Consider the following 48,835-nt stretch of genomic DNA (forward strand, 5'->3'; position numbering starts at 1 on the left):
AAGCAGCCCGCGCCGCGCGTCGTCAAGTTCCGAGGCAAAATCATCTATCAGGTACAGGCAGCGTCTTCCGCTCTCGCGGGTGAGAAACTCCCCCTGTGCCAGGCGCAGCGCGCACATCAGGAGCTTGAGCTGCCCGCGCGACAGCGTGTCTTCCACCGGTGCACCGTCGGCACGAATGCGGAAATCCGCCTTGTGCGGGCCGTGCGCGGTATAGGTCAACATGCGGTCGCGCTCGAAGCTTCTCTCTAACACCTCGGCATAATCCGTCTCTTTCTCCCAGCCGCGCTGGAAAGAGAAGGTGAGAGAAAACTCGGGTAAAAACTGTTTGCAGGTGTCGGCCATGTCTTCGGCGATACCTGCGCTGTATTCGGCACGCCAGTTGCTGATTTGTTCCGCGAGAGGGATTAACTCCATGTCCCACGGACGCAGCTGGGCGTAACGGGTAACCTGGCGCAGGGCAGCGTTACGCTGCTTGAGCAGACGCTTCAGGTTGCTCCAGGCGTTAAAGAAACCGGCTTCGTTGTGAAAGCATCCCCAGTCGAGGAATGCTCTTCTGTATTTGGGGCCGCCGTTGAGTAAAGTAAACCCCTCCGGCGTAATCAGCTGCATTGGCATCAGCAGCGCCAGTTCCGCCACTTTATGGCCGTCGGTGCCGTCGATGCGTACCTTACTGTCGCCCTGCTTGTCTTTGGTCAGGCCGATCGCGGTTTCCCGCTCCGCTCCCTGCAAACGCCCGTGCAGGACAAAGGATTCCTGCTCGTGGCGAATGACGCGACCAATCTGCAAACTGCGAAACGCCCGACCGTGGCCGAGCGTATAGATGGCCTCAAGCACGCTGGTTTTGCCGCTGCCGTTTGCGCCAACCAGGAAGTTAAAGCCAGGGGATAAAGCGAGATCCGCGCTTTCGATATTGCGAAAGTCGCGGATCAACAGACGGGTGAGCGACATTACAGTCTCATTGGCATGACAACATAAGCAGCCGACTGTGATGCGGCATCTTCAATCTGTACGCTTGAAACGGAGTCGGTCAGCAGAATGCGCACGTTTTCGCATTTCAGCGCATTCAGCACATCCAGCACGTAGCTGACGTTAAAGCCGATTTCCATCTCAGCGCCGGCGTAGGTGACGTCCAGAATCTCTTCTGCCTCTTCCTGCTCCGGGTTGTTAGCGGTGATTTTGATCTGGTTTTCACTCACGTACAGGCGCACGCCGCGGAATTTTTCGTTGGAGAGAATGGCCGCACGGGCAAAGGCCTGCTTGAGGCTATCGCATCCCGCTTCCAGCGTTTTGTCCGGATTCTTCGGCAATACGCGGCGATAATCCGGGAAACGACCGTCAACCAGCTTCGAAGTGAAGACAAAATCGCCCACGTGTGCGCGGATGTTGTTGCTGCCGATTTGCACGCGCAGCGGCGTGTCGCCGCCGTCGAGCATACGCATCAGCTCAATCACCCCTTTACGCGGCACGATCACCGAATGGTTTGGCAGCGCGTCGCCAATCGGCATAGAACAGACCGCCAGACGGTGGCCGTCGGTGGCTACGGTACGCAGCTCTTCACCTTCGGTTTCGAACAGCATGCCGTTTAAGTAGTAACGGACGTCTTGATGCGCCATGGAGAACTGCGTGGCTTCAATCAGACGCTTCATCGTCGCCTGCGGCAGGGTGAATTCAACTTCGCTCTGCCAGTCGTCCAGGTTCGGGAAGTCCGCAGCAGGCAGCGTGGAGAGCGAGAAACGGCTGCGGCCAGAGCGCACCAGCATACGGTCGCCTTCCAGCTGCACGGCGATTTCAGCGCCTTCCGGCAGCCCGCGGCAGATATCAAAGAATTTACGTGCCGGAACCGTGGTCGCGCCCGCGTCGTGCGGCTGCGTCAGCGTAACGCGCGCGATCATTTCCATTTCCAGATCTGTACCGGTCAGCGACAGCGTACCGTCCGCGACCTGAAGCAGCAGGTTTCCGAGAATAGGCAGCGTTGGGCGGCCACCTAATGGGCCACTCACCTGTTGCAGCGGTTTTAATAAATGTTCACGTTCAACGGTAAATTTCATAGCGTCACGATGATAATGTTCTGATTAGATTGGAAAAATCTTCTTTTATGTCGTGGCTTTCTTCGCGTAACTGCTCAATCTTGCGACAAGCGTGCAGTACGGTCGTATGGTCACGGCCACCAAACGCATCCCCGATTTCCGGCAGACTGTGGTTGGTTAACTCCTTTGCCAGCGCCATCGCCATCTGACGCGGACGCGCCACCGAGCGGGAACGACGTTTAGACAGTAAATCTGCCACTTTGATCTTGTAGTACTCAGCCACCGTCTTTTGAATATTGTCGATAGTGACCAGTTTTTCCTGTAATGCCAGCAAATCGCGCAGCGCTTCACGCACAAAATCGATGGTGATCGCACGACCGGTAAAGTTGGCATTGGCGATAACGCGGTTCAGTGCCCCTTCCAGCTCGCGCACGTTGGAGCGCAGACGCTTGGCAATGAAGAACGCCACTTCGCCCGGCAGGCGAATGTCGTTTTCATCGGCTTTCTTCATCAGGATCGCGACGCGGGTTTCCAGCTCCGGTGGCTCGATCGCCACGGTCAGGCCCCAGCCGAAGCGGGATTTCAGACGATCTTCAACGCCGTTGATCTCTTTTGGATAACGATCCGAGGTCAAAATGATCTGCTGATTGCCTTCCAGCAGGGCATTGAAGGTATGGAAAAACTCTTCCTGCGATCGTTCTTTATTCGCAAAGAACTGGATGTCATCGATGAGCAGCGCGTCAACTGAACGATAGTAGCGTTTAAACTCTTCGATCGCATTGTTTTGCAGGGCTTTTACCATGTCCTGAACGAAGCGCTCGGAGTGCATATACACCACTTTGGCATTGGGCTTGCGCGCCATAATGCCGTTACCCACCGCATGCAGCAGGTGCGTTTTACCCAGACCCGTGCCGCCATAAAGGAACAGCGGGTTGTAGGCCCCGCCGGGGTTATCAGCAACCTGACGAGCCGCCGCGCGCGCCAGCTGGTTCGACTTACCTTCAACGAAGTTATCGAACGTGTGTTTCACGTTAACGTTAGAGCGGTAGGTTGGCTCAGCCGGTGCGGGGACATTATCCCAGCCCTGACGAGCGGGTGCGACGCGAGGGGCCGGAGCAGGCGCGGCCTGAGCGGGCGCTGCTACGTTCACGGTTTCACGAACGGTTTGGGTGACCGGCTTTGTGCCCACTTCAAAGCGCAGCTGCGGGGCATCTGACCCGCAGAAATCGTTCAGCAGTCCATTGATGTTATTAAGGTACTTATCCCTTACCCAATCGAGCACAAAACGGTTTGGCGCATACAAAGCCAGCGTGTTATCGCTCAGTTCCGCCTGCAACGGGCGGATCCACATACTGAATTCTGTGGCTGGTAACTCATCCTGCAATCGGGCAAGACACTGCTGCCAAAGCGAAAGTGACACGGCGGACTCCACTCGAACAATAAAAGAAAACTATTGAATATTCATGATTGTTGGCGCACATCGACATGACCCAATGAGGGTGATGTGCGAACCGCTATCTGCGGTTATACACTTCATCGTTCAAGCCGTCTCTGCGTTGGCTGCACTCGCTCGCCCCAGTCACGTACTTGTGTACGCTCCAGGGGACTCGCTCCTTTGCCGCCTTGATACAGCGTGAACGATTTTGTGTCATACCCGGCCAGGATCGCTGGATCCCGATCGGGACCGCGGATCATAGCCTAAACTGAGCCAGAGATCTTCTGTTTCTCACAGATTCTTCCCGATTTATCCACAGGAAGATCCGGAACCGGATAAGTGTAAACGATCCTGGCGCCAGTGCCCCACGATTTAGTCCGCATATTGGAAAAATTAATGAGCACAGACAATTTATTGCTTAAATGATCTAACGAAGATCCGGGACGATCCTTGCGCTTTGTTGGCGAGGCCGTATAATCCTCGACCCGGCGCGTGATGCTCATCTTCCTGCGTCGTCCGTTGCTCATTTTCCACGCGAAAACGTGCGGAAATACGCGGGAAATAAGGAAAGAGAATTGACTCCGGAGTGTACAATTATTACAATCCGGCCTCTTTAATCACCCACGCTGAGGCGTTAGTCGTTCGAAACTCGTTCGGGTATACGCAAAAGTCAGTGAATTTATTCAAGTTTAGGTAGAAATCGCCATGAAACGCACTTTTCAACCGTCTGTACTGAAGCGCAACCGTTCTCACGGCTTCCGTGCTCGTATGGCTACTAAAAATGGTCGTCAGGTTCTGGCACGTCGTCGTGCTAAAGGCCGCGCTCGTCTGACCGTTTCCAAGTAATAAAGCTAACCCCTGAGTGGTTAAGCTAGCATTTCCCAGGGAGTTACGTTTGTTAACTCCCGCTCATTTCACTTTCGTCTTCCAGCAGCCACTACGGGCTGGCACGCCGCAAATCACCATCCTCGGCCGCCAAAATTCGCTGGGGCATCCCCGCATCGGTCTCACAGTCGCCAAGAAAAATGTTAAGCGTGCGCATGAACGCAATCGGATTAAACGTCTGACGCGTGAAAGCTTCCGTTTACGTCAGCACGAACTGCCTTCAATGGATTTCGTGGTGGTGGCGAAGAAAGGGGTTGCCGACCTCGATAACCGTGCTCTCTCGGAAGCGTTGGAAAAATTATGGCGCCGCCACTGTCGCCTGGCTCACGGGTCCTGATAGCCCTCATTCGGGTCTATCAACGCCTGATTAGTCCGCTACTCGGGCCGCACTGCCGTTTCACACCAACATGCTCAAGCTACGGAATTGAGGCATTGCGCAGGTTTGGAGTGATAAAAGGCAGTTGGTTGACGGTGAAACGCGTATTAAAATGCCACCCTTTACACCCCGGTGGAGACGACCCCGTCCCCCCAGGACCCTTTGATACCAGAGAACACTAACGATGGATTCGCAACGCAATCTTCTTATCATCGCTTTGTTGTTCGTGTCTTTCATGATCTGGCAGGCATGGGAGCAGGATAAAAATCCTCAACCCCAGCAGCAGACCACGCAGACTACGACCACCGCAGCGGGTAGCGCCGCCGACCAGGGCGTACCGGCCAGTGGCCAGGGGAAACAGATTACGGTTAAGACCGATGTGCTTGAGCTGACAATCAACACCCGTGGTGGTGATGTTGAGCAGGCGCTGCTGTTGACCTACCCGAAAGAGCTGAAGTCTAACGAACCGTTCCAGTTACTGGAAACCACGCCTGAGTTTATCTACCAGGCGCAGAGCGGCCTGACCGGTCGTGATGGCCCGGATAACCCGGCTAACGGTGCGCGTCCACTGTATAACGTCGAGAGCGACACCTTTGTACTGGCTGATGGTCAGAACGAACTCGCGATCCCGATGACGTACACCGACGCCGCAGGCAACACCTTCACTAAAACCTTCACCCTGAAACGCGGTGAATATGCGGTGAACGTGGGCTACAGCGTACAGAACGCCAGTGCGAAACCGCTGGAACTGTCGACCTTTGGCCAGCTGAAGCAGTCCATCAATCTGCCGTCTCACCGTGACACCGGAAGCAGCAACTTTGCGCTGCATACCTTCCGTGGCGCGGCGTACTCCACGCCAGACGCGAAGTATGAGAAATACAAATTCGACACCATTGCCGATAACGAAAACCTGAACGTCAGCGCTAAAGGCGGTTGGGTGGCAATGCTGCAGCAGTATTTCGCTACTGCGTGGGTGCCAAATAACGACGGTACCAACAACTTCTACACCGCGAACCTGGGTAACGGTCTTGCAGCCATCGGCTACAAATCTCAGCCGGTTCTGGTTCAGCCGGGTCAAACCGGTAAGATGGCAAGCACCCTGTGGGTCGGCCCGGAAATTCAGGACAAAATGGCCGCTGTTGCGCCGCACCTGGATCTGACCGTTGATTACGGCTGGTTGTGGTTCATCTCTCAGCCGCTGTTTAAGCTGCTGAAGTTCATCCACAGCTTCCTGGGTAACTGGGGCTTCTCCATCATCGTTATTACCTTCATCGTTCGTGGCATCATGTACCCGCTGACTAAAGCGCAGTACACCTCCATGGCGAAGATGCGTATGCTGCAGCCGAAGATTGCGGCGATGCGTGAGCGTCTGGGCGATGACAAACAGCGTCAGAGCCAGGAAATGATGGCCCTGTATAAAGCAGAGAAAGTAAACCCACTGGGTGGTTGCTTCCCGCTGCTGATTCAGATGCCAATCTTCCTTGCGCTGTACTACATGCTGATGGGTTCCGTTGAGCTGCGCCACGCGCCGTTCGCACTGTGGATCCATGACCTGTCCGCACAGGACCCGTACTACATCCTGCCGATCCTGATGGGCGTGACGATGTTCTTCATCCAGAAGATGTCGCCGACCACCGTGACCGACCCGATGCAGCAGAAGATCATGACCTTTATGCCGGTCATCTTCACCGTGTTCTTCCTGTGGTTCCCGTCAGGTCTGGTGCTGTACTATATCGTCAGCAACCTGGTGACCATCATCCAGCAGCAGCTGATTTATCGTGGTCTGGAAAAACGTGGCCTGCATAGCCGCGAAAAGAAAAAGTCCTGATTCGGTAAGTTAACGCTAAAATAAGGGCGGTCGATTGACCGCCTTTTTTATTTGTATTGAACGAGACCAACCATGAGCCATAACGACACTATCGTCGCCCAGGCAACCCCACCGGGACGCGGTGGTGTAGGCATTCTGCGCATCTCCGGCCTGAAGGCGCGCGAGGTGGCCGAAGCGGTGCTGGGTAAACTGCCAAAGCCGCGCTACGCTGATTACCTGCCGTTTAAAGATACCGACGGCACGCCGCTGGACCAGGGCATTGCGCTGTGGTTCCCTGGCCCGAACTCCTTTACCGGCGAAGACGTGCTGGAGCTGCAGGGCCACGGCGGCCCGGTTATCCTCGACCTGCTGTTAAAACGTATTCTGACCCTGCCGGGCCTGCGCATTGCGAAGCCGGGCGAGTTCTCCGAGCGTGCCTTCCTCAACGACAAGCTCGACCTGGCGCAGGCAGAAGCGATTGCAGACCTGATCGACGCCAGTTCTGAACAGGCGGCCCGCTCCGCCCTGAACTCGCTGCAGGGGGCATTCTCCGCGCGCGTAAATCACCTTGTGGAAGCACTTACTCACCTGCGGATCTACGTGGAAGCGGCTATCGACTTCCCGGATGAGGAGATCGACTTCCTCTCTGACGGTAAAATCGAAGCGCAGCTCAACCAGGTAATGAACGATCTCGACGCCGTGCGCGCCGAAGCGCGCCAGGGAAGCCTGCTGCGTGAAGGGATGAAGGTCGTTATCGCCGGACGTCCTAACGCCGGGAAATCGAGCCTGCTGAACGCCCTGGCGGGCCGTGAAGCGGCGATCGTCACCGACATTGCCGGCACCACCCGCGACGTGCTGCGCGAGCATATCCACATCGACGGGATGCCGCTGCATATTATCGACACAGCGGGCCTGCGCGAAGCCAGCGACGAAGTTGAACGCATCGGTATCGAACGCGCCTGGCAGGAGATCGAACAGGCTGACCGCGTGCTGTTTATGGTGGACGGCACCACGACCGACGCCGTTGACCCGGCAGAAATCTGGCCAGACTTTATCGCCCGTCTGCCGGCGAAACTGCCCATCACCGTGGTACGCAACAAAGCGGACGTCACCGGCGAAACGCTGGGCATCAGCGATGTGAATGGTCACTCACTGATTCGCCTGTCGGCGCGTACCGGTGAAGGCGTTGACGACCTGCGTAACCATCTCAAGCAGAGCATGGGCTTTGATACCAGCATGGAAGGCGGCTTCCTCGCGCGTCGTCGTCACCTGCAGGCGCTGGAAGAGGCGGCGAACCACCTTGTTCAGGGTAAAGCGCAGCTGATCGGCGCATGGGCGGGCGAACTGCTGGCGGAAGAGCTGCGCCTGGCACAGCAGAATCTGAGCGAAATCACCGGGGAGTTTACATCGGACGATCTGCTGGGACGGATCTTCTCAAGCTTCTGTATTGGTAAGTAATTCCCGCTAATCCATGGTGATTTCCTCCCGGGAAATCACCATTGTCCAAATGGCAACTCGCCTAATCTCTTTTCACCCCCTATCCTGCATGCCTGCATCTATGGGGGGTTTATGGCGCGTTTTCTGTTTTGTAGTTTCGCATTAGTTCTGCTTTATCCGTCCGGCATTGATATGTATCTGGTGGGATTGCCGCACATCGCCCGCGATCTGGGCGCCAGCGAAGCGCAGCTGCACATCGCGTTTTCGGCCTACCTCGCGGGGATGGCGTCGTCGATGGTCTTTGCCGGGAAGATCGCGGATAAGGCAGGCCGTCAGCCCGTCGCGATAACCGGCGCCATCATTTTTGCCCTGGCCTCTCTGCTCTGCTCACAGGCGCAAAACAGCACCTTGTTCCTGGCCGGACGGTTTATTCAGGGCATTGGAGCCGGTGGCTGCTACGTCGTCGCGTTTGCCATTTTGCGCGACACCTTAAGCGCCCAGCGTCGCGCCAAAGTGCTTTCGATGCTGAACGGTATTACCTGCATCATCCCGGTGCTGGCCCCGGTCGTGGGATATCTGATCATGCTGAAATTCCCGTGGCAGAGCCTGTTCTGGACCATGGCGGCGATGGGCGCGCTGGTGTTTGTCCTGTCCATCGCCGTGCTGAAAGAGACCCACCCGGGCTCGCAGAATACCGGTCATACCGCAGCCATTCACCCAGCCGAGAAGCTGCTTAACCGCTTTTTTCTCAGTCGTCTGGCCGTGACCACGTTAAGCGTGGCGGTGATCCTGACCTATGTAAACGTTTCCCCGGTTTTACTGATGGAAACCATGGGCTTCGATCGGGGTGAGTATTCAACGGTGATGGCATTAACCGCCATGGTCAGTATGGCAGTGTCGTTTTCTACCCCGTTTGCGCTAAATGTTTTTAGCCAGCGTACGTTGATGCTGACCTCACAGGTTTTATTCCTCACGGCAGGCGCGATCCTGGCAACCGCCAGCTCGCATGCGGTAATGCTGGCCGGCATTACCCTCATTTGCGCCGGGTTCTCGGTTGGCTTTGGCGTGGCGATGAGTCAGGCGCTTGGTCCCTTCTCGCTGCGGGCAGGCGTAGCAAGCTCGGTGCTGGGAATTGCGCAGGTCTGCGGCTCGTCGCTGTGGATTTGGCTGGCGGCGGTCATCGGGCTTAACGCGCTGAATATGCTGATCGGGGTTCTGATTGGCTGTAGCATACTGTGCATCACCTTACTTATGGTCATCCAGCCCGCGGCGCATTATGAAGAAGCCCATCAGCAGTCTCGATCTTAACCTGTTGCTGTGCCTGCAGCTTTTGCTGCAGGAGCGCAGCGTCACCAAAGCGGCGAAACGGATGAACGTGACGCCGTCTGCGGTGAGTAAATCGCTGGCCAAGCTGCGTGACTGGTTTGACGACCCGCTGTTTGTCAAAACGCCGTTGGGGCTGCTGCCGACCCCGCTGACGGTAAGCCTGGAGCAGGATTTGGCTGACTGGATGCAAATAGGCAACCAGATCCTCGATAAATTCCACCATGATTCCCCGGGCGGGCTAACGTTCGTGCTGGCCGCCGAAACGCCATTGATGCTGATCCGCTTTAACGCCCTGCTGGAGCAGGTGAACCAGCGCTATCCGCAGGCTACGGTGAAGATGCGTCACTGGGATTACGACTCGCTGGACGCCATTACGCGTGGAGAGGTGGATCTGGGATTCACCGGACGCGAAACGCACCCGCGCTCGCGTGAATTGCTGAAGCTAATGCCGTGGTTCATCGACTATGAAATCCTGTTCAGCGACCGTCCGTGCGTGTATCTGCGTGAGGATCATCCCGCGCTACAGGACGAATGGAACCTCGAGACCTTCCTGCGCTACCCGCACATCAGCATCTTCTGGGAACGCAGCGACACCTGGGCGCTGGACGAAGTGCTAAAGGAGATGGGTCGGGAGAGAAACATTGCCATGTGCGTACCGGGCTTTGAGCAGTCGATGTTTATGGCAGCCCAGCCCGGGCATAGCTATATCGCCACGGCTCCGCACTACTGCCATCACTACAATCAACTCCACCAGCGGAAGCTGATCGCGCTGCCCATTCCCATTGACGAAGTGCAGGCTGAAAAGCTTACCGTTCCCTTCACGCTGATCTGGCATAAACGAAACAGCCATAATCCAAAAATCCTCTGGCTGCGGGAAACCATCAAGGCGCTGTACGGTGCCAGCGATCCAATTTTTGCCTAAGAAAATGTAAAGTTCGGTCCTGAGGCTTCTCTTACTCCCATTTACTGATTAAAACAGGAGTCAAGTTAAGCGATAATCATGTAACCGTTTAACCGATTACGACCATTATCAAGGAGCGAAAAATGGCTACGCACTTTGCAAGAGGGATACTTACGGAAGGACGTCTCGTATCGGCAAGAATTTCTTCAGCCTGTCACAGTGAAGCACTCACTCTCCCGGAACACCGCAGAACGCGGTTTTTAGCGTCCAGAGCGCTTCTGGCAGAACTGATGTTTATGCTGTACGGCACCAGCGAGCTGCCGGACATCATTACCCAACCCGAAGGCCGCCCGGTCTTTGCCGGCCCGGACCTCCCTCGTTTTTCGATTGCCTACGCGGGCAATATCATTGGCGTCGCGCTGACCACCGAAGGGGATTGTGGACTGGATATGGAACTTCAGCGCGCGACGCGCAGCTTCCATGGCGGTAATGCGCATGAAGACTATCCGCTCTCCAGCAATGAGAAGCTGTGGGTACGCAACCAGAACGATCCTGTCGAAGCCCGAGCCCAGCTCATTACCTTGCGCCAGAGCATTCGCAAGCTCTGTGGATGCGCCTCAGACGACGCCAGCCTGCTGCAACTGCTTCCAGGTTCCGGACGTCTGCGTGCCGCTCAGGCCACGCTGGTAGAGGCGCTCAGCGACGCAGAGGATGTGCTGATTTGGTCCATTGCGGTTACCCCCGCCATCGAACGCATGAAAATCTGGGAATTTGACAGCCAACAGGGATGGCGTAGCCTTCCTGATGTGCCCGAGCGCGCCAACGAGCCCGCCGCACGCCTGATGCGTTTAACCAGTTTACCGGCAGAAAAAGCATTCACCCTTAGCTGATCCGATCAGGGTCATCATGATGAAACAGGAGTAATCATGTCTGATACGTTGAAAGTAGTTACGTTACTGGGAAGCCTGCGCAAAGGTTCATTTAACGGGATGGTTGCCCGCACGCTGCCAAAGCTGGCACCGGCAGGAATGGACATTAGCGCCCTGCCGTCTATTGGCGATATTCCGCTGTATGACGCTGACGTACAGCAGGAAGAGGGTTTTCCGCAGAGCGTTGAGGCGCTGGCAGAGCAGATCCGCCAGGCCGACGGCGTGGTCATCGTCACGCCAGAGTACAACTATTCGGTTCCGGGTGGCCTGAAGAATGCCATCGACTGGCTGTCCCGTTTACCTGAGCAGCCGCTGGCAGGCAAACCGGTGCTGATCCAGACCAGCTCAATGGGCGCCATTGGCGGCGCGCGCTGCCAGTATCATCTGCGCCAGATCCTGGTGTTCCTGGATGCGATGGTCATGAACAAGCCGGAATTTATGGGTGGTGTGATTCAGAACAAGGTCGACCCGCAAACGGGTGAAGTGGTGGATCAGAGCACGCGCGATCATCTGTCTGGCCAGCTGACGGCGTTTGGGGATTATATTAAGCGGGTGAAGGCTTAAGCTTATTGCAGCCTGATGCCCTCACCCTAACCCTCTCCCACAGGGAGAGGGAACTTTGCCCGTAGGTCAGGTAAGCGAAGCGCCACCTGACACCACCAGCATCTTAGTGTGCATCAATAAACACAATCTTCAGCACAAACAGCAGCGCCACAACGATGACGCACGGGCTGAGGTCGCGGAAGCGGCCGGTACCGATCTTCATTACGCAGTAAGAGATAAAGCCCAGCGCGATACCTTCGGTAATCGAGAAGCTGAACGGCATCATCACGGCGGTAATAAACGCCGGCACCGCTTCGGTTAAATCATCCCACTTCACGCGTGACAGGCTGGAGGTCATCAGCACACCCACATAGATCAGCGCGCCGGCTGCCGCATACGGAGGAACCATACCCGCCAGCGGAGAGAGGAAGATCACCAGCAGGAACAGAATACCCACAACCACCGCCGTCAGGCCGGTACGGCCGCCCACGGACACGCCGGAAGACGATTCAATGTACGCGGTAACGGACGAGGTTCCGATAAAAGCACCGGTCACAGAGGAGACGCTGTCCACAAACAGCGCCTGCTTCATGCGCGGGAATTTCCCTTTTTCATCCGCCAGGCCCGCTTTATCGGTCACGCCAATCAGCGTGCCGGAGGAGTCAAACAGGTTGACCAGCATGAAGGAGAAAATCACGCCAGCCAGGCCCAGGTTCAGGGAACCCGCCAGATCGACGTGACCAATCACGGTAGATACGCTCGGTGGCGCGGAGACGATACCGTTATAGTGAACGTCGCCCAGCATCCAGCCCAGCAGGGTGGTGACAACGATGGACACCAGCACCGCCGCGTGAATATTACGGGAAGCCAGGATCGCGATGATAAAGAAGCCCAGCACGCCCAGCAGCACGTTATGAGAGGTCAGGTGACCGATGCTCACCAGCGTGTCCGGGTTAGCCACGATAACGCCGGCGTTTTTCAGCCCCATCATACCGATGAACAGACCGATACCGCTGGTGATGCCCACGCGCAGGCTCACGGGAATGTTTGCAATCATCCAGTAACGCACGCGGAAAATGGTCAGCAGCAGCAGGCCAACCGCGCCCCAGAAGATGGCGCCCATGCCAACCTGCCACGGCAGCCCCATCGCCTGAACAACCACGAACGCGAAGAACGCATTCAGGCCCATCGCCGGTGCCAGCGCAACCGGCAGGTTAGCGAACACACCCATCAGGATGCTGCCAAGGGCCGCGATCAGACAGGTTGTAACGAAGACGGCGCTGGTATCCATGCCAGCAACGCCCAGAATTTGAGGGTTCACAAAAACGATATAGACCATCGTCAGGAAGGTGGTGAAACCAGCGATCACTTCGGTGCGTGCCGTTGTGCCGTGCTCGCGCAGTTTAAAAACGCGCTCAAGCAGACCCTGACCAGATGTCTGGGTAGTGTGTTGTTGACTCATCATCAATTCCGAACAAGGAGGGAAAATTCGTCGCTATCCTATACCAAAATGCGACAATAGTGGCGGTTACGTGATACTTTTTTCATTGATTTTGCTTATACGGCAACGATTGCGTGCCGGCGAACTGCCGTACGTAAACGTTAAACTTGTTAAAAGGGAAAGGCATGTCCGGAATTGAAGCGGTATTTTTCGACTGCGACGGTACGCTGGTCGACAGTGAGGTCATTTGTTCCCGCGCGTATGTCACCATGTTCCAGGAATTTGGCATTACGCTGGAACTCGAAGAGGTGTTTAAACGCTTTAAGGGCGTAAAGCTCTACGAGATCATCGACATCATTAACGAAGAACACGGAGTGGATCTGGCGAAAGCCGATCTGGAACCGGTGTACCGCGCCGAGGTCGCACGCCTGTTCGACTCCGAGCTGGAGGTTATCTCCGGGGCTAACGCGTTGCTGGATGCGATGACGGTGCCAGTCTGCGTCGTTTCTAACGGCCCGGTCAGCAAAATGCAGCACTCGCTGGGCAAGCTTGAGATGTTGCACCATTTCCCGGAAAAACTGTTCAGCGGCTACGATATCCAGCGCTGGAAGCCAGACCCGGCGCTGATGTTCCATGCGGCAAAAGCGATGAACGTCAACGTAGAGAACTGTATTCTGGTGGATGACTCGTCTGCGGGCGCGCAGTCGGGGATTGATGCGGGGATGGAGGTGTTTTACTTCTGCGCCGACCCGCACAACAAGCCGATCGTTCATCCCAACGTGACGACCTTTACCGATCTGGCGCAGCTGCCAGCGCTGTGGAAGGCGCGCGGGTGGGATATTACTCGCTGAGTTTTCCCCTCACCCCGACCCTCTCCCCTGGGGAGAGGGTTAGGGTGAGGGTAAAATCACTCTTTCGGATCTTTACCCGCCAGCAGCTTGTCCAGCTCGTCGCCGCCCACGTGACGGAAGTCCTGACCTTTAACGAAGTAGAAGATGTATTCGCAAATGTTCTGGCAGCGGTCGCCGATACGCTCAATAGAGCGCGCGCAGAACAGGGCGGTCAGTACGCTTGGGATCGTACGTGAATCTTCCATCATGTAGGTCATCAGCTGACGCACGATGCCTTCATACTCCTGGTCGACCTTCTTGTCTTCACGGTAGATACGCACCGCTTCGTCCAGGTCCATACGCGCAAAAGCATCCAGCACATCGTGCAGCATCTGCACGGTGTGGCGGCCCAGCGACTCCAGGCTCACCAGCAGCGGCTGGTGCTGCTGAGAAAACTTCTCCAGCGCGGTACGGCAGATTTTATCCGCAACGTCACCAATACGCTCCAGCTCGGCGATGGTTTTGATGATCGCCATCACCAGACGCAGGTCGCTCGCCGTCGGCTGACGTTTCGCGATAATACGCACGCAGGCCTCGTCGATAGCGACTTCCATCATGTTGACGTTTTTATCGCCTTCAATGACGCGCTTCGCCAGCTCGCTGTCCTGGTTGTGCATTGCCGTAATCGCATCAGAAAGCTGCTGCTCGACCATGCCGCCCATGGTCATTACCTGGGTGCGAATGCTTTCCAGCTCTGCGTTGAACTGGCCGGAAATGTGTTTATTAAGATTGAGGTTGTCCATGGTTTCTCCACATGCACTAAGGCAAATCAACCGTAGCGGCCAGTAATATAATCTTCGGTTTGTTTCTTCGCGGGCCTGGTGAACAGCGCGTCCGTATCGCTGAACTCAATCAACTCGCCCAGGTACATAAACGCCGTGTGATCGGAACAACGTGCAGCCTGCTGCATGTTATGGGTCACGATAACCACGGTGTAATCCTGCTTCAGCTCGGTGATCAGCTCTTCAATACGGCCGGTTGAGATCGGGTCCAGCGCTGAACACGGCTCATCCAGCAGCAACACTTCCGGGCGAATAGCAATACCGCGCGCAATGCACAGACGCTGCTGCTGACCACCGGAGAGAGAGTAACCGCTCTGGTGCAACTTATCTTTGGTTTCGTTCCATAATGCGGCCTTGGTCAAAGCCCACTGCACGCGCTCGTCCATATCGGCACGGGAGAGTTTTTCAAACAGACGCACGCCAAAGGCGATGTTGTCATAAATGGACATCGGGAACGGCGTTGGTTTCTGGAACACCATCCCCACTTTGGCGCGCAGCAGGGCGATATCCTGCGCCTGGGTCAGAATGTTTTCACCGTCCAGGATGATTTCACCCTCAGCGCGCTGCTCCGGATAGAGCGAATACATTTTGTTAAAGGTACGCAGCAGCGTGGATTTCCCACAGCCGGACGGACCGATAAATGCCGTGACCTGGTTCTTCGCGATATCCAGGTTGATGTTCTTCAGGGCATGGAATTTGCCGTAGTAGAAGTTCAAATCACGAACCTGAATCTTACCCGGGGCAGTATCAACCATACTCATTGACTCATTTCCTCATTCGGCGCCGCGAGCTGCCGCGCCGTAAAAAATTAACCGTGTTTCTTCTTCGCGAAAATGACGCGCGCCAGAATGTTCAGCAACAGTACGCAAAGGGTAATGATCAGCACCCCGGCCCAGGCCAGCTGCTGCCATTCCGCGAATGGGCTCATCGCAAATTTAAAGATCGTCACCGGCAGGTTGGCGATCGGCTGCATCATGTCCGTGCTCCAGAACTGATTGGAGAGAGACGTAAACAGCAGCGGCGCCGTTTCACCCGCGATACGCGCCACCGCCAGCAGGATACCGGTCATGATCCCGGAGACGGACGCCTTCAGCGTAATCGCAGAGATCATCTTCCATTTCGGCGTACCCAGCGCATAAGCCGCTTCACGCAGGCTGTCCGGCACCAGTTTCAGCATGTTCTCGGTGGTTCGAATAACAATCGGCACCTGCAGCAGCGCCAGTGCAATCACACCCGCCCAGCCCGAGAAGTGTTCCATCTGCGCCACCACCACGGTGTAAACAAACAGACCCACGACGATAGAAGGAGCAGACAGCAGAATGTCGTTGATGAAGCGAATGACTTCCGCCAGCCAGGATTTACGACCGTATTCAGCCAGGTAGATACCCGCCATGATGCCCAGCGGCGTGCCGAAGACCGTCGCCCAGAGGATCAGCAAGCCGCTGCCCGCCAGGGCATTCGCCAGGCCACCACCCGCCGTGTTCGGCGGTGGCGTCATTTCGGTGAACAGCGACAGGGACATCCCGTCAATCCCGCGAACGACCGTCGAGAAGAGGATCCAGACCAGCCAGAACAGGCCGAACGCCATTGTCGCCATAGAGAGCGACAGGGCAATACGGTTTTTCATGCGGCGTCTGGCCTGCATTTTGCGGCGGGATTCCGCCAGTTCAGCGGTAGCTTGCATTTCGAGAGTTGCCATTAGCGTGCCCCCTCATTTTTAGCGAGGCGCATAATCATCAGCTTGGAAATCGCCAGAACAATGAAGGTGATAACGAACAGAATCAGACCCAGCTCCATCAGCGCCGCCACGTGCAGCCCGGATTCCGCTTCCGCAAATTCATTCGCCAGCGCCGAGGTAATACTGTTACCCGGCATGTAGAGCGACGCGCTGTCGAGCTGGTAGGTGTTACCGATGATAAAGGTGACCGCCATGGTTTCACCCAGCGCACGACCCAGGCCCAGCATCACGCCCCCGATCACCCCATTTTTGGTGAACGGAAGGACAATGCGCCAGATAACTTCCCAGGTGGTGCAGCCGATGCCGTAGGCCGACTCTTTCATCATCACCGGCGTTTGTTCGAAGACATCGCGCATAACCGCCGCAATGTAAGGAATAATCATGATGGCGAGGATCACACCTGCCGCCAGAATGCCGATACCGAAAGCCGGGCCAGAGAAAAGGGCACCCACAAACGGAATGGCGGAAAGCACGTTACCGACCGGTTCCTGGAAATACGTGGCGAACAGCGGAGCAAAGATGAACAGACCCCACATGCCGTAAACGATACTTGGAATGGCCGCCAGCAGTTCGATAGCAATACCCAGCGGGCGTCGCAGCCAACCCGGCGCCAGCTCCGTCAGGAACAGGGCAATACCAAAGCTCACCGGAACCGCAATCAGCAGGGCGATGAACGAGGTCATCAGCGTGCCGTAAATCGGCACCAGGGCACCGTAGATGTCGTTCGGCGCGTCCCACTCTTTGGTCCACAGGAAGGAAAAACCGAATTTCTGGATGCTCGGCCATGAGGAGAAAATCAGAGACACGATAATGCCGCCCAGCAGCAATAGCACAATCAGCGCAGCCAGTTTCACCAGCGCGCTGAAAATCATGTCACCTTTTTTACCCGGAGGGTTAAATGCAGGCTTGGTTGCAGCCATAAATTACTCTTCTGTTTGAGACGTTTTTACGAATATGCCCGGTGGCGCTGACGCTTACCGGGCCTACAGCTTAAACCGTAGGGCGGGTAAGCGCAGCGCCACCCGCCATCTTCGTTAAATATATCCTGTTAGTACAGCGCTTTACCGCTGCTGTCTTTCACGTTGGTTTTCCATGCAGCGCGAATCTGCTCAACCACATTGTCCGGCAGGGTGGCGTAATCCAGGGCGTTAGCCTGTTTGCCGCCGTTTTTATACGCCCAGTCGAAGAACTTCAGCACTTCGGCGCCCTGCTCAGGTTTCTTCTGCTCTTTGTGAACCAGGATGAAGGTGGTAGAGGTGATTGGCCACGCACCTTCGCCTTTCTGGTTAGTCAGATCCTGCGCGAAGGATTTGCTCCAGTCAGCGCCTTTCGCCGCGTTAGCAAAGTTCTCTTCGGTCGGGCTAACCGGTTTGCCGTCGGCTGAAACCAGTTTGGTGTAGGACAGGTTGTTCTGCTTGGCGTACGCATATTCTACGTAACCAATTGAGCCAGGCAGACGCTGTACGAATGCGGCGATACCGTCGTTACCTTTACCGCCCAGACCGGTTGGCCAGTTAACGGTAGAGCCGGAGCCGACTTTAGATTTCCACTCTTCGTTCACTTTTGCCAGGTAGCTGGTGAACACGAAAGAGGTACCGGAACCATCCGCGCGGCGAACCACGGCGATGTTCTGAGAAGGCAGCTTCAGGCCTGGGTTGAGTTTAGCGATCGCTTCGTCATCCCATTTTTTGATTTTGCCCAGGTAGATGTCACCCAGCGTTTTGCCGTCCAGCACCAGCTCACCCGACTTCACGCCCGGCAGGTTGATGGCCAGAACCACACCACCGATCACGGTAGGGAACTGGAACAGGCCTTCCTGAGCCAGTTTGTCATCAGACAGCGGAGCGTCTGATGCGCCGAAATCAACAGTGTTCGCGGTAATTTGTTTAACGCCACCGGAGGAGCCGATACCCTGATAGTTAACCTTGTTACCGGTTTCTTTCTGGTAGGTATCCGCCCATTTGGCATACACCGGCGCAGGGAAGGTTGCACCAGCGCCAGTCAGGCTTGCTTCTGCAAATACAGAGAACGCGCTCAGAGATAAGGTCGCGGCGACAACAGTTGCGACAGTGGTACGCATAACTTTCATAATGTCTCCTGCAAGATTTTCGTAAATCGTTGTTTAGTGGCTACGATGAGCAAAATAGGACAAACAGGTGACAGATAAATGTACGAATTATGACAGTTTTATGACAGCGTAAATTTCACTTAAAAATCAGCAAAAGAAAGCATATTTTTCATCGCGTTAGCCGCTTTTATGACAAGACGTTTTCTGAAATATTTTCTTTATGTGACACTGAAAAAAGTAGCTGAAGATGACAAAATGTCATTATTAAAAACGAGAAAGGATTGATTAAAAACAAGCCGGGCAGGATAAAAAGGCTCCACCCGAAGGTGGAGCCTGAAGGGATTATTCTACGGTAACCGATTTCGCCAGGTTACGCGGCTGGTCAACGTCGGTGCCTTTGATCAGCGCAACGTGATAGGCCAGAAGCTGCAGCGGAACGGTGTAGAAGATTGGTGCAATCACCTCTTCCACATGCGGCATCTCGATGATATGCATGTTGTCGTTGCTGACAAAACCGGCATCTTTGTCGGCGAAGACGTACAGAACGCCGCCGCGGGCGCGCACTTCTTCGATGTTAGACTTCAGTTTTTCCAGCAGTTCGTTGTTTGGTGCCACAACGATGACCGGCATATCCGCGTCAATCAGCGCCAGCGGGCCGTGCTTCAGCTCGCCAGCCGCATAGGCTTCAGCGTGAATGTAGGAGATCTCTTTCAGCTTCAGCGCGCCTTCCAGCGCAATCGGATACTGATCGCCACGACCCAGGAACAGGGCGTGATGTTTGTCAGAGAAATCTTCCGCCAGCGCTTCAATGCGTTTGTCCTGAGACAGCATCTGCTCAATACGACTCGGCAGCGCCTGCAGGCCGTGAACGATGTCGTGCTCAACGGACGCATCTTCACCTTTCAGACGCGCAAGCTTCGCCACCAGCATCAGCAGAACGGTCAGCTGAGTGGTAAACGCTTTGGTGGAGGCCACACCGATTTCTGTGCCCGCTTTGGTCATCAGCGCCAGATCGGACTCACGCACCAGCGATGAGCCAGGAACGTTACAGATAGCCAGCGAGCCCAGGTAACCCAGCTCTTTAGACAGACGCAGCGCTGCCAGCGTATCCGCCGTTTCGCCGGACTGGGAAAGGGTGATCATCAGGCTGTTACGACGCACCGCGGATTTGCGATAGCGGAATTCAGACGCGATTTCCACATCGCACGGCACGCCCGCCAGGGATTCAAACCAGTAGCGAGAAACCATACCGGAGTTGTAGGAGGTGCCGCAGGCCACGATCTGAATATGCTCGACCTTGCCGAGCAGTTCGTTCGCGTTTGCGCCCAGCTCGCTCAGATCCACTTCACCGTGGCTGATACGCCCGGTCAGCGTGTTTTTGATGGCGTTTGGCTGCTCGTAAATCTCTTTCTGCATGTAGTGACGGTAAGCGCCTTTGTCGCCCGCGTCGTACTGCAGATTCGATTCGATCTCCTGACGTTTCACCTGCTCGCCTTTGGTATCGAAGACGGTCACGCTGCGACGGGTCACTTCCGCGATATCACCCTCTTCGAGGAAGATAAAGCGACGAGTGACCGGCAGGAGCGCCAGCTGGTCAGAAGCGATGAAGTTTTCGCCCATACCCAGACCGATAACCATCGGGCTACCGGAACGCGCTGCCAGCAATGTGGACGGATCGCGGGAATCCATGATCACCGTACCGTACGCACCGCGCAGCTGAGGGATAGCACGCAGCACCGCATCACGCAGTGTACCGCCCTGCTCCAGCTCCCAGTGCACCAGGTGAGCAATCACTTCGGTGTCAGTTTCAGAGACGAAGGTGTAGCCGCGCGCTTTCAGTTCTTCGCGCAGCGGTTCGTGGTTTTCGATAATGCCGTTGTGCACGACCACGATGTGTTCAGACACATGCGGGTGCGCGTTACCTTCAGACGGTTCGCCGTGCGTCGCCCAGCGGGTGTGCGCAATACCGGTACCACCGTGCAGCGGATGTTCTTCCGCGGCCTGGGCCAGCATCTGCACTTTACCGAGACGACGCAGACGGGTCATATGACCTTCTGCATCGACGACAGCCAGACCGGCAGAGTCGTAACCACGGTATTCCAGACGACGTAAACCTTCGAGAAGGATTTCAGCAATATCACGCTGCGCAACTGCGCCAACAATTCCACACATAATTTTAGATTCCGAATTTAGGCATTATGCCTGCGTTGTCGCTGACCTGTATTTACCCTGCGTCTTTCACGCTGCGGCTGCGTTGGCTTCTCGTACTCGCCATGGGCGCTTACTTAAGTAAGCGCCCATGGACTCATACGCTTGCCGCCTTACCACAACGCGAAATCCTTTGGGTAACGCCCTTTCCGGGCACCCCGAGCCTTGTAGAGAGTGGGGTTATTTTTATGGGTACTGCTTGTGGGGGGAGGATTATATTATCCCCTCACCCCGGCCCTCTCCCCAAAGGGGCGAGGGAGAAAAACACCACACCGAACGATCCCCTCTCCCCTTTGAGGAGAGGGTTAGGGTGAGGGGTAAATCCGTTACTTTTTCTTCACCGGGCGTTTCCAGCCCTGCTTGCTGACCTGCGGCACGCGGCTTAACACCAGCTCGTTCTCGGCCACATCGCGCGTAACGGTTGTTCCGGCGGCGATAGTCACTCCGTTACCCACGGTAACAGGCGCCACCAGCTGCGTATCGGAGCCAACGAACACGTCGTCACCGATGATGGTTTTAAACTTATTCGCACCGTCATAGTTACAGGTAATAGTCCCTGCACCAATATTCACGTTATTGCCAATTTCCGCGTCGCCCAGATAGGTCAGATGACCGGCTTTCGAGCCTTTACCCAGACGCGCTTTTTTCATCTCCACGAAGTTACCCACGTGAGCGCCTTCCAGCAGCTCAGCGCCCGGGCGCAGACGCGCAAACGGGCCGATGGTACAGGCCGCATCCAGACGGGCATCTTCCACCACGCTATACGGGCTGATTTCGCAGTCGTCGCCGATGACGCTGTTTTTAATCACGCAGCCGGCGCCAATTTTGACGCGATTGCCCAGCGTGACGTGACCTTCGAGGATAACGTTCGTATCAATTTCAACGTCACGACCGTGAGATAACGAACCACGCAGATCGAAACGCGCCGGATCGCGCAGCATCACGCCCGCCAGCAGCAGTTTTTCGGCCTGCTCGGACTGATAAACGCGCTCCAGGCGGGAAAGCTGAAGACGGTTATTCACCCCTTCGGTTTCGCTGATGCGCGCCGGATGAACCGCCGCAATCTCACGTCCTTCCTGGTACGCCATCGCAATGATGTCGGTGATGTAGAATTCACCCTGTGCGTTGTTGTTGTTGAGCTGAGACAGCCAGCGCTTCATGTCCGCGCCATTGGCAATCAGAATACCGGTGTTGATCTCCTGAATCTGGCGCTGTTCGTCGCTGGCATCTTTATGCTCAACAATACCCGTGACGTTGCCGTTTTCACGGGTGATGCGGCCATAACCGCTTGGATCGTCCAGCACGACGGTCAACAAACCGATACCGCCCTGCGGTTTGGCTTCACGCAGGCGAGTCAGGGTTTCAACGGAGATCAGCGGGACATCGCCGTAGAGCATCAAAATGTCTTCGTCATCCGCAAAGAAAGGCGCAGCCTGCTGCATCGCATGGCCTGTGCCCAGCTGTTCGGCCTGAAGCACCCAGTTGAGCTTGTCATCGCTCAGCGTCTTTTTAAGCAGATCGCCGCCGTGGCCGTAGACCAGGTGGACCTGACCGGCACCCAGTTCGTTCGCTGCATCAATGACATGCTGCACCATTGGCTTTCCTGCAAGCGTGTGGAGCACCTTAGGCAGATCGGAATACATGCGGGTCCCTTTGCCAGCGGCAAGGATCACCACGCTCATCGCACTGTTTGACATACGCATCCTGACGGTAGTTTGAGTGTGAAGTAAAAACGTTTGATGCTTAAAATTCTACATCTTTTTCATCATGAATTAAGGCCGAAAAAAAAAAGCCAGCCTGGTATCCAGACTGGCTTTTGTGCTTTTCAAGCCGGTGTTACATCGCTTTTTTGGTCAACTCGATAACGCGCAGTTTCGCGATCGCTTTGGCCAGCTCCGCAGACGCCTGAGCGTAATCCACGTCACCATGAGAGCTGCTAATGTGCTCTTCAGCCTTACGCTTCGATTCCAGGGCTCGCGCTTCGTCGAGATCCTGTCCACGGATAGCGGTATCGGCCAGAACGGTCACACTGCCAGGCTGCACTTCAAGAATGCCGCCGGAGAGATAGATAAACTCTTCGTGACCGAACTGTTTAACGATGCGGATCATACCAGGCTTAATGGCGGTGAGCAGCGGTGCGTGACCCGGGAAAATACCCAGTTCACCTTCACTACCCGTTACCTGGATTTTCTCGACCAGACCAGAGAACATTTGTTGCTCTGCGCTGACGACGTCCAGGTGGTAAGTCATTGCCATATCACCCTCCGATTAAGGCGTTAAAGTTTTTTGGCTTTTTCCACGGCTTCGTCGATGGAACCAACCATGTAGAACGCCTGCTCCGGCAGGTGATCGTATTCGCCTTCCATGATGCCTTTAAAGCCACGGATGGTGTCTTTCAGGGAAACGTATTTACCCGGAGAACCGGTGAATACTTCCGCAACGAAGAACGGCTGGGACAGGAAGCGCTGGATCTTACGCGCACGTGCTACCACCAGTTTGTCTTCTTCAGACAGTTCATCCATACCCAGGATGGCGATGATGTCTTTCAGTTCCTGGTAACGCTGCAGCAGGGACTGTACGCCACGCGCGGTGTCGTAGTGTTCCTGACCAACAACCAGTGGATCCAACTGACGGCTGGTGGAGTCCAGCGGGTCAACGGCCGGGTAGATACCCAGAGACGCGATCTGACGGCTCAGTACCACGGTTGCATCTAAGTGCGCAAAGGTGGTTGCTGGAGATGGGTCAGTCAAGTCATCCGCAGGTACGTATACCGCCTGAACGGAGGTGATAGAACCGGTTTTGGTAGAGGTGATACGTTCCTGAAGAACACCCATCTCTTCCGCCAGCGTAGGCTGATAACCTACCGCTGAAGGCATACGACCCAGCAGTGCAGATACTTCCGTACCGGCCAGGGTGTAACGATAGATGTTATCAACGAACAGCAGAACGTCACGGCCTTCGTCACGGAACTTCTCAGCCATCGTCAGACCGGTCAGCGCAACGCGCAGACGGTTTCCAGGTGGCTCGTTCATCTGGCCGTAAACCAGGGATACTTTGTCCAGAACGTTGGAGTCGGTCATTTCGTGGTAGAAGTCGTTACCCTCACGAGTACGTTCACCTACGCCCGCAAACACGGAGTAACCGGAGTGCTCGATCGCGATGTTACGGATCAGCTCCATCATGTTTACGGTTTTACCAACACCCGCACCACCGAACAGACCGACTTTACCGCCCTTCGCGAACGGACACATCAGGTCGATAACTTTGATACCGGTTTCCAGCAGTTCCTGAGAGCTGGACAGCTCTTCGTAGGAAGGTGCCGCGCGGTGGATAGCCCAACGCTCTTCTTCACCGATGTCGCCTTTCATGTCGATTGGCTGACCCAATACGTTCATGATACGACCCAGTGTTGCTTTACCTACCGGGACTTCGATCGGGTGCTCAAGGTCTTTTACTTCCAGACCACGACGCAGACCGTCGGAAGAACCCATAGCGATGGTACGCACGATACCGCCGCCGAGCTGCTGCTGAACTTCCAGCACCAGGCTCTCGTTACCATTCTGTACCTCAAGCGCGTCGTACACGCGTGGTACGGCGTCCTGAGGGAACTCGACGTCCACCACGGCGCCGATTACCTGGACAATCTTTCCAGTAGCCATCTTGAATCCTCTACGTAATTCGTAAACCTGGTTAAACCGCGGCGGCCCCCGAGACGATCTCGGTGAGTTCCTGAGTAATGCTGGCCTGACGAGCTTTGTTGTAAACCAACTGCAGCTCTTTAATCAGGCTGCCGCCATTATCGGTCGCGGCTTTCATCGCCACCATTCGTGCGGCCTGCTCGCTGGCCAGGTTTTCTACAACGCCCTGATAAACCTGAGATTCAACGTAACGACGCAGCAGGGTATCCAGCAGCGGTTTCGGATCGGGTTCATACAGGTAATCCCAGGCTTTTTGCTTCAGCTCGTCATCTTCTGATGCCGGTAATGGCAGCATCTGAGTGAGCGTTGGAACCTGAGACATGGTGTTAATGAATTTGTTGCTGACAACGTACAGTCTGTCCAGACGGCCTTCATCATAGGCCTGCAACATCACTTTAACCGGGCCGATCAGTTCGGACAGGGACGGGTTATCACCCATACCTGTCACCTGAGCGACAATGTTGCCACCAACGGAGTTAAAGAAAGAGACGCCTTTAGAGCCGATCATTGCGATATCGCACTGAACGCCTTTTTCAGACCATGCTTTCATATCCGCCAGCAGTTTTTTGAACAGGTTAATGTTCAAGCCGCCACACAGACCACGGTCGGTCGACACCACCAGGTAGCCCACGCGCTTAACGTCGCGTTCTTCCAGGTAAGGGTGCTTATATTCCAGATTACCGTTCGCAAGGTGACCAATCACTTTGCGCATGGTTTCTGCATAAGGACGGCTGGCCGCCATGCGATCCTGCGATTTACGCATTTTGGAAGCGGCGACCATCTCCATCGCTTTAGTGATCTTTTGCGTGTTCTGGACGCTTGCGATCTTACTACGTATCTCTTTTGCGCCGGCCATGAGCTTCTCCTCAATGCCAGGCGGCTTGTCCTGAGACAAGCCGCCGGACGATTACCAGGATTGGGTTGCTTTGAAGGAATCGAGGATAGCTTTCAGCTTGCCTTCGATTTCGTCGTTATAGCCACCGGTCTGGTTGATCTCTTGCATCAGCGGAGCGTGATCACGGTCAACGTAAGCCAGCAGAGCGGCTTCGAAGCTACCGATTTTCGCCAGTTCCACATCTTCGAGGTAACCGCGTTCAGCCGCGAACAGTACCAGGCCCTGCTGAGCAACAGACATTGGTGCGTACTGTTTCTGCTTCAGCAGCTCGGTCACTTTCTGACCGTGGCTCAGCTGTTTACGGGTTGCTTCGTCCAGATCGGATGCGAACTGAGAGAACGCAGCCAGTTCACGATACTGTGCCAGCGCGGTACGGATACCACCGGACAGTTTCTTGATGATCTTGGTCTGAGCAGCACCACCAACACGGGATACGGAGATACCCGGGTTAACCGCCGGACGGATACCGGAGTTAAACAGGTTGGTTTCCAGGAAGATCTGACCATCGGTAATGGAGATTACGTTAGTCGGAACGAACGCAGAAACGTCACCCGCCTGGGTTTCAATGATCGGCAGAGCGGTCAGAGAGCCCGTTTTACCCTTCACTTCACCTTTGGTGAAGTTCTCGACGTATTCCGCGTTAACGCGGGAAGCACGCTCCAGCAGACGAGAGTGGAGGTAGAATACGTCGCCAGGGAACGCTTCACGTCCAGGTGGACGACGGAGCAGCAGGGAAACCTGACGATAAGCAACAGCCTGTTTAGACAGGTCATCGTATACGATCAGTGCATCTTCACCGCGGTCACGGAAGTATTCGCCCATTGCGCAACCGGCATATGGCGCCAGGTATTGCAGTGCAGCAGATTCAGACGCGGTTGCTACCACAACGATGGTGTTAGACAGTGCGCCGTGCTCTTCCAGTTTACGAACCACGTTAGAAATGGTGGACGCTTTCTGGCCGATAGCCACGTACACACATTTGATGCCGGAGTCACGCTGGTTGATGATGGCGTCGATAGCCATCGCGGTTTTACCGGTCTGACGGTCACCGATGATCAGTTCACGCTGACCACGACCGATTGGGATCATGGCATCAACGGACTTATAACCTGTCTGAACAGGCTGATCTACGGACTGACGGTCGATAACGCCTGGTGCGATAACTTCGATTGGGGAGAAGCCATCGTGCTCAACCGGACCTTTACCGTCGATTGGCGCACCCAGGGTGTTAACAACGCGACCCAGCAGGCCACGGCCAACCGGCACTTCCAGAATACGGCCAGTACACTTAACCTTCATGCCTTCGGCGAGGTCAGCGTATGGACCCATCACAACTGCACCTACGGAGTCGCGCTCCAGGTTCAGTGCGATAGCGTAACGGTTACCCGGCAGGGAAATCATCTCACCCTGCATACAATCGGCCAGGCCGTGGATGCGGATAACACCGTCACTTACAGAAACAATAGTACCTTCGTTGTGAGCTTCACTCACAACACTGAACTGAGCAATGCGCTGCTTGATCAGTTCGCTGATTTCGGTGGAATTCAGTTGCATGCTCCAGTCCCCTTAAGACTGCAAGACGTCTGCAAGGCGTTCAAGACGGCCGCGTACGCTGCCATCAATGACCATATCACCCGAACGGATGATTACGCCTGCCATTACAGACTTATCGATTTTGCAATTCAGCTTAACTTTGCGTGACAGACGTTTTTCCATCGCGGCGGTGATTTTCGCAAGCTGTTCATTACTCAGTTCAGTCGCAGAAGTCACTTCGACTTCAGCGGTTGCTTCACTAAGGGCACGTAAGTGCTCAAACTGCTCGAGAACATCCGGGAGCACACGGAGACGACCATTTTCTGCCATCACCTTAATCAGGTTCTGGCCGTTGGCATCCAGTTGCTCTCCGCACACGGCGATAAACGACGCGGCGAGAGTTTCAGGTGCTAACGCACCGGAAAGCAACTCAGCCATTTGTTCGTTTTTCGTCACCTCAGCGGCAAACGCCAGCATATCCTGCCAGCGATCGACATTTTGGTGTTCGACAGCAAAGTCAAAAGCTGCTTTGGCGTAGGGGCGAGCTACCGTAACAAATTCAGACATCAGCCCCTCCCTCCTTACAGTTCAGCGACAAGTTTGTCCACGATGTCGCTGTTAGCAGCTTCATCCACGGAACGTTCGATGATCTTCTCGGCGCCAGCAACAGCCAGAATCGCAACCTGCTTACGCAGTTCTTCACGAGCACGTTTACGCTCAGCATCAATTTCTGCCTGAGCCTGTGTCACGATCTTAGTACGTTCCTGTTCTGCTTCAGCTTTGGCTTCGTCCAGGATCTGAGAACGGCGTTTGTTAGCCTGTTCAATGATTACCTGAGCTTCAGCTTTCGCTTTTTTCAGCTGGTCTGTCGCGTTGGCCTGTGCAAGGTCCAAATCTTTCTTAGCGCGTTCTGCGGAAGCCAGACCGTCAGCAATTTCTTTCTGACGTTTTTCGATGGCAGCCATTAAAGGCGGCCATACATACTTCATGCAGAACCAGACAAAGAGAATAAACGCGATGGCCTGGCCGAGGATTGTTGCGTTCATGTTCACAGCACAATACCTCTTTAATTTCTGTGGCTTAGGGTTTTAAAACTACTACTACGCGACAGCAAACATCACGTACAGACCCAGACCTACAGCGATCATTGGGATAGCATCCACCAGACCCATAACGATAAAGAACTGAGTACGCAGCAGAGGAATCAGATCAGGTTGACGCGCTGCGCCTTCCAGGAATTTGCCCCCGAGGATGCCGATACCGATCGCAGCACCGATAGCCGCCAGACCCATCATCACAGCGGCAGCCATGTACAGCAGATCCATATTCAGGTTTTCCATGACAGTCTCCAGTTTGTTTCAATTAAAACGTAGTAGTGTTGGTAAAAAATCAGTGCTCTTCAGACGCCATCGACAGATAGACGATCGTCAGAACCATGAAGATAAAGGCTTGCAGCGTAATGATCAGGATGTGGAAAATGGCCCATGGCACATTAAGAATCCACTGTGACCACCACGGCAGAAGACCCGCGATCAGAATGAAAATCAGCTCACCCGCATACATGTTGCCGAACAGTCGCAGACCCAGTGAAACAGGTTTGGACAGCAGGCTAACGCCTTCCAGGATCAGGTTGACCGGAATAAACGCCCAGTGGTTGAACGGCTGCAAGGTAAGCTCTTTCACAAAGCCGCTTACGCCTTTCATTTTGATGCTGTAGAAAAGAATCAGGATAAATACGCCCAGCGCCATCGACAGGGTGATGTTCACGTCCGCAGACGGTACAACACGCAGCGCTGGCAGACCGAAGATGTGCTCGCCGATAAACGGCAGCAGATCGATTGGCAGCAGGTCCATCAGATTCATCAGGAAGACCCAAACGAACACGGTCAGGGCCAGCGGAGCAATCAGCTTGCTCTTACCATGGTACATGTCTTTGACGCTGCCATGGACGAAGCCGATGATCATTTCGATGAATGTCTGGAATTTCCCTGGTACACCGCTGGTCGCTCGTTTAGCAACACCGCGGAACATGGCCAGGAACAGAAGACCCAAAACCACCGAGAAGAACATGGAGTCGATGTTGATCGTCCAGAAGGTGGCCGGGGGGTTATGTGGATCCACCAGCGAGAATGTACGCAGGTCCAGCTGAAGGTTATTCAGATGGTGACCTATGTAATCCTGCGGCGTCATATTTTCTGAAGCCATGATGCCTTTTACCCTTTGTTATTGATTACAGCTGGAGCCAGAACTTGTACCACCAGCACCAAAACCCACGTTGCTATCAGCGGCATGAAGACCACTTTCAAAACCGCCAGCGCCATCACCAGTAGAGCAAAGGTCAGCAACACCTTACACACTTCGCCGAGGGCGAAGGACCAGGCCACGCGGCCTTTGGCAGGTGTATGCGCCTGATGACGCCAGGCAAAAATCATAAACAACACGTTTGGCAGCACAACCGCCAAACCCCCGCACACGGCGGAGATGCCCCAGAAGGGGTCTTTGAGGCTAAACAGCAGTCCACTTGCTATCACAGCCAGAAACTGAATGAACAGAAGCTTACGAGCAACGTTTCTACTCAAGAGCGACACAGACATCACGTTTTTACTCCTGCTCCCTTCGAGGTATGCCGCGTGTCGTATAAAACGTCCTTTAAGGCTCAGAGTCAAGCATCAAAAAGCGGTCAAATTATACGGTGCGCACCCGTGATTTCAAACATTAAGTAGCGAAAAGGTGAATAAATGTTTAAATATTTTTCCCCACCGCTATTTTTTAACTTTCGCTGAAAGCGTCAACCTTCGACCAAAACTGCAAACAGCGCGAAAACGTTGGCGATAAAGCGTGCACGAGATCACAAAACACACATTTGCGATAAGGTTGTATTTATCAAAGGCGCAAATCGCGCAAATTTATCTTTATGAAATTAAACGCAAAATGTCGTAACTATTTTCAAAACAGCCCAGTACACAATAAAAACGTTTTATTGACATTCTTAATAAATAATTAACATTGCGTTCTGGTTACTGCCTTCCACTTTTAGCAGACTTATATTTTCACAGATGACTATCTTCTCGGTGAATAAAAGTCGCCAGGTTAACCATAAGAAAAACCTTAGTGAAAAAGAGGTTAAAAGACCGCCGGTAAATCCTCTGTATTTGTGCTGTTTTTTAACATGCGAAGAACAGCACAAATTCCACATTTTTTATTAATTTTTTAAAAATTGTTTGGCTTAATTATCACCAGATGACGCTCCCCATCGAGCTGAGGAATGTGTAATTTCTCGATGAATTCAACAGCAAAACCGTCCGGGAGCTGTTCAATCTCATCGCCTGGCAACTGCCCTTTCAGCGCATAAAAGCGGCCGTTCTCCGCAGGTAAGTGTTTGCACCAGCTCACCATATCGTTGAGCGAAGCAAATGCACGGCTGATAACCCCGTCAAACGGCGGCTCTGCCGGGAACTCCTCTACCCTGCTCTGCACGGGCGTGATGTTTTCAAGCTTCAGCTCATGCTGTACCTGACGTAAAAAGCGCACGCGCTTGCCGAGGCTGTCCAGTAGCGTGAAGTGGCTTTCAGGGCGAACAATCGACAGCGGAACGCCCGGTAAACCCGGTCCCGTCCCCACGTCGATAAAACGCTCACCTTTCAGCCAGGGGGCAACCACGATGCTATCGAGAATATGGCGTACCAGCATCTCGTTGGGGTCACGTACTGAGGTCAGGTTGTACGCTTTGTTCCATTTGTTCAGCATATCGACATAGGCCACCAGCTGATTTTTCTGGTGATCGGTGAGCGAAATACCTGCCTGATCCAGCAGACGAGAGAGTTTGTTGAGCACGGTGAATACCTGTTGGAAAACTTAGATGGCGGGTGGCGCTTCGCTTACCCGCCCTACGGGTTCATCAGGCCCGGTAAGCGCAGCGCCACCGGACAATGTTCTGGCATTATGCGCTGCGGCGCAGCATGCCCTGCTTTTTCAGCCAGACCAGGAGAATGGAAATCGCCGCAGGCGTGACGCCGGAGATACGGGATGCCTGGCCGATCGATACCGGTTTGTGATCGTTCAGCTTGGCGATCACTTCGTTGGAAAGGCCCGTCACCTGGCGGTAGTCCAGCATTTCCGGCAGCAGCGTGTTTTCGTTACGCTGCTGTTTTTCGATCTCATCCTGCTGACGCGCGATGTAACCTTCGTACTTCACCTGGATCTCAACCTGCTCTGCTGCTTCAGCGTCTTCCAGGCCCGGCGCGAACGCGGTCAGTTTGACCAGGTTCTCGTAGGTGACTTCAGGACGGCGCAGCAAATCTTCCCCGCTGGCTTCGCGCGACAGCGGCGCTGTTAAGTGAGCGTTTACTTCGGCAGCGGTTTCCGCCTGCGGATTCACCCAGGTGGTTTTCAGGCGCTGACGTTCCTGTTCAATGCGCTCCAGCTTTTCGTTGAAGCGCGCCCAGCGCTCGTCATCGACCAGACCCAGCTCGCGGCCCATTTCGGTCAGACGCAGGTCGGCGTTATCTTCACGCAGCATCAGGCGATATTCCGCGCGAGAGGTAAACATACGGTACGGCTCTTTGGTACCCAGCGTGCAGAGATCGTCAACCAGCACGCCCAGATACGCCTGAGAACGGCCTGGTGCCCAGCCCTCTTTCTCAGCAGAGAAGCGTGCGGCGTTCAGACCGGCAAGCAGGCCCTGTGCAGCCGCTTCTTCGTAGCCGGTAGTGCCGTTAATCTGCCCCGCGAAGAACAGACCGTGGATGAATTTGCTTTCCAGGGTTGGCTTCAGGTCGCGCGGATCGAAGAAATCGTACTCAATAGCGTAGCCGGGACGAACGATTTTCGCATTCTCCATCCCCTGCATTGAGCGAACAATTTGCATCTGTACATCGAACGGCAGGCTGGTGGAGATGCCGTTCGGGTAAATTTCGTTTGAGGTTAGTCCTTCCGGCTCCAGGAAGATCTGGTGCTGGTTACGATCGGCGAAGCGCATCACTTTGTCTTCGATCGACGGACAGTAGCGTGGGCCGATCCCTTCGATCACGCCAGCATACATAGGGCTGCGATCGAGGTTATTGCGGATTACGTCATGGGTTTTCTCGTTGGTATGCGTGATGTAGCACGGTACCTGCTGAGGATGCTGTGCCGCATTGCCCATGAACGAGAACACCGGCATGGGGTTATCACCGTGCTGTTGCGCCAGCACGCTGAAATCAATGGTGCGCGCATCAATACGCGGCGGCGTACCGGTTTTCAGGCGGCTGACGCGCAGCGGCAGTTCACGCAGACGGCGAGACAGTGGAATAGACGGCGGATCGCCGGCACGGCCACCGCTGTAGTTATCCAGACCGATATGAATTTTACCGTCCAGGAAGGTGCCCACGGTCAGCACCACGGCTTTCGCGCGGAACTTGAGGCCCATCTGGGTCACGGCGCCCACGACGCGATCGCTCTCAACGATAAGATCTTCAACCGCCTGCTGGAAGATCATCAGGTTCGGCTGGTTCTCCAGGGCGGTACGCACAGCCTGACGGTAAAGCACGCGGTCTGCCTGGGCACGGGTCGCACGCACAGCGGGACCTTTACTCGCGTTTAGTATCCTAAACTGGATGCCAGCATGATCGATCGCTTTCGCCATCAGGCCGCCAAGTGCATCCACTTCTTTTACCAGGTGTCCTTTCCCAATGCCGCCAATCGCCGGATTACAGGACATTTGTCCCAGCGTGTCGATATTGTGTGTCAAAAGCAGGGTCTGCTGACCCATACGCGCTGCGGCCATTGCGGCCTCAGTGCCTGCATGACCCCCGCCAATGATGATGACGTCAAAAGGATCCTGATAAAACATGGTGGTCTGCCTCGCGTAAAGCGGTATGAAAATGGATTGAAGCCCGGGCCGTGGATTCTACTCAACTTTAGTCTTTCGAGAAAGCATTGGGATCCTGGGCTATTAAAAAGAAGATCTTTTTATTTAGAGATCTGTTCTATTGTGATCTCTTATTAGGATCGTGAACCTGTGTGGATAAGTCCGATCTCACAAAGAAGATCATGCAGTTAGAAAGGATCGTTTGCTGTGAATGATCGGTGATCCTGGACAGTATAAGCTGGGATCAGATCGCGACTTTATACACAGGTCAAAAACGATACAACAGTTGTTCTTTGGATAACTACGGGTTAATACGAGCTTTTAACCAGAGTTATCCACATCTGTTCGCGCGATCTTTAATCGTTTTTGAGTAAATTTTTCCATTCCGCGAGCCAGATCTCAGCTGGATCCTCCGGAATGTCATGATCGAGGATGTTGATCTTGAGCGTTTCACCCAGCTGTTTTGCTCCACAAGAGGTAACAGCGGCTTCAACTTTCTCTATTGCCCCGCAAAAGGTGTCATATTCACGACTGCCGATCCCCACCGCGCCAAAACGGACGTTTGACAGGTCGGGCTGCTGTTCCAGCAGTTCGTCATATAAAGGTTGCAGGTTATCCGGCAGATCGCCCGCGCCGTGCGTGGAGGTGATCAGCAGCCAGACCCCGTCAGTCGGGAGATCTTCAAGCAACGGACCGTGCAGGGTTTCCGTAGAAAAGCCCGCATCTTCCAGCTTTTCAGCCAGGTGTTCCGCTACGTATTCCGCACCACCAAGGGTGCTGCCGCTGATAAGGGTAATGTCCGCCATTGATCGCTCGCCCAGATAAAGAGACGGCCATTGTACGCTGTGAACGAGCTGGGATCTACCTGTGGAAAATGTGGGAATGAATTTGCCCGATCACGGGCGGATGGTACGCATGATCGGGTTTTGCAGGGAGATCAGCGTCTCGGTGGACTGAATTTCATCGATTGTTTGGATCTTGTTGATAAGTACCTGCTGGAGGGCGTCGATGGATCGGCACATGACTTTAATAAAGATGCTGTAATGCCCGGTGGTGTAATACGCCTCTGTGACTTCATCCAGCGCGTTCAGCTTCGCCAGAGCGGAAGGGTAGTCTTTGGCGCTTTTAAGAATGATGCCGATGAAGCAGCAGACGTCGTAACCGAGATGTTTAGGACTGACGTCAATGCGTGCGCCGGTAATGATCCCCGCCTGCTTCATCTTCTCTACGCGGACGTGAATGGTCCCGGGGCTGACGCCAAACTGTTTTGCCAGTTCGGCGTAGGCGGTACGGGCATTGGCCATTAACGCCTCCAGGATGCCGCGGTCGAGATTGTCGATCTGATAATTTTCCATAGCTTTTTCTTATGAAGATTAATGAATCACTCTATTCTAGCGTTTAATTTTATCGAATCAAAAGTTAAGGTGGCTTTTTGTTGATGAGTTATTGAATATGGTGCCGTTTCTGTTGCTTAATCAATATCAACAGGACGCAGGAGTATAAATAATGAAAACCGCTTACATCGCCAAACAACGCCAGATCAGTTTCGTAAAATCCCATTTTTCCCGCCAGCTGGAAGAGAAGCTTGGCCTTATTGAAGTTCAGGCGCCGATTCTGAGCCGCGTGGGTGACGGGACGCAGGATAACCTCTCTGGATGCGAAAAAGCGGTACAGGTGAAAGTGAAAACACTGCCAGACGCTCAGTTCGAAGTGGTTCATTCACTGGCGAAGTGGAAGCGTCAAACCCTGGGACAGCACGACTTCAGCGCGGGCGAAGGGCTTTACACGCACATGAAAGCCCTTCGTCCCGATGAAGACCGCCTTTCACCGATTCATTCCGTTTACGTTGACCAGTGGGACTGGGAGCGCGTAATGGGTGATGGTGAACGTCACGTCGGCACGCTGAAATCCACCGTTGAGGCGATCTACGCCGGGATCAAAGCAACCGAAGCGGCCGTGAGCAAAGAGTTTGGTCTGGCGCCGTTCCTGCCGGATACGATCCACTTTGTTCACAGCCAGGCGCTGCTGAGCCGCTTCCCGGATCTCGATGCTAAAGGCCGCGAGCGTGCGATCGCCAAAGAATTAGGTGCAGTATTCCTGATCGGTATCGGCGGCAAACTGTCTGATGGCAAACGCCACGACGTTCGCGCGCCGGATTATGATGACTGGAGCACTGCGGGTGAGGGCGAATTTGCCGGGCTGAACGGCGATATTCTGGTGTGGAACCCGGTACTGGAAGACGCATTCGAGCTCTCTTCTATGGGGATCCGCGTGGATGCTGACGCGCTGAAGCGCCAGCTGGCGGTCACCGGCGATGAAGATCGTCTCAAACTCGAGTGGCACCAGGCGCTGCTGCGCGGTGAAATGCCTCAGACTATCGGCGGTGGTATCGGCCAGTCCCGTCTGACCATGCTGCTGCTGCAATTACCCCATATCGGTCAGGTTCAGTGTGGCGTCTGGCCGCAGCAGGTACGTGAAAGCGTCGGTTCTCTTCTGTAATTAACGCTGCCAGCGTCTGAGCAGGCGGCTACGCAGCCCGGTATCAAAGCGCCAGATATGATCGAAGATGCGCATGATGCCGGGTTTTCCATGGGCTGACATCGCCACCGCATGAAATCGGTGCTGGTGCACCCGCTGTAACTCCTTCACCTTATTCACCACGTCATCCGGCAGCCGCTGGGCAATAAAATCGGAAATCACCACCGCGTCAGCGTCATACCAGTCGCCTCCCTGCATACGCTCCACAATGCTGCGAAAGCAGCTGGCCAGATCCGTGCCGCCGCGAAAGCGCTGGCTCAGGAAGCGGATTGCCTGCTCGATACCCTGCTGATTCGTCAGCTCATAGCCCACCACCTCGCTGGAGAAGAGCATGATGAAGCAGCGACGACGATCGGCCAGCGCCACGCGCATCAGTGCCAGACAGAACGCCTTCGCGCACTGCTCGTTAAACCCGCCCATCGAACCGGACGTATCCACGCAAACAATGAATGGCCCGCGCGGCTGTTCATCAAAATCCTGATGGACGACCGGCCGTTGGCTGACTTTCTCACGCCAGGCTTCGCCGTGCAGTCGGTAGGTGAGAAGCTGTTTTTCCACCAGCCGACGATAGAACTCATACTCCAGCTCGGTCATCCCCAGCGTGCTCAGTTCCGTGGGCAGCAGGCGTAAAATGTCATCGCTCTGCTGGAGCCCGTCGACCTGCTCCGGCACGGTAGCCGGTTCGCGCACCAGGGTGCGGAAGGTTTCCATCGGGGCATCTTTCTTTGGGACCGACTTTGCCTCCCTTGAGCGACCCAGCTGTTCAGCAAGCTTCATCAGTTCGGGCTGCTGCGCCAGAAAATCGCCGTATTTGACGATCAGCTGATAATCCCCGCGCCGGAGCTGACCTGCGCTCATATCCCAGAGACGTCCTGCGGCGTTTTCATTCTCCACCAGCACCTGTTCTAGCTGGCCGCTCAGCGTCATCCGTTCCTGAACTTCACTGAGCAGCTGTTCACGCTCTTCGTCCAGCAGCTGCTGGTTCAGCGTTGTGGCCTGAACCACCAGGCTGAGGCGCCAGCGCTGTAGGAACAGGGTATGCAGCGCCGGGGTAAAAGTGGCGTTATCCGTAACCAGCGCCCGCGCCTGGCTGGCAAACGGAGAGTGGACTTTATCAAGCAGCGTAAGGGTTTGCGGCAGCTGGACGATAAACTGCGGTGTCGACAGCCGTTGGCACTGCTGATAGCTGGCGACCTCCTCCGTCAATTCAGGCGGGACTTCCGTCTCCTTAAACCGCTGGCGAAGGTTATCGCGCCAGCGCGGAAGATCGTCCGTCATCGCCTTTTTAAGCTTTGGAAATTTTTCAAAAAACGCCGCCAGCTGCGGCGACGCCAGAAGGGTAATGACCACTTCTTCGATCAACCCCTCCTCGCTGACGGCCAGCATGACGTTAAGCGTATCCAGCGTTAGCATTGACGCGCCTGTTTGATCTGCGCGCTGACGTCCTGCAGGCTGGCTTCGATGCGGCCTAACCAGTCGCTATGAATAAAGAGGCATTTTTGCTGCTCGCTAAAGCGGGTGTGCTGCTGATGCCATTCGGTATCCAGCGCTTCCAGCTGCTGCTTAATCTCTTCCGGCACGCTGTCAGAGGCGGTGCCCGGAAGCGCAAGACGCGATCCCTGGAGGCTGACGTCGCGGATCACCAGGTGCTGGCTGCTGTCCACTTCCATATTCAGCGGCTGCGCGAAACCAATGCCGTTGAGTTTTCCTCGGATCTCTCCGCCCTTATCCAGCCACTGCGCCAGCGCCTCGCGCTCAATCGTAATGTGCACCACCTGCATATCATGCAGTTTAAGCGGCTGCTGGAGCAGCAGCGTTAGCGTTGCGCCGGTCAGATCCGCAGGAAGCTCGTAGTGCGGTTTGCGGGCGAACATGCCCCCAAGGCGATTCACTTTCAGCGCGGTTTTATCACTTTGCTGCTGCTGGAGCTGGATGCGCCGCTGAGCAATCGCTCCCAGCTGAGTGAGCATTGCCTGCTGTCCCCAGGCGTGTCCGGTCATCAAAACGTCAAGCTGCTGCTGCATCAGGTTCATGCCCTCTGCATCGTGCCAGAGGCAATCTTTTAGCAGGATCAGATCGATTGGCGCGACGGCATCACGGCCGCTGAACAGGGCGCTCGCCTGCAGCAGGCGGATCGCTTTTTTCCACCGGCGATCGGAGACATAGGGCGCTGAAGGAATGAGATCAAGCTGCTGGCGCAGCAGATAGATCAGCTCGAAGACGGCGTCTGGCAGTTTGATTTTGCCGATATCCTGCTGCCACTGGTGATACTCCTCATCCGTCACCTGCAGCGAAGCGGATACCGGGTTTTCACTTTCATCCTGCTGGCTGACCAGCATGGAGCGGAAGTTGGACTTATCCTGCACTTTGTCCAGCCACAGGCGGATAAGCATACGGTCATACAGCGCTTCCAGACTGCTGTCGGCTTCAGGCAGTTCGTTAGAGGCGGCCACCAGCAGGCGCATCGGGATTTTCTCTTCACTGGCGCCGTTACGGAACCGACGTTCGTTTATCGCCGTGAGCAGGGTGTTCAGAATAGCCGGCCCCGCTTTCCAGATCTCATCGAGAAAAACAATCTCAGCCTCCGGAAGATACCCTTCTGTCAGACGCTGATAGCGCCCCTCATCTTTCAATGCCTGAATGGAGAGCGGACCAAAAACTTCTTCTGGGGTGGAAAACCGGGTCATGAGATATTCGAAGGCGCGGGCGTTCTGAAAAGCAAATTTCAGCCTGCGGGCAATCAGGCTTTTGGCAATGCCCGGCGGTCCCAGCAAAAACACGCTCTCACCGCTCAACGCCGCCAGTAAGCAGAGGCGGATGGCGTGGCTACGCTCGAAAAGGCCTTTTTCCAGCGCGCTGCTGAGGCGGGAAATTCTTTCTGCTAATAAATGTGAGTGAGCCATAATAGTTTTGCATCCTTTCGCCGTCGTGGCGGCCAATTGAAGCGAGTATAGACGTTTCAGTCAGGGCTGGTAATAGACTGAAGTGCGGCGCAATTTTCTTTGCGCTACATTAATGCGGTTGCATTTAGGGGTACGATTTTGCAATGAATCGTGCATACTGTGCGCTTTTTGTGGGCCAAGGGACCGGGAACACATTTGTTATTTAAACGAAAAGACTAGTCTATGAGCACTGATAATAAGCAATCATTACCCGCAATAACGCTTGCGGCGATCGGGGTTGTCTACGGTGATATCGGCACCAGCCCGCTTTATACGCTTCGTGAATGTCTGTCCGGCCAGTTTGGTTTTGGTGTTGAACGCGATGCCGTGTTTGGCTTCCTGTCCCTCATTTTCTGGCTGCTGATCCTGGTGGTTTCCGTTAAATATCTCTCCTTCGTTATGCGTGCTGATAACGCAGGTGAAGGTGGGATCCTGACCCTGATGTCTCTTGCCGGGCGTAATACCTCGGCCAGGATGACCTCTGTGCTGGTCATTATCGGCCTGATTGGCGGCAGTTTCTTCTACGGGGAAGTGGTGATAACGCCGGCTATCTCGGTGCTGTCGGCGATTGAGGGGCTGGAGATTATCGCTCCGCAGCTCGATTCATGGGTGGTTCCGCTGGCCATTATTGTCCTGACGCTGCTGTTCATGATCCAGAAGCACGGTACAGGGCTGGTGGGCAAACTGTTCGCGCCGATTATGCTGGCCTGGTTCCTGATCCTGGCGGCGCTTGGCTTGCGCAGCATTATTGCGAACCCGGAAGTGCTGCATGCGCTGAACCCTTACTGGGCGGTGCATTTCTTCCTCGAATACAAAGTGGTTTCCTTCGTGGCGCTGGGGGCCGTCGTGCTTTCCATCACCGGTGTGGAAGCGCTGTATGCTGACATGGGCCACTTCGGGAAACTGCCTATCCGCGTGGCATGGTTTATTGTGGTGCTGCCGTCGCTGGTGCTGAACTATTTCGGTCAGGGCGCGCTGTTGCTTAAAAACCCGGAAGCGATCAAGAACCCGTTCTTCCTGCTGGCGCCTGACTGGGCGCTGGTGCCGATGCTGATCCTGGCGACGCTGGCGACAGTCATTGCCTCCCAGGCGGTGATTTCCGGCGTGTTTTCTCTGACGCGCCAGGCCGTGCGTCTGGGGTATCTGTCACCGATGCGCATCATCCATACCTCAGAGATGGAGTCGGGTCAGATCTACATCCCGTTCGTTAACTGGCTCCTCTATTTCGCTGTTGTTATTGTTATCGTCAGCTTCGAGCACTCCAGTAACCTGGCTGCAGCGTACGGTATTGCGGTAACCGGTACGATGGTGCTGACATCGCTTCTCTCCACCACGGTGGCGTACCGAAACTGGCACTGGAATAAATTCCTCGTGGCGATGATTCTGGTGGGCTTCCTGTGTATCGACGTGCCGCTGTTCTCAGCGAACCTCGATAAAATTGTCTCCGGTGGCTGGCTGCCGCTGACGCTGGGTCTGGTGATGTTCATCGTCATGACCACCTGGAAAAGCGAGCGTTTCCGCCTGCTGCGCCGCATGCACGAGCACGGCAATTCTCTGGAGGCGATGATCGCTTCTCTGGAGAAATCCCCGCCGGTCCGCGTGCCGGGTACTGCGGTATATATGTCACGCGCGCTGAACGTCATTCCGTTCGCGCTGATGCATAACCTCAAGCACAACAAGGTGCTGCACGAGCGGGTGATCCTGCTGACGCTGCGCACCGAAGATGCGCCGTATGTTCACAACGTGCGTCGCGTGCAGATCGAGCAGCTGTCGCCGACCTTCTGGCGCGTGGTGGCAAGCTACGGCTGGCGCGAAACGCCAAACGTGGAAGAGGTGTTCCATCGCTGCGGCCTGGAAGGACTGAGCTGCCGGATGATGGAGACGTCGTTCTTTATGTCGCACGAGTCGCTGATCATCGGCAAGCGCCCGTGGTATCTGCGCCTGCGCGGCAAGCTGTACCTCATCCTGCAGCGTAACGCCCTGCGCGCGCCTGACCAGTTTGAGATCCCGCCTAACCGCGTCATTGAGCTGGGGACGCAGGTCGAGATCTAATCCCTTCTGAAAATGCCGGGTGGCGCTTCGCTTACCCGGCCTACCAAACCCCTCGCCAACCCACAATAATTGTCTCTGCATTTCACTTAGCGAAACGTTTCGACGTCGATCACAAATCTGTTACGTCATGATGGTTTTCTGAACATTCTTGAGATTAAACTGATGTCAGCGAAACGTTTCGCTAGTGGAGCAAGAAAATGAAGAAAGGCACGGTACTCAACTCAGAAATCTCATCGGTTATTTCCCGTCTTGGGCATACCGATACGCTGGTGGTTTGCGATGCAGGCTTACCGGTTCCGCGCAGCACAACCCGTATCGATATGGCGTTAACGCAGGGTGTACCCTCGTTTATGCAGGTACTGGATGTGGTGACCGCGGAGATGCAGGTTGAGGCGGCCATTCTCGCGGCGGAAATAAAACAACATAATCCGCAACTCCACGAAACGTTGCTCAGCCATATTGAGCAACTGCAACAACACCAGGGAAACACCATAGAAATTCGTTACACGACGCACGAACAGTTCAAACAACAAACCGCAGACAGTCAGGCGGTGATTCGCAGCGGGGAGTGTTCCCCGTATGCGAATATCATTCTCTGTGCTGGCGTCACCTTCTGAGGCCATCATGGACGCATTACTGCAACTCAAAGGGATCGATAAGTCGTTCCCGGGCGTAAAAGCCCTCTCCGGCGCGGCGCTGAACGTCTACCCCGGGCGCGTGATGGCGCTGGTGGGCGAAAACGGTGCCGGCAAATCCACCATGATGAAAGTGCTGACCGGTATCTACCAACGCGATGCCGGTTCACTCGTCTGGCTGGGGAAAGAGACTACCTTCAACGGTCCGAAATCCTCTCAGGAAGCGGGTATCGGTATTATTCACCAGGAGTTGAACCTCATTCCTCAGCTCACCATTGCGGAAAACATCTTCCTCGGCCGCGAGTTTGTTAACCGGTTCGGCAAAATCGACTGGAAAACCATGTACGCCGAAGCGGACAAGCTGCTGGCGAAGCTGAACCTGCGCTTTAAGAGCGACCGCCTGGTAGGCGATCTGTCCATTGGCGATCAGCAGATGGTGGAAATCGCGAAGGTGCTGAGCTTTGAGTCGAAGGTCATCATTATGGATGAACCGACCGACGCCCTGACCGATACCGAAACCGAATCCCTGTTCCGCGTGATCCGCGAGCTGAAATCGCAGGGGCGCGGGATTGTCTATATCTCTCACCGCATGAAAGAGATCTTCGAAATCTGCGATGACGTCACAGTCTTCCGCGACGGGCAGTTTATTGCCGAGCGCGAAGTCGCCACGCTGACCGAAGATACGCTCATCGAAATGATGGTGGGACGCAAGCTCGAAGATCAGTATCCGCATCTGGAGAAAGCGCCGGGTGAGATCCGCCTGAAGGTGGACAACCTCTGCGGTCCGGGTGTGAACGACGTGACCTTTACCCTGCGCCAGGGCGAGATCCTGGGCGTGGCGGGCCTGATGGGGGCCGGACGTACCGAGCTGATGAAAGTGTTGTACGGCGCACTGCCGCGCACCAGCGGTTATGTCACCCTCGACGGTCATGAAGTGGTCACCCGCTCTCCGCAGGATGGTCTGGCTAACGGCATCGTTTATATCTCCGAAGACCGCAAACGCGACGGCCTGGTGCTGGGGATGTCGGTTAAAGAGAACATGTCCCTGACGGCGCTGCGCAATTTCAGCCATAGCGGCGGTAGCCTGAAGCATAAAGATGAGCAGCAGGCGGTCAGCGATTTTATCCGTCTCTTTAACGTCAAAACCCCGTCGATGGAGCAGGCGATTGGCCTGTTGTCCGGCGGTAATCAGCAGAAAGTGGCGATTGCGCGCGGACTGATGACGCGTCCGAAAGTGTTAATCCTCGACGAGCCAACCCGCGGCGTAGACGTGGGCGCGAAGAAAGAGATCTACCAGCTGATTAACCAGTTCAAGGCCGACGGTCTGAGCATCATTCTGGTCTCTTCCGAGATGCCAGAAGTATTAGGCATGAGCGATCGCATTATCGTCATGCATGAAGGGCATCTCGGCGGTGAATTCACTCGCGAGCAGGCCACCCAGGAAGTTCTGATGGCTGCCGCTGTGGGCAAGCTTAATCGCGTGAATCAGGAGTAAGAAGATGACTACCCAGGCTGTTTCTGGTCGCCGCTATTTCACAAAGGCATGGCTGATGGAACAAAAATCGCTGATTGCCCTGCTGGTGCTGATCGCGATTGTGTCGACCATGAGCCCGAACTTTTTCACCGTTAATAACCTGTTCAACATTCTGCAGCAAACATCGGTGAACGCCATTATGGCGGTCGGCATGACGCTGGTGATTTTGACCTCAGGTATCGATCTGTCCGTCGGTTCCCTGCTGGCGCTCACCGGCGCGATCGCCGCTTCGATTGTCGGCATTGAAGTCAACGCGCTGGTGGCCGTGGCCGCTGCCCTGGCGGCAGGCGCGGCGATTGGTGCCGTAACCGGCGTGATTGTGGCAAAGGGCCGCGTTCAGGCGTTTATCGCCACGCTGGTGATGATGCTGCTGCTGCGCGGTGTGACCATGGTATACACCAACGGTAGCCCGGTTAATACCGGCTTTACCGATAACGCGGATCTGTTTGGCTGGTTCGGTATCGGTCGCCCGCTGGGTGTTCCGACCCCGGTCTGGATCATGGCTATCGTCTTCCTGGCGGCGTGGTACATGCTGCACCACACCCGTCTGGGCCGTTATATTTACGCGCTGGGCGGTAACGAAGCGGCAACGCGCCTGTCCGGTATCAGCGTTAATAAAGTCAAAATTATCGTTTACTCCCTGTGCGGTCTGCTGGCATCGCTGGCAGGTATCATCGAAGTGGCGCGCCTCTCTTCTGCGCAGCCGACGGCGGGTACGGGGTATGAGCTGGATGCTATCGCAGCAGTGGTTCTGGGCGGTACGAGTCTTGCGGGCGGTAAAGGTCGCATTGTTGGGACATTGATCGGCGCACTGATTCTCGGTTTCCTGAATAATGGTTTGAATTTGTTAGGTGTTTCCTCCTATTACCAGATGATCGTTAAGGCAGTGGTAATTTTGCTGGCGGTACTGGTAGACAACAAAAAACAGTAACTGACGACACTACAGGACATCTTAGATATGAACATGAAAAAACTGGCTACCCTGGTTTCTGCTGTCGCGCTGAGCGCAACCGTAAGTGCTAACGCCATGGCGAAAGATACCATCGCGCTGGTTGTCTCTACCCTGAACAACCCGTTCTTCGTCTCCCTGAAGGACGGTGCGCAGAAAGAAGCGGACAAACTGGGCTACAACCTGGTGGTGCTGGATTCACAGAACAACCCGGCGAAAGAGCTGGCTAACGTTCAGGACTTAACCGTTCGCGGCACCAAAATTCTGCTGATCAACCCAACCGATTCTGACGCCGTCGGTAACGCCGTTAAAATGGCAAACCAGGCGAAAATTCCGGTGATTACTCTGGACCGCCAGGCAACGAAAGGCGAAGTTGTTAGCCACATTGCGTCTGATAACGTGCTGGGCGGCAAAATCGCGGGTGATTACATCGCGAAGAAAGCCGGCGAAGGCGCGAAAGTTATCGAACTGCAGGGGATTGCCGGTACGTCCGCAGCCCGCGAGCGTGGTGAAGGCTTCCAGCAGGCTGTGGCTGCGCACAAATTTAACGTGCTGGCGAGCCAGCCAGCCGACTTTGACCGTACTAAAGGTCTGAACGTTATGCAGAACCTGCTGACCGCACACCCTGACGTGCAGGCGGTATTCGCGCAGAACGACGAAATGGCGCTGGGCGCGCTGCGTGCCCTGCAGACCGCAGGTAAATCTGATGTGATGGTTGTCGGATTTGACGGCACGCCGGATGGTGAAAAAGCAGTAAACGATGGCAAACTGGCTGCGACCATCGCTCAGCTGCCTGAGCAGATTGGCGCCACTGGCGTTGAAACTGCCGACAAAGTGCTGAAGGGCGAAAAAGTTCAGGCTAAATACCCAGTTGACCTGAAGCTGGTCATCAAGCAGTAAAAGGCGAATCAGGCAGTCGCTGGCTGCCTGAGGGGCACCAATAAAGAAAAGTGTGGCATACGCCACCGGGTAACACCGGTGGCGCTCTCAGATGGACAACCCAACCATGAAAACCGCAGGCAACCTCGTCGTCCTTGGCAGTATCAATGCCGATCACATTCTTAACCTTGAATCGTTCCCTGCACCGGGCGAAACCGTCACGGGTAACCAGTATCAGGTGGCATTTGGCGGTAAAGGTGCCAACCAGGCCGTCGCTGCTGGTCGCAGCGGGGCGAATATTGCGTTTATCGCCTGCACGGGTGATGACGATACCGGTGAGCGCGTACGCAAACAGCTGGCGAGCGACAACATTAACGTCGCACCGGTCAGCGTTGTTGCAGGGGAATCGACCGGCGTGGCGTTGATTTTCGTCAACGCTGAAGGTGAGAATGTCATCGGTATTCATGCGGGTGCTAACGCTGCGCTGACGACGGAGCGCGTAGAAGCGCAACGTGCCATCATCGCCGGAGCGGAAGCCCTGCTCATGCAACTGGAGTCACCGGTTGAAAGCGTGCTGGCTGCCGCGAAAATTGCGCATGAAAATCATACCACTGTCGTACTTAACCCGGCCCCGGCCCGTGTATTATCAGACGAGCTGCTGGCGCTGGTGGACATCATTACGCCGAACGAAACCGAAGCCGAAAAGCTGACGGGCATCCGCGTAGAAAATGATGACGATGCCGCGCGAGCCGCCCGTGCGCTGCATGATAAGGGCATCGGTACCGTGATTATCACCCTTGGTAGCCGTGGGGTGTGGGCAAGCGTCAATGGCGAAGGCCGTCGCGTGCCGGGCTTTAAGGTCAAAGCGATTGATACCATCGCAGCGGGAGATACCTTCAACGGTGCACTGGTCACCGCGCTGCTGGAAGGCAAGAGAATGGATGAGGCTATTCGCTTCGCACACGCTGCTGCCGCGATTGCGGTGACGCGCAAAGGCGCCCAGCCTTCCGTTCCGTGGCGTAAAGAGATCGATGAATTCTTAAGTCAGCAGGGGTAACGCTTGGCCACAATGAAAGATGTCGCCCGCATGGCGGGCGTTTCTACCTCGACGGTCTCCCACGTTATAAACAACGATCGCTTCGTCAGCGAGGCGATTCGTGAGAAAGTCGAAGCTGCGGTAAAAGAACTCAACTATGCGCCGTCTGCGCTGGCGCGCAGCCTTAAGCTCAACCAGACGCGCACTATCGGTATGCTGATCACCGCCAGTACCAACCCCTTTTATTCAGAACTGGTTCGCGGCGTGGAGCGCAGCTGCTTCGAGCGTGGCTACAGCCTGGTGCTGTGCAATACCGAGGGAGACGAGCAGCGCATGAATCGTAACCTGGAAACGCTGATGCAAAAACGCGTCGACGGGCTATTGCTGCTCTGCACCGAAACGCACCAGCCCTCGAAAGAGATCATCCAGCGCTATCCTTCGATTCCCACCGTGATGATGGACTGGGCGCCGTTCGACGGAACCAGCGATCTTATTCAGGATAACTCCCTGCTGGGCGGCGATATGGCGACTCAGTACCTGATTGATAAAGGACACACTCGCATTGCCTGTATTACGGGGCCGCTGGATAAAACCCCGGCGCGTTTGCGTCTGGAAGGGTATATCTCCGCCATGGAACGAGCTGGCCTTGCCATTCCTGATGGATACCGGATCACCGGCGACTTTGAGTTTAACGGCGGTTTCGAGGCAATGCAGAAACTGCTAACGCAAAAGCCGCGTCCGCAGGCGGTCTTTATTGGTAACGACGCGATGGCGTTTGGTGCCTATCAGGCGTTGTATCAGGCGGGGCTACGCGTGCCGGACGATATGGCGGTGATTGGCTATGACGATATCGAACTGGCCAGCTACATGACGCCGCCGCTGACCACTATTCATCAGCCGAAGGATGAACTGGGCGAGCTGGCCATCGATGTGTTGATCCACCGTATGGCGCAGCCCACGCTGCAACAGCAACGGCTGCAGCTTACTCCTGTTCTGATGGAACGCGGTTCGGTTTAGCTTTCTCTTTGTGACGCTCTTTAATCAGGTTTCGGCCGTCTTTTGGTTTTAACAGCATAAAGACCAGCGCCGATACCACGGTAAGTGCGCCCATGGTGATAAAGGTATAGTGGAACTGCTCAACGGTATTCGCGCTGTCAAAACCCTCATAAAACCTCAGCACCGCTGCACTCACGGCAACCCCTAAACTGATCGACAGCTGTTGCGTTACCGCCAGCACGCTGTTGCCGCTGCTTGCGTTCTCGTCAGTCAGGTCGGCGAGGGTGATGGTGTTCATCGACGTGAACTGCGTCGACATCGCCATGCCCAACACAAACAGCGGCAGGATCAGCATCCAGACGGGTAACGCGGCGGATTGTAGCGAGAACTGCGCAATCATCAGACCGATAAAGACCGTCACGCCGACCAGCGTCTTACGATAGCCAAACCAGCGCAGCACCTGTGTCACGGTTGATTTTGCCAGAATCGAGCCCATTGCCGTGGGCGCCATCATGCAGCCAGCAATCAGGGCCGGGTAGCCAAAACCCACCTGCAGCATCAATGGCATCAGGAACGGCACACAGCCCGTCCCCAAACGAGACGCAATGTTCCCTGCAATCCCAACGGAAAACGTTCGGGTATTAAAGAGCCCCAGGGAGATTAACGGCGTCGGGTGACGACGCGCGTGACGTATATAAAGAAGGAATAACAGAATACCGCCGAGGATAACGGAGAGCGCTAACCACGTCGCGACGATCTTCTCGCCAAACAGCTCCATCCCGCTGGAGAATAACACCAGGCTCAGGCCAAACAGGAAAAAGCCGCCCATATCGAAGCTGCGCCTTGGCGTGGTGAAGTTCGGCATATATTTGCGGGCATACAGCAGCCCCGCAACGCCAATTGGAATATTAATCAGGAAGATCCAGTGCCAGCTTGCCCAGGTGACAAACACGCCACCGAGTACCGGGCCAAGAATCGGGCCAACCAGGCCCGGCATGGTGACGAAGTTGAGTACGGGAAGCAGTTCGCTCCTGGGGTAGGCTCGCAGCAAGGCAAGGCGCGCCACCGGCATCATCATCGCGCCGCCAATGCCCTGCAATACGCGGAAGATAACCAGCTCCGTTAAGGATGAGGAGAGCGCACAGGCCAGCGATCCAAGCGTAAAGAGCGTGACGGCCAGCATGAAAACTCTGCGGGTGCCAAAGCGGTCGGCCAGCCAGCCGCTGACCGGAATTAACATTGCGACCGTCAGGGTGTAGCTGATGATGGCGGACTGCATCGCCAGCGGGGAGCGGTTAAGGCTTTGCGCTATAGCGGGAAGCGCTGTGTTGAGGATGGTGGCATCCAGTGCCTGCATAAAAAACGCCATGGCTGCAATCCACGGCAATCCGGCCATGCTGCGCGCTTTTTTCGTTGTCATTTATTTACCTGCTGGTGGGTTGGCGCGGCCAGCAATGCCTGGCACGCACTCAGGGCTCGCTGCCCGTCGCTTTCCTGGATTGCATCAACTATCGCCTGGTGCAAATCCAGTTTTACCACTTCGTTTTGTGTAATAGAGGTAAAGTAGGTGTGATACACCGAATGAAATAAAGAGGCAAAAGAGGTGAGGAACGGATTGGCGCTCATCATATAGATGTGTTCATGCCAGGCCATATCGACCTCAACCCAGCGTTCGCGGTTGAAGTGTTTTTTCAGGAACACCATCTCTTCCATCAATGCGTTAAGCTGCGCTTTCTGCTCTGCCGTTCCCAGCGTGGCGGCAAGCAGACATGCCTGAGGTTCAAGGCTGCTGCGCATCACCAGAAAGTGATCGACGACCTGATGAAAGTTATCTTCCGTCATCCACCAGGAGAGCAGCTCCTGATCGAGAAAATTCCAGTTACTCTGTGGCATCACGCGTGTGCCAATGCGAGGCCGTGGAAGCACCATACCTTTTGCCGTTAGGGTTTTCACCGCTTCGCGCACGGCGGTACGGCTCACCCCAAACTGCTCACCCAGCTCCATTTCACCCGGCAGGATGCTACCCGGGGGATATTTACCCGCTAAAATCCGCTGAGCCAGCTTTTCTGCCAGCACGTACGACAGGTTTTTTTGGGCGGCCAGCTGTTGTGCGCTTAATGGCATCGCTTTTATTCCTTAAAGATTCATGCTGATAATTATGCCACCTCGAATGTGATTGTGGTTGCAGATACATCAAATAGAACAATTTGTAGCTTGATTTCACCTCTGTTGGTGAAAAAAAACGCGGATGGAAACTTTTTTTAAATTTCCTCTTGTCACGTCGGAATAACTCCCTATAATGCGCCTCCACTGACACGGAACAACGGCACACACGCCGCCGGGTCAGCAGAGAAAAGCGAAATTAATCACTTGACTCTGAAGCGGGAAAGCGTAATATGCACACCCCGCGCCGCTGCGAAAAGCGAAGCGGCACTGCTCTTTAACAATTTATCAGACAATCTGTGTGGGCACTCAAAGTGACATGGATTCTTAATGTCTTCGGACAA

The 48,835-nt window shown here is 55.0% G+C and carries 46 protein-coding genes (1 of these 46 only partly in view); 18 read left to right on the top strand and 28 right to left on the bottom strand.

Annotation, left to right across the window (positions count from 1 at the left end; genetic code table 11):
• The 3 genes in view from recF to dnaA are tightly spaced (at most 4 nt apart) and all read right to left on the bottom strand, a layout consistent with a single transcriptional unit that may run on beyond the window.
• Positions 1 to 948, bottom strand: the 5' portion of a protein-coding gene (gene recF, locus QMN93_RS17235; RefSeq protein ID WP_023309805.1) for a DNA replication/repair protein RecF. It extends 126 nt beyond the left edge of the window; only the first 948 of its 1,074 coding nucleotides appear in the window; the start codon lies at positions 946 to 948; the stop codon falls past the left edge of the window.
• Entirely contained in the window at positions 948 to 2,048 is a 1,101-nt protein-coding gene (gene dnaN, locus QMN93_RS17240) for a DNA polymerase III subunit beta (protein WP_014830028.1), read from the bottom strand. The genes recF and dnaN overlap by 1 nt, the downstream gene beginning before the upstream one ends.
• Positions 2,049 to 2,052: 4 nt before the next feature.
• The gene (dnaA, locus tag QMN93_RS17245) at positions 2,053 to 3,447 is read right to left on the bottom strand and encodes a chromosomal replication initiator protein DnaA (RefSeq protein WP_010426558.1); all 1,395 of its coding nucleotides are present in this window, start codon (positions 3,445 to 3,447) and stop codon (positions 2,053 to 2,055) included.
• A gap of 720 nt (positions 3,448 to 4,167) precedes the next feature.
• On the opposite strand from dnaA, the gene rpmH reads away from it, so the two are divergent.
• From rpmH to QMN93_RS17290, 9 genes are all read left to right on the top strand, one after another.
• Entirely contained in the window at positions 4,168 to 4,308 is a 141-nt protein-coding gene (rpmH, locus tag QMN93_RS17250; protein WP_000831330.1) for a 50S ribosomal protein L34, read from the top strand.
• Positions 4,309 to 4,324: 16 nt separating this feature from the next.
• Complete coding sequence (gene rnpA, locus QMN93_RS17255; protein WP_032640303.1) at positions 4,325 to 4,684, top strand: ribonuclease P protein component; 360 nt, start codon at positions 4,325 to 4,327, stop codon at positions 4,682 to 4,684.
• Positions 4,648 to 4,905: a membrane protein insertion efficiency factor YidD gene (gene yidD, locus QMN93_RS17260; RefSeq protein WP_001307474.1), complete on the top strand. Its 258-nt coding sequence runs from the start codon at positions 4,648 to 4,650 to the stop codon at positions 4,903 to 4,905. The genes rnpA and yidD overlap by 37 nt, the downstream gene beginning before the upstream one ends.
• A 2-nt stretch (positions 4,906 to 4,907) precedes the next feature.
• A complete protein-coding gene (yidC, locus tag QMN93_RS17265; RefSeq protein ID WP_064673022.1) occupies positions 4,908 to 6,551 on the top strand; it encodes a membrane protein insertase YidC in 1,644 nt (547 codons plus the stop codon).
• 72 nt (positions 6,552 to 6,623) lie between these two features.
• Positions 6,624 to 7,988, top strand: coding sequence for a tRNA uridine-5-carboxymethylaminomethyl(34) synthesis GTPase MnmE (gene mnmE / locus QMN93_RS17270; protein WP_064673021.1), 1,365 nt, complete (start codon positions 6,624 to 6,626; stop codon positions 7,986 to 7,988).
• A gap of 111 nt (positions 7,989 to 8,099) precedes the next feature.
• Positions 8,100 to 9,275: an MFS transporter gene (locus QMN93_RS17275; protein WP_064673020.1), complete on the top strand. Its 1,176-nt coding sequence runs from the start codon at positions 8,100 to 8,102 to the stop codon at positions 9,273 to 9,275.
• Positions 9,244 to 10,215 (top strand): HTH-type transcriptional regulator YidZ, encoded by a 972-nt coding sequence (gene yidZ, locus QMN93_RS17280; protein WP_064673019.1) that lies wholly within the window; start codon positions 9,244 to 9,246, stop codon positions 10,213 to 10,215. The genes QMN93_RS17275 and yidZ overlap by 32 nt, the downstream gene beginning before the upstream one ends.
• 122 nt (positions 10,216 to 10,337) lie before the next feature.
• Positions 10,338 to 11,084, top strand: a complete 747-nt coding sequence (locus QMN93_RS17285) for a 4'-phosphopantetheinyl transferase superfamily protein (RefSeq protein ID WP_064673018.1) — start codon at positions 10,338 to 10,340, stop codon at positions 11,082 to 11,084.
• Between the two features lie 36 nt (positions 11,085 to 11,120).
• Positions 11,121 to 11,687 (top strand): NADPH-dependent FMN reductase, encoded by a 567-nt coding sequence (locus tag QMN93_RS17290; RefSeq protein WP_182382856.1) that lies wholly within the window; start codon positions 11,121 to 11,123, stop codon positions 11,685 to 11,687.
• A 103-nt stretch (positions 11,688 to 11,790) separates the two neighbouring features.
• Here the strand turns inward: QMN93_RS17290 and adeP are convergent, their stop codons facing one another.
• Positions 11,791 to 13,128, bottom strand: coding sequence for an adenine permease AdeP (gene adeP, locus QMN93_RS17295; protein WP_147429993.1), 1,338 nt, complete (start codon positions 13,126 to 13,128; stop codon positions 11,791 to 11,793).
• A 164-nt stretch (positions 13,129 to 13,292) separates the two neighbouring features.
• On the opposite strand from adeP, the gene yieH reads away from it, so the two are divergent.
• Complete coding sequence (yieH, locus tag QMN93_RS17300) at positions 13,293 to 13,958, top strand: 6-phosphogluconate phosphatase (protein ID WP_064673016.1); 666 nt, start codon at positions 13,293 to 13,295, stop codon at positions 13,956 to 13,958.
• A 56-nt stretch (positions 13,959 to 14,014) separates the two neighbouring features.
• Here the strand turns inward: yieH and phoU are convergent, their stop codons facing one another.
• From phoU to asnC, 20 genes are all read right to left on the bottom strand, one after another.
• Positions 14,015 to 14,740 (bottom strand): phosphate signaling complex protein PhoU, encoded by a 726-nt coding sequence (gene phoU, locus QMN93_RS17305; protein WP_008500182.1) that lies wholly within the window; start codon positions 14,738 to 14,740, stop codon positions 14,015 to 14,017.
• Positions 14,741 to 14,766: 26 nt separating this feature from the next.
• Entirely contained in the window at positions 14,767 to 15,540 is a 774-nt protein-coding gene (pstB, locus tag QMN93_RS17310) for a phosphate ABC transporter ATP-binding protein PstB (RefSeq protein ID WP_010426574.1), read from the bottom strand.
• A gap of 47 nt (positions 15,541 to 15,587) precedes the next feature.
• Entirely contained in the window at positions 15,588 to 16,478 is an 891-nt protein-coding gene (pstA, locus tag QMN93_RS17315) for a phosphate ABC transporter permease PstA (RefSeq protein ID WP_023309794.1), read from the bottom strand.
• Positions 16,478 to 17,437, bottom strand: a complete 960-nt coding sequence (gene pstC, locus QMN93_RS17320) for a phosphate ABC transporter permease PstC (RefSeq protein WP_024907883.1) — start codon at positions 17,435 to 17,437, stop codon at positions 16,478 to 16,480. The genes pstA and pstC overlap by 1 nt, the downstream gene beginning before the upstream one ends.
• 128 nt (positions 17,438 to 17,565) lie before the next feature.
• The gene (gene pstS, locus QMN93_RS17325) at positions 17,566 to 18,606 is read right to left on the bottom strand and encodes a phosphate ABC transporter substrate-binding protein PstS (protein ID WP_008500186.1); all 1,041 of its coding nucleotides are present in this window, start codon (positions 18,604 to 18,606) and stop codon (positions 17,566 to 17,568) included.
• A 321-nt stretch (positions 18,607 to 18,927) separates the two neighbouring features.
• Entirely contained in the window at positions 18,928 to 20,757 is a 1,830-nt protein-coding gene (gene glmS / locus QMN93_RS17330) for a glutamine--fructose-6-phosphate transaminase (isomerizing) (RefSeq protein WP_023309792.1), read from the bottom strand.
• A 362-nt stretch (positions 20,758 to 21,119) separates the two neighbouring features.
• Positions 21,120 to 22,490, bottom strand: coding sequence for a bifunctional UDP-N-acetylglucosamine diphosphorylase/glucosamine-1-phosphate N-acetyltransferase GlmU (glmU, locus tag QMN93_RS17335; RefSeq protein ID WP_048976513.1), 1,371 nt, complete (start codon positions 22,488 to 22,490; stop codon positions 21,120 to 21,122).
• Between the two features lie 139 nt (positions 22,491 to 22,629).
• Positions 22,630 to 23,049, bottom strand: coding sequence for a F0F1 ATP synthase subunit epsilon (locus QMN93_RS17340; RefSeq protein WP_006177560.1), 420 nt, complete (start codon positions 23,047 to 23,049; stop codon positions 22,630 to 22,632).
• 20 nt (positions 23,050 to 23,069) lie between these two features.
• Positions 23,070 to 24,452 (bottom strand): F0F1 ATP synthase subunit beta, encoded by a 1,383-nt coding sequence (gene atpD / locus QMN93_RS17345; RefSeq protein WP_006177559.1) that lies wholly within the window; start codon positions 24,450 to 24,452, stop codon positions 23,070 to 23,072.
• Between the two features lie 31 nt (positions 24,453 to 24,483).
• Positions 24,484 to 25,347: a F0F1 ATP synthase subunit gamma gene (atpG, locus tag QMN93_RS17350; RefSeq protein ID WP_008500191.1), complete on the bottom strand. Its 864-nt coding sequence runs from the start codon at positions 25,345 to 25,347 to the stop codon at positions 24,484 to 24,486.
• Between the two features lie 51 nt (positions 25,348 to 25,398).
• Positions 25,399 to 26,940, bottom strand: coding sequence for a F0F1 ATP synthase subunit alpha (atpA, locus tag QMN93_RS17355; protein ID WP_006808751.1), 1,542 nt, complete (start codon positions 26,938 to 26,940; stop codon positions 25,399 to 25,401).
• Positions 26,941 to 26,952: 12 nt separating this feature from the next.
• On the bottom strand, positions 26,953 to 27,486 hold the full coding sequence (gene atpH / locus QMN93_RS17360) for a F0F1 ATP synthase subunit delta (RefSeq protein ID WP_023309790.1): 534 nt from the start codon (positions 27,484 to 27,486) through the stop codon (positions 26,953 to 26,955).
• A gap of 14 nt (positions 27,487 to 27,500) precedes the next feature.
• Positions 27,501 to 27,971, bottom strand: a complete 471-nt coding sequence (gene atpF / locus QMN93_RS17365) for a F0F1 ATP synthase subunit B (RefSeq protein ID WP_014072436.1) — start codon at positions 27,969 to 27,971, stop codon at positions 27,501 to 27,503.
• A gap of 48 nt (positions 27,972 to 28,019) precedes the next feature.
• On the bottom strand, positions 28,020 to 28,259 hold the full coding sequence (gene atpE, locus QMN93_RS17370) for a F0F1 ATP synthase subunit C (RefSeq protein WP_000429386.1): 240 nt from the start codon (positions 28,257 to 28,259) through the stop codon (positions 28,020 to 28,022).
• A gap of 49 nt (positions 28,260 to 28,308) precedes the next feature.
• Positions 28,309 to 29,124 (bottom strand): F0F1 ATP synthase subunit A, encoded by an 816-nt coding sequence (gene atpB / locus QMN93_RS17375; protein ID WP_023309789.1) that lies wholly within the window; start codon positions 29,122 to 29,124, stop codon positions 28,309 to 28,311.
• Between the two features lie 8 nt (positions 29,125 to 29,132).
• Positions 29,133 to 29,513: a F0F1 ATP synthase subunit I gene (gene atpI, locus QMN93_RS17380; RefSeq protein ID WP_008500194.1), complete on the bottom strand. Its 381-nt coding sequence runs from the start codon at positions 29,511 to 29,513 to the stop codon at positions 29,133 to 29,135.
• A 616-nt stretch (positions 29,514 to 30,129) separates the two neighbouring features.
• Positions 30,130 to 30,753, bottom strand: a complete 624-nt coding sequence (gene rsmG, locus QMN93_RS17385) for a 16S rRNA (guanine(527)-N(7))-methyltransferase RsmG (protein ID WP_182382857.1) — start codon at positions 30,751 to 30,753, stop codon at positions 30,130 to 30,132.
• Positions 30,754 to 30,859: 106 nt separating this feature from the next.
• Positions 30,860 to 32,749 carry a tRNA uridine-5-carboxymethylaminomethyl(34) synthesis enzyme MnmG gene (gene mnmG, locus QMN93_RS17390; protein ID WP_323619859.1) on the bottom strand — a complete coding sequence of 630 codons (1,890 nt, stop codon included), beginning with the start codon at positions 32,747 to 32,749 and terminating at the stop codon, positions 30,860 to 30,862.
• 374 nt (positions 32,750 to 33,123) lie between these two features.
• Complete coding sequence (gene mioC, locus QMN93_RS17395; RefSeq protein WP_023309786.1) at positions 33,124 to 33,573, bottom strand: FMN-binding protein MioC; 450 nt, start codon at positions 33,571 to 33,573, stop codon at positions 33,124 to 33,126.
• A 90-nt stretch (positions 33,574 to 33,663) separates the two neighbouring features.
• Positions 33,664 to 34,122, bottom strand: coding sequence for a transcriptional regulator AsnC (gene asnC / locus QMN93_RS17400; RefSeq protein WP_023333916.1), 459 nt, complete (start codon positions 34,120 to 34,122; stop codon positions 33,664 to 33,666).
• Between the two features lie 151 nt (positions 34,123 to 34,273).
• On the opposite strand from asnC, the gene asnA reads away from it, so the two are divergent.
• Positions 34,274 to 35,266 (top strand): aspartate--ammonia ligase, encoded by a 993-nt coding sequence (asnA, locus tag QMN93_RS17405; RefSeq protein WP_045888253.1) that lies wholly within the window; start codon positions 34,274 to 34,276, stop codon positions 35,264 to 35,266.
• Here asnA and viaA read toward each other — a convergent pair whose 3' ends face one another.
• Both viaA and ravA read right to left on the bottom strand, forming a co-directional pair.
• On the bottom strand, positions 35,267 to 36,718 hold the full coding sequence (gene viaA, locus QMN93_RS17410) for an ATPase RavA stimulator ViaA (protein ID WP_058842016.1): 1,452 nt from the start codon (positions 36,716 to 36,718) through the stop codon (positions 35,267 to 35,269).
• Positions 36,712 to 38,208 (bottom strand): ATPase RavA, encoded by a 1,497-nt coding sequence (gene ravA, locus QMN93_RS17415; protein ID WP_182382858.1) that lies wholly within the window; start codon positions 38,206 to 38,208, stop codon positions 36,712 to 36,714. The genes viaA and ravA overlap by 7 nt, the downstream gene beginning before the upstream one ends.
• A 222-nt stretch (positions 38,209 to 38,430) precedes the next feature.
• On the opposite strand from ravA, the gene kup reads away from it, so the two are divergent.
• The 7 genes from kup (at position 38,431) to rbsR (ending at position 46,349) form a co-directional block, all read left to right on the top strand.
• Positions 38,431 to 40,299, top strand: coding sequence for a low affinity potassium transporter Kup (gene kup / locus QMN93_RS17420; protein ID WP_023309781.1), 1,869 nt, complete (start codon positions 38,431 to 38,433; stop codon positions 40,297 to 40,299).
• A 197-nt stretch (positions 40,300 to 40,496) separates the two neighbouring features.
• Complete coding sequence (gene rbsD, locus QMN93_RS17425; RefSeq protein ID WP_032662094.1) at positions 40,497 to 40,916, top strand: D-ribose pyranase; 420 nt, start codon at positions 40,497 to 40,499, stop codon at positions 40,914 to 40,916.
• 7 nt (positions 40,917 to 40,923) lie between these two features.
• Entirely contained in the window at positions 40,924 to 42,429 is a 1,506-nt protein-coding gene (rbsA, locus tag QMN93_RS17430; protein WP_193140230.1) for a ribose ABC transporter ATP-binding protein RbsA, read from the top strand.
• A 4-nt stretch (positions 42,430 to 42,433) separates the two neighbouring features.
• Entirely contained in the window at positions 42,434 to 43,399 is a 966-nt protein-coding gene (gene rbsC, locus QMN93_RS17435; protein ID WP_006808742.1) for a ribose ABC transporter permease, read from the top strand.
• A gap of 27 nt (positions 43,400 to 43,426) precedes the next feature.
• Positions 43,427 to 44,317, top strand: a complete 891-nt coding sequence (rbsB, locus tag QMN93_RS17440; RefSeq protein ID WP_010426610.1) for a ribose ABC transporter substrate-binding protein RbsB — start codon at positions 43,427 to 43,429, stop codon at positions 44,315 to 44,317.
• A 106-nt stretch (positions 44,318 to 44,423) separates the two neighbouring features.
• Positions 44,424 to 45,353, top strand: coding sequence for a ribokinase (gene rbsK, locus QMN93_RS17445; protein ID WP_064673041.1), 930 nt, complete (start codon positions 44,424 to 44,426; stop codon positions 45,351 to 45,353).
• A 3-nt stretch (positions 45,354 to 45,356) separates the two neighbouring features.
• On the top strand, positions 45,357 to 46,349 hold the full coding sequence (gene rbsR / locus QMN93_RS17450; protein ID WP_182382859.1) for a ribose operon transcriptional repressor RbsR: 993 nt from the start codon (positions 45,357 to 45,359) through the stop codon (positions 46,347 to 46,349).
• Here rbsR and mdtD read toward each other — a convergent pair.
• Together mdtD and QMN93_RS17460 are read right to left on the bottom strand one after the other, a co-directional pair.
• The gene (mdtD, locus tag QMN93_RS17455) at positions 46,315 to 47,748 is read right to left on the bottom strand and encodes a multidrug transporter subunit MdtD (protein ID WP_033144368.1); all 1,434 of its coding nucleotides are present in this window, start codon (positions 47,746 to 47,748) and stop codon (positions 46,315 to 46,317) included. The two genes, rbsR and mdtD, sit on opposite strands and share 35 nt — an antisense overlap.
• A complete protein-coding gene (locus QMN93_RS17460; protein WP_033144369.1) occupies positions 47,745 to 48,452 on the bottom strand; it encodes a FadR/GntR family transcriptional regulator in 708 nt (235 codons plus the stop codon). The genes mdtD and QMN93_RS17460 overlap by 4 nt, the downstream gene beginning before the upstream one ends.
• Positions 48,453 to 48,835 lie beyond the last annotated feature (383 nt).

The sequence above is a fragment of the Enterobacter sp. R-1.6.2 genome (assembly GCF_035064085.1).
Taxonomy (GTDB): Bacteria; Pseudomonadota; Gammaproteobacteria; order Enterobacterales; family Enterobacteriaceae; genus Enterobacter; species Enterobacter asburiae_B.

Excerpts from the sequence above, each read along its gene's own strand:
- dnaN (WP_014830028.1), bottom strand. The coding sequence starts at position 2,048 with ATGAAATTTACCGTTGAACGTGAACATTTATTAAAACCGCTGCAACAG.
- rpmH (WP_000831330.1), top strand. The coding sequence starts at position 4,168 with ATGAAACGCACTTTTCAACCGTCTGTACTGAAGCGCAACCGTTCTCAC.
- yidD (WP_001307474.1), top strand. The coding sequence starts at position 4,648 with ATGGCGCCGCCACTGTCGCCTGGCTCACGGGTCCTGATAGCCCTCATT.
- yidC (WP_064673022.1), top strand. The coding sequence starts at position 4,908 with ATGGATTCGCAACGCAATCTTCTTATCATCGCTTTGTTGTTCGTGTCT.
- mnmE (WP_064673021.1), top strand. The coding sequence starts at position 6,624 with ATGAGCCATAACGACACTATCGTCGCCCAGGCAACCCCACCGGGACGC.
- QMN93_RS17275 (WP_064673020.1), top strand. The coding sequence starts at position 8,100 with ATGGCGCGTTTTCTGTTTTGTAGTTTCGCATTAGTTCTGCTTTATCCG.
- yidZ (WP_064673019.1), top strand. The coding sequence starts at position 9,244 with ATGAAGAAGCCCATCAGCAGTCTCGATCTTAACCTGTTGCTGTGCCTG.
- QMN93_RS17285 (WP_064673018.1), top strand. The coding sequence starts at position 10,338 with ATGGCTACGCACTTTGCAAGAGGGATACTTACGGAAGGACGTCTCGTA.
- QMN93_RS17290 (WP_182382856.1), top strand. The coding sequence starts at position 11,121 with ATGTCTGATACGTTGAAAGTAGTTACGTTACTGGGAAGCCTGCGCAAA.
- adeP (WP_147429993.1), bottom strand. The coding sequence starts at position 13,128 with ATGAGTCAACAACACACTACCCAGACATCTGGTCAGGGTCTGCTTGAG.
- yieH (WP_064673016.1), top strand. The coding sequence starts at position 13,293 with ATGTCCGGAATTGAAGCGGTATTTTTCGACTGCGACGGTACGCTGGTC.
- phoU (WP_008500182.1), bottom strand. The coding sequence starts at position 14,740 with ATGGACAACCTCAATCTTAATAAACACATTTCCGGCCAGTTCAACGCA.
- pstB (WP_010426574.1), bottom strand. The coding sequence starts at position 15,540 with ATGAGTATGGTTGATACTGCCCCGGGTAAGATTCAGGTTCGTGATTTG.
- pstA (WP_023309794.1), bottom strand. The coding sequence starts at position 16,478 with ATGGCAACTCTCGAAATGCAAGCTACCGCTGAACTGGCGGAATCCCGC.
- pstC (WP_024907883.1), bottom strand. The coding sequence starts at position 17,437 with ATGGCTGCAACCAAGCCTGCATTTAACCCTCCGGGTAAAAAAGGTGAC.
- pstS (WP_008500186.1), bottom strand. The coding sequence starts at position 18,606 with ATGAAAGTTATGCGTACCACTGTCGCAACTGTTGTCGCCGCGACCTTA.
- glmS (WP_023309792.1), bottom strand. The coding sequence starts at position 20,757 with ATGTGTGGAATTGTTGGCGCAGTTGCGCAGCGTGATATTGCTGAAATC.
- glmU (WP_048976513.1), bottom strand. The coding sequence starts at position 22,490 with ATGTCAAACAGTGCGATGAGCGTGGTGATCCTTGCCGCTGGCAAAGGG.
- QMN93_RS17340 (WP_006177560.1), bottom strand. The coding sequence starts at position 23,049 with ATGGCAATGACTTACCACCTGGACGTCGTCAGCGCAGAGCAACAAATG.
- atpD (WP_006177559.1), bottom strand. The coding sequence starts at position 24,452 with ATGGCTACTGGAAAGATTGTCCAGGTAATCGGCGCCGTGGTGGACGTC.
- atpG (WP_008500191.1), bottom strand. The coding sequence starts at position 25,347 with ATGGCCGGCGCAAAAGAGATACGTAGTAAGATCGCAAGCGTCCAGAAC.
- atpA (WP_006808751.1), bottom strand. The coding sequence starts at position 26,940 with ATGCAACTGAATTCCACCGAAATCAGCGAACTGATCAAGCAGCGCATT.
- atpH (WP_023309790.1), bottom strand. The coding sequence starts at position 27,486 with ATGTCTGAATTTGTTACGGTAGCTCGCCCCTACGCCAAAGCAGCTTTT.
- atpE (WP_000429386.1), bottom strand. The coding sequence starts at position 28,259 with ATGGAAAACCTGAATATGGATCTGCTGTACATGGCTGCCGCTGTGATG.
- atpB (WP_023309789.1), bottom strand. The coding sequence starts at position 29,124 with ATGGCTTCAGAAAATATGACGCCGCAGGATTACATAGGTCACCATCTG.
- atpI (WP_008500194.1), bottom strand. The coding sequence starts at position 29,513 with ATGTCTGTGTCGCTCTTGAGTAGAAACGTTGCTCGTAAGCTTCTGTTC.
- mnmG (WP_323619859.1), bottom strand. The coding sequence starts at position 32,749 with ATGTTTTATCAGGATCCTTTTGACGTCATCATCATTGGCGGGGGTCAT.
- mioC (WP_023309786.1), bottom strand. The coding sequence starts at position 33,573 with ATGGCGGACATTACCCTTATCAGCGGCAGCACCCTTGGTGGTGCGGAA.
- asnC (WP_023333916.1), bottom strand. The coding sequence starts at position 34,122 with ATGGAAAATTATCAGATCGACAATCTCGACCGCGGCATCCTGGAGGCG.
- asnA (WP_045888253.1), top strand. The coding sequence starts at position 34,274 with ATGAAAACCGCTTACATCGCCAAACAACGCCAGATCAGTTTCGTAAAA.
- viaA (WP_058842016.1), bottom strand. The coding sequence starts at position 36,718 with ATGCTAACGCTGGATACGCTTAACGTCATGCTGGCCGTCAGCGAGGAG.
- ravA (WP_182382858.1), bottom strand. The coding sequence starts at position 38,208 with ATGGCTCACTCACATTTATTAGCAGAAAGAATTTCCCGCCTCAGCAGC.
- kup (WP_023309781.1), top strand. The coding sequence starts at position 38,431 with ATGAGCACTGATAATAAGCAATCATTACCCGCAATAACGCTTGCGGCG.
- rbsD (WP_032662094.1), top strand. The coding sequence starts at position 40,497 with ATGAAGAAAGGCACGGTACTCAACTCAGAAATCTCATCGGTTATTTCC.
- rbsA (WP_193140230.1), top strand. The coding sequence starts at position 40,924 with ATGGACGCATTACTGCAACTCAAAGGGATCGATAAGTCGTTCCCGGGC.
- rbsC (WP_006808742.1), top strand. The coding sequence starts at position 42,434 with ATGACTACCCAGGCTGTTTCTGGTCGCCGCTATTTCACAAAGGCATGG.
- rbsB (WP_010426610.1), top strand. The coding sequence starts at position 43,427 with ATGAACATGAAAAAACTGGCTACCCTGGTTTCTGCTGTCGCGCTGAGC.
- rbsK (WP_064673041.1), top strand. The coding sequence starts at position 44,424 with ATGAAAACCGCAGGCAACCTCGTCGTCCTTGGCAGTATCAATGCCGAT.
- mdtD (WP_033144368.1), bottom strand. The coding sequence starts at position 47,748 with ATGACAACGAAAAAAGCGCGCAGCATGGCCGGATTGCCGTGGATTGCA.
- QMN93_RS17460 (WP_033144369.1), bottom strand. The coding sequence starts at position 48,452 with ATGCCATTAAGCGCACAACAGCTGGCCGCCCAAAAAAACCTGTCGTAC.